Here is a 45,000-nt window from a genome sequence, read left to right on the forward strand (position 1 = left end):
GGTTCGGCCCTCCAGTGGGTGTTACCCCACCTTCAGCCTGGCCATGGCTAGATCACCGGGTTTCGGGTCTACAGCATGCAACTCAACTCGCCCTCTTCAGACTCGCTTTCGCTTCGCCTCCAGCTATCGCCTTAAGCTCGCTGCATACTGTAAGTCGCTGACCCATTATACAAAAGGTACGCGGTCACCGCGCAAGGCGGCTCCCACTGCTTGTAGGCATCCGGTTTCAGGTGCTCTTTCACTCCCCTCGTCGGGGTGCTTTTCACCTTTCCCTCACGGTACTGGTTCACTATCGGTCACTGAGGAGTACTTAGGCTTGGAGGGTGGTCCCCCCATGTTCAGACAGGATGTCTCGTGTCCCGCCCTACTCAAGGATCTTCTCCGGTTTACCCGTACGGGGCTATCACCCGCTCTGGCCCGACTTTCCAGACGGTTCCGGTTATGTAGAGAAGACCACTGGCCTGGTCCGCGTTCGCTCGCCACTACTAGCGGAGTCTCGGTTGATGTCCTTTCCTCCGGGTACTTAGATGTTTCAGTTCCCCGGGTTCGCCTCCTGAACCTATGTATTCAGTCCAGGATACCGCTTGCGCGGTGGGTTGCCCCATTCGGAAATCCACGGATCATAGCCTGCTCGCGGCTCCCCATGGCTTATCGCAGCGTGCAACGTCCTTCATCGCCTCTCAGTGCCAAGGCATCCACCAGATGCCCTTATTACGCTTGATCCTCTCGGTTGCGCATCATGCACAGGAGCAAGCCTGCACACGCCGCCACAACGAAGATGCTTTCCTCGGTCACAAAACTCTCTATTCAATTGTCCAAGAACCGCCCAGGGCGCAAAGCCCAAGGCAAGGTTGGTTGCGGGAGCAGGATTTGAACCTGCGACCTTCAGGTTATGAGCCTGACGAGCTACCGGGCTGCTCCATCCCGCGCCAACATGTCCATGTTTGTTCAGCCCCGGGGCCGGCAGAGCCGGCAGCGACCTACTCTCCCACGTCTTAAGACGCAGTACCATTGGCGCTGAGGTGTTTCACGGCCGAGTTCGGGATGGGATCGGGTGTTGGGACCCTCGCTATGACCACCGGCTCGGCAGGCCCCGGGCAAACATGGATGGTTTTGAGAAAAGATGCGCCGGCGGCGGCCCCTTACCTGGAAACCCAGGGCCTGAACATCTCAGGCGGGGCGGCGGATGAGCCGGTTCCTTAGAAAGGAGGTGATCCAGCCGCAGGTTCCCCTACGGCTACCTTGTTACGACTTCACCCCAGTCGCTGACCGTACCGTGGTCGGCTGCCTCCCTTACGGGTTAGCGCACCGGCTTCGGGTAAAGCCAACTCCCATGGTGTGACGGGCGGTGTGTACAAGGCCCGGGAACGTATTCACCGCGGCGTGCTGATCCGCGATTACTAGCGATTCCAACTTCATGCACCCGAGTTGCAGAGTGCAATCCGAACTGAGATGGCTTTTGGAGATTCGCTTCCCTTCGCAGGGTCGCTGCCCACTGTCACCACCATTGTAGCACGTGTGTAGCCCAGCCCGTAAGGGCCATGAGGACTTGACGTCATCCCCGCCTTCCTCCGCCTTGTCAGCGGCAGTTTCGCCAGAGTGCCCAACCAAATGATGGCAACTGACGATGAGGGTTGCGCTCGTTGCGGGACTTAACCCAACATCTCACGACACGAGCTGACGACAGCCATGCAGCACCTGTGTCCCGGCCTCCGAAGAGGAAAGCGCATCTCTGCGCCGGTCCAGGCATGTCAAGGGCTGGTAAGGTTCTGCGCGTTGCTTCGAATTAAACCACATGCTCCACCGCTTGTGCGGGCCCCCGTCAATTCCTTTGAGTTTCAACCTTGCGGCCGTACTCCCCAGGCGGTCGGCTTAATGCGTTAGCTGCGACACCGAAGCTCTAAGAGCCCCAACGTCTAGCCGACATCGTTTACGGCGTGGACTACCAGGGTATCTAATCCTGTTTGCTCCCCACGCTTTCGCGCCTCAGCGTCAGTATCCGTCCAGTGGGCCGCCTTCGCCACCGGTGTTCTTCCCAATATCTACGAATTTCACCTCTACACTGGGAATTCCACCCACCTCTCCGGAACTCAAGCACTCCAGTCTCAAATGCTGTTCCCAGGTTGAGCCCGGGGCTTTCACATCTGACTTGAAGCGCCGCCTACGCGCCCTTTACGCCCAGTAATTCCGAACAACGCTAGCCCCCTTCGTATTACCGCGGCTGCTGGCACGAAGTTAGCCGGGGCTTCTTCTCACGCTACCGTCATCATCGTCGCGTGCGAAAGAGCTTTACAACCCGAAGGCCTTCATCACTCACGCGGCATGGCTGGATCAGGGTTGCCCCCATTGTCCAATATTCCCCACTGCTGCCTCCCGTAGGAGTCTGGGCCGTGTCTCAGTCCCAGTGTGGCTGATCATCCTCTCAGACCAGCTACTGATCGTCGCCTTGGTGGGCCATTACCCCACCAACTAGCTAATCAGACGCGGGCCGCTCCCTTGGCGATAAATCTTTCCCCCACAGGGCTCATCCGGTATTAGCGTCCGTTTCCAGACGTTATCCCAGACCAAAGGGCACGTTCCCACGCGTTACTCACCCGTGCGCCACTAAGGCCGAAGCCTTCGTTCGACTTGCATGTGTTAGGCCTGCCGCCAGCGTTCGTTCTGAGCCAGGATCAAACTCTCAGGTTTGAAGCGGATATCAGCCAAAGCCGACATCCTCATCGACGGAGCACCTCAACCGGTGCAAATCCTACCCGAATTGTCTCCTGAAGCACCCGCCCCGATGTCTCCATCAGAACAGGTCAGAGCATTCTTGGCGTGATGCACAAGCTATAAGGCACTCCAAACACCAGCTCCCGCCGGCACCCAGAGACCGCCGCCTGCGCATCCCTTCTCAAAACCATATGCAGTTGTTCAAGACCCGCTGCGGCCCGAAAGCCGCCAACACCCCGCGCCGCCCGCCTCGCGGCTGGCCGGCAAACCTCGTCAGAGGCTGGGGCGAAACCTGTATCTGGCCCCCGTCCGAGCCTTGGTCAAGACCGCGTCGCCGCCGTCCCGTCCCGCTCGCCGGGGCCGCGGTATCTACTCCCGTCCGGGCCGCGGTGCAAGGCCTTTTTCCAAGGCCCGCTCCGCTTTCCCTCTCCGGGCCGGCCGCGCCGTCCATAAGGACGGGACCGTCTTCGACACCACGCCGCCGCCAGACCCAACCCGCAGCACCGCCTCTCGGCAGCGCCGCCCGGTCCGTCCCGCGGCGGAGCGGCTATGTAGGGGGTTACACCGCACCGGTCAATGGGTTTTTTCTGCACAAGGCGGAAATTAGCCTCAGGCCAGGCCTGATGCCAGCTGGACTCCGCCCGCCAAACGGCGAACCCGGCCTTCGCGGCAACGTGTTTGCCATGCAGGTTGGCGGGATGCCCGCGAGATGGGGGTAAGAAGGCCAGTCAGCCACCCCCGCCCGAGCCGCCAGTGCCGCCAGAACCGCCCGATCCGGCGGAGGCCCCGCCGCCCGCCGCACTCACGCCGTGGCTGGCACTGCCGGTGCCATGCAGCGTATCCGTGCCGGCGGCGATGGCACCACCCGTACCGGTCTGGACACCGGAACCAGCCGGCGCGCCGGAGCGCAGTTCGGGAATACCGGTTCCGGTGACACGGCCCGCCCGCTCAGTCGGGCTCATCTCGGCTTCATCCTCTCCTCCCCCATCCGGCTCGCCAAGGGGATGGAGTTCACCGGCGTCGAGCTGATCCTGCGGCTGCGACGAGGTGCCGGTGCGGGCAGCCGGATCGGCGGTCTGTCGCGTCACAGGGGTACCGGACTGGATCGAAGTGCTGCCGGGCACGGCTTCTACCGCAGTCTCGTATCCGGGCGGTGGTTCCGCCGTGTTCCGATCGGACGTCTGCGCCAACGCTGGCGCTGCCAGACCCGCGGCGAGCAGGAAGGATGCCGCCGTCGGTGTGAAGGAGGAGCGCGCGGCCCCGGCGACATCGCCGCGACGGCAGCGCGGCAGGAAAGTGCGGCCCATGTTGCTTCTCCTGGAACGGGATAATCCTGCGCCCTCAACTACAGGAATGTTGGGGCGTTCCCCGAACGCCCCCTGGATGTGCCCACGCAGTCAGCCGCCGGAGCCGATGGAACCCGCGCCAGATGCGCCAGCGCCGACATTGCCAGGACCGGTGGTGGCAGCGCCCGGAGCGCCGGACTGACCTGCCGCGCCGCCAGGTCCGTACCCGCCACGATCGTCGAAGCTGCCCGGCGTGTCCGCAGGGCCGTGCCGCGTGGACGGGTCGTCCGTGGCATCACCGGTGGCGGTATCCGCCCCCGCAGCACCCGTCATGGAACCGCCTGTCATGGAGCTGCCCGTCGCGTCGGGTTCCGTTGGAGACGTCGCGCCTGTGCCGGCGGGCTGTTCGGAGCCGGACAGGGCACGGCGGGAGGCGCGGGTATCGTCGAGCGTGTTGGGGTCGGCTTCCGCCGCACGCCGGCTGGCCTCCGTCGCCGTCGCACTTTCGCCTGTGGCGAGCTGATTGGTTCCGGCGGAGCCGTAAAGGTCCTGGGCGAGCGCAGCGCTGGTCAGGCCGACCGCGGCAGCGGCAGTCAGCAGGGTAAGCTTCAGCGGCTTCATAGCCATGGCGTGTCCTCCAGTGATTGGATACATGCGCTTCCAACCGACCCGCCCGAAGCCCGTTCCCCGCCAAGGTGTTCTGCGGCGCAGTCTTGACCGCCGCAGAGGGCCGGACAAGACTGCGCCGCCGCTTTCATTCGGCCAAGAAGCCCGCATTCCGACCCCGGAGGACGCCCCGAAGTGACCCGTTCCGCACACCTGCTCCGCGCCCTCTTGCCCTGCCTGCTGCTTTCGGGCGGCGCGTTGGCGGAGCCGCGCTTCACATCCGTCGTACCGGGCAGTGAGCCGGGAAGCTGGATCGCCACGGTAGCGGATCTGGTCGGCAAACCGTCTTTTCATGCTGATGGCCGGTTAGTGGAAGCCGAAATCCTGTCTGGCGGCGGCGAGCAGGTAAGGTTGAGATTTACCGGCCTTCCCGCGGGAACGCGGTTCCTGGGCGTTTCGGACGGACGTGCGAACAGGCCGGAGGCGTCCATCCTTCTGCAACCGGCAGGCGATGCAATTGCGGACCTGACCATCTATCACATCATGGTCGGCCATTTCGCCAATGGCAGCAGCGCCAACGACCGTGAGGGTATGCGCGGCTTCGTCCATTCGAACTATGCCGGCGGCGACCTTCAGGGCGTGCTGGACAAGGTCGACTACATCGCAGACCTGGGCGTCAATGCGGTCTGGCTGTCCCCGATCTTCGAGGCTGAATCGAGCCACGGATACGACGTCAAGAACTACTATCGGATCGGCGCCGCGCGGGCGGTGCCTGGCAGCCCTGAGGAAAGCCTGGCGCTTTATCGGAAGTTGCGCGACGCCCTGCATGCCAAAGGAATCAAGCTGATCCTGGACGTACCGCTGAACCACGCCCACCAGAAATATCAGCGCGGAGCCGCTGGCGATCCCAAGGAGCTGGGGCCGAAGATGACCCGCGCCAAGCAGACGGCGGAGAAGACCTGGGAGAGCTGGGGCAGCCCCTACCGCTACTGGGATATGGACGATGCCGACACCCGCCGCTTCCTGAAGGATGCCGCCCTGCACTGGCTGGTGCAGGAGGGGGCGGATGGGCTGCGGCTGGATTATGTGCGCGGGGTCGACAATGCCTTCTGGTCAGAGCTGTACGCCGAGGTGAAGGCGGCCAAGCCGGATGCCGTGCTGATCGGGGAAGCCTGGATGGATGAGGGCAGCCCGGCGCAGGTCATGGCGGACATGGCTGCCTATTACGCCCTTGTCGAGGGACGCCCCCAGTTCGACGCTCTGTTCGACTTCCCCGTGCAGTATGCCGTGACGGATGTGTTCGGCAAAGGCGGGGACGCCCGCGTACTGGAGCAGCGCATGCAGGCGGCGGAGGCGGCTTACGGAGAGACTGCCGCCGGATATGGCGGCCGGCCGGCCTGGTTCCTGGACAATCACGATCTGGCCCGGCTTGGCGCCTGGGCCAAGGACAAGGACCGCATCGTGGCGGCTGTGGGCATGCTGTCGGCCCTGTCCGGCCCAGCGGTGCTGTTCTACGGTACGGAGACGGGACTGAGCCATCCGGGGGCCATGCCCGGCTTTACCGATGCCGGGCGGGTGCGCATGCCTTGGAGCGGGCTGGACCAGCCCATGATAGAGAAGGTGTCCAGCTACCTGACCCTGCGGCGGGACATGGAGGTGTTGCGCCGTGGCGCGCGCCTGCCCCTGCATGCGGAGGAGGATGTGCTGGTCTTCGCCAAGCAGCAGGGTGATAAGGTGGCCCTGGTGGCCGTGAACCTGGCCAGCAACGAGCGCACGGTGACAGTGGAGACGGGAGGGCTTCTGCCGGACACCGCCCCGCTTCAGTCCCGTGCCGGCGGCGGTCCAGCGCCGGAAGTGCGGGACGGGCGGATCGTCTGGCGCCTGCCGCCCGTTTCCACCCAGATCGCCGCGACGCCCGATACCTGACCCCGAGAGCCGAGTTCTATTGCCATGACCGAGAAGCACCCGCTTGCCGACGCCGCCCGCACCCTGCTCAAGGAACTCCAGGACCAGGGGAAGCCTGTCGTCGGGGTCGGCATCGGGGATGGCCGCATCTATCTGCGAGCCACCTCCCGCGACCATGGCGCACCGGCGGAGTACCGGGGCTATGAGGTGCAGGTGCTGACGGAGGAAGGGATCAAGCGCTGATCCCTTTCCCGCCCAGAAAGGCACGTCAGTCCGCCAGCATCCAGTCCAGCGTCGCGACCACGCGCAGGGTTTTGTCGATCTGCCGGCTTTCCATGATGCCGGGCACGTCGTCCCGCGGCAGGATCTGGAACACGCCCTGGCTGGCGCGCCGGATGCCGCCCAGCCGCGCCCCGCTGTCGGCGGCGAACTGGGCCGCGGCCTCCTTGGCATTGGCGGTGGCCGCTGCGATCATCTCCGCCTTCACCTCGTTGAGCCGGGTGAAGAGGAAGCTGGGGCCCGTGGACATGCCGGGCTCTCCGCCCAACGCCACGCCCTGGTCCAGCAGGGCGGCCGTTGCCTGACTGGCCCGGTCCACCAAATCCACGTCGGCGGAGCGCACCATCAGTTCCGACTTCAGGATGTAGCGGTCGCCGCCGGGCGGACGCTGGGACCAGGGCTGGGCGTCCAGATCGACCAGTTCCAGCCCACGGGACACCACAGCCTCCGGCGGAAGCCCCTGGTCGCGGAGGAACGCCAGCACCGCGTCCTGATCGCGCGCCGCCTTGGCCTGCACCGCCGCCAGATCGTTGCCGGTATTGACGAAGCGGACGGGCCAGAGCGCGAGATCGGCGCGCACCGGCATTTCCGCCAGCCCCTTCACCGTGACGAAACGGTCGCCGAGACGGGCCTGGGCCACCTCCCGCCCGCCGAGCCATCCCCCGGCAGCGATGCCGCCGCCTACCAGCAGTGCCGCCAGCAGCATCACCCAACCGCGCACCATGACCGCCCTCTCCATCCGATTGGATCACCGCGCACAGGCTGGCTGGAGATTGCGGCGGCAGATGGGCTGGAACCGGGCGGGGGATGGGCCGCCCGGAAGAAGGGCGTCAGGGTTGGCCGGGAACGCCCGCCTTGGCAAGGGCGGCGGCCTGCCGCTCCGCCAGCTTGGCCGCGTCGAAACCTTCAATCAGCTCATGGAACATGCGGTACCAGTTGATCTCCGACCGGAGGTGCAGGAACACGCTGCCGAGGCCGATGGCGGCCCGGTCCATGAAGACGAACTCGCGCGGGATCTCAACCCCGCCCACCTTGCGCAGGGCCTCATGCACCTTGGCGGCGGTGGCCTGCCCGTAGCGGCCGCTGTTCGTCTCCTCGATGCTGCGGGTCCGGTCGTCCAGGATGGGGGCGTAGACGAAGCGAGCCCAGATGTTCAGCACATCCAGCAGTTCGTTGGTGACGTTCTTGAAGCCCCACAGCTCATAGGCGTGGCGTGCGCGCTCCATATCGTCGGATTCGAGCGCACGGTACAGCTCGATCACCCCTTCCACGAAGCGGGGCGGGAAGACGCGGATGCAGCCGAAATCCAGCAGGTTGATGTCGAGATCGTCGCGGACGGTGTAGTTGCCCAGATGCGGGTCGCCGTGGATCACGCCATATTCGTAGAAAGGGATGTACCAGGCCCGGAACATGTTCACCGCGATGCGGTTGCGCGTTTCCAGGTCGGCATCCTTGAAGTGGATGATCTTGCGGCCATCCACCCATTGCATGGTGAGCAGGCGCTTGCTGGAGAGGTCCGGCACCACCGCCGGCACATGCACACCCTCCACCCCGGACAGCATGTCGCCATAGAGCGCCATATGCCGGGCCTCCAGCGCGTAATCCAGCTCCTCCCGCAGGCGAGCGCCGATCTCGTCATAGATCTGGTCGGTGCGGATGGCCTTGTCGTAGCGGGCATAGATGCCGAAGACGAGGCGGAGCTGCCGCAGATCGGCCTCCACCGCCGACTGCATGTCCGGATATTGGAGCTTGCAGGCCAGTTTCGCGCCATCATGGCCGATGGCGCGATGCACCTGGCCGAGGGAGGCGGCGCTCGCGGCCCCCTTCTCGAAGCTCTGGAATTTGGACTGCCAACTCGGCCCCAGCTCCGCCGTCATGCGGCGCTTCACGAAGGGCCAGCCCATGCTGGGGGCGTCGGACTGGAGCTGGGCCAGCTCCTGCACATATTCCTGCGGCAGGGCGTCCGGGATAGTGGACAGGATCTGCGCCACCTTCATCAGCGGCCCTTTCAGCCCGCCCAGCGCCGTGCGCAGCTCCGCCGCGTGCGCCTCCCGCTCCAGCTTGAGGCCGAGGAACCGCTCGCCCGCCATGCGGGCCGCGACTCCGCCCATGGCCGTGCCGACCCGCGCATAACGGGCCAGCCGGCCTTGAAGTGTGCTCTGCTCATCGCTCATGCCCCATCAGATGGTGCGCGGTGCATGGCTGGGCCACTAGCCGGAAGGAGTGCGGGCCCGCCGGCCTTGCGACAGCTTGTCCCCGCCCCATGTTGGACGGGTGGAGCTTCGAGCGGAGAAATGGTTTGGACCTGCCCACCCTGGCCGGCACCCTCCGATCCCTGCTGATCTACCGGGCGCGGCCGGGGCGCATGGCGCGGATGCGGCGGTTCTATGCGGCCTTCTTGCCGGCGGGCGGGCTCGCCATCGATGTCGGCGCCCATGTCGGGGACCGGATCGCCTGCTTCCGGAAGCTGGGCGCGCGCGTGGTGGCGGTGGAGCCGCAGCCGCATCTGGCGGCCCTGCTGCGCCGGCTGCATGGACGCGACCGCGGCGTCGTCCTGCTGGACTGCGCCCTGGGGGCGGAGCCGGGCGTGGCGGAGCTGAAGGTCAACCGCCGCAACCCCACCCTCTCCACCCTTTCCACCGTCTGGGCCGGCGCCGTGGCCCGCAGCCCGCGCTTTCCGGGGGAGAGTTGGGACGGCAGCGTGCAGGTGCCCGTCCGCACCCTGGACGAGTTGATCGCCCGGCATGGCGCGCCCGACTTCGTGAAGATTGATGTGGAGGGGTTCGAGGCGGAGGTGCTGGCCGGGCTGTCGAAGCCGGTCCGGGCGGTGAGCTTCGAGTTCCTGCCGGAGACACTGCCGGCCGCCCTCGCCTGCCTGGACCGGCTGGCGGCCCTCGGCAACTACCGTTTCCAGGCCAGTGCGGGCGAGAGCTTCCAAATGGCTCTGCCGGACTGGACGGATGCGGACGGGATGCGGCAGTGGCTGGAGAAGCTGCCGCCAGGGCATCCGGGCGGGGACGTGTATGGGCGGCTTGAATAACGTTGGCCGGGCTTCCGCCCGACCAACCTACATGGCGACGTAGGTCGGTCACGCGTGAGCGTGGCCGACGCCGACAGCCGCCCCTATTGGCTCTTCCCGATATAGCTCAACAGCGGCGCCCAGTCGGCCTTCAGCTCCTGGGCCCGTTTGCTGGTCAGGTCGAACAGGGTCAGGCCGGTGGCGGCGAGGTCGGGGTAGACCTGGCTGTCGCGCAGGCGGGTCACCACCGTGTGGCCGACGCCCGACAGGAAGAGGTCCAGCCGCTCCGCCGCCTTGGTGCGGGGGCGCAGGCGGTTGCCGACCACCGCGACCGGGACCTTGTTCTTCCGGATCGCCTTCAGCTCATCCAGCTTCTTCAAGAACCGCTCCGTCGCGGCCTCGTCGAAGGCGCCGGGCAAGACGGGGAGCACCACCACGTCGGCCTGACGCACCAGCGCCTCCACATCCTTGCCCTTGAGGGCGGCCGGCGCGTCGATCACCAGCTTGTCGGTGCCCTTGGGCACTTCTCCAATCTCCTTCGTCCAGTCCAGCCCCTGGATAGGCTTGGCGCTGTCCGGCCGGCGCTCCAGCCAGCCGAGGGCGGAGCGCTGGCGGTCCACATCCGCCAGCACCGTGCCACCGCCCTGGACGGCCAGCCCGGCAGCGATGTGGGTGGCGATGGTGGTCTTGCCGACCCCGCCCTTGATATTACTGACCAATACCGTAAGCATCCGTCCCCTACTCCACCCAGAAAGGACGGGTGCTGGTAAAGGCTTCCCAATCCCGGATCAGGCGCGGCTCCAGATCATGCAGGCCGCGGGCGTGCCAGCCTCGGACCAAGCCGGCTCCGGCCTCCCAGCCGGCCGGCGCGTCCGCCCCCAGCTCCTCCCGGATCGTGCCGACCAGCTTGTCCACCGTGGCGACGTCCTGGAGATGTCCCAGCGTCTCCTGCAACGCCGCCAGCTCGTCGGTGTAGCGCCGCACCGCCTTCTGGTCGTAGAGGCTGCGGAAGAACTCCGAGGCGTAGCGCAGCTTCTTCAGGCTGATGCGCACCCGGTGCCGCTGTTCGCTGCCGAGCTTGGCGAAACCCTTGCCGCGCTTCCGGCTCTGCTTGTGGCGCTTGCCCAGCAGCTCGCCGGAAAGGGCCGTGATCGGCTCCAGCAGCCGGGCGGACTTCTCACTGACCGGCTGGTTGCGCCAGCCGCGCCCGTCCACCCAGGCGCCGACCTTCAGCAGCAGGGCGGTATAGCGGCGGGACAGGATGGCCTCGCGGGCGCCACGGTACCCCTGCTCCCGGCAGGTGCGCGCGGCCTCCGCCAGGGCGGCCATCTCGCGGTCGCCGGGGAAGGCGGCCTCCACCGGCGCCAGCAGGTCGGACAGGAACACGTCCCAGTCGCGCGCCGCCCCGAAGGCGGTTGCCAGCCAGCGCACCTCGCCCACCAGATGCTCATACTGCTCGGCCGGAATCAGCGGCTCGAACAGAGCGAGCGCGGAGCGCAGGCGGCGGAGCGCCACGCGCATCTGGTGGATGCCCTCCGGCTGCTCCCCCGCCAGGGCCACGGCCTCGTTGCTGACCATGTGGTGCATGCAGTGGCGGACCACGATCTGCAGCACCTCCTCCGCCGTCTGGTCGGGCGAGAGGTCCAGACGTCCGGCCTTGAACCAGCTCGGCCGCTCGTCCAGCGCCAGGGCGTAGCCGCGCTCCGCCTTGCTCTGGAGTTCCACGCGCAGCGGGGCCGCTTCGTTCAGGGCCAGGGCCAGATCGTAGATCGAGGCCGGGTCGCCGGACTTCATCTCCAGCTCCGCCTCGTTCAGCGGCAGGGTGCGCCCTTCCGGCGTCACGACCTCCCCCTGGTCCAGGGCGATCTCGATCTCCGTCCCGTCGGACGGCTTCGCGATGCGGATGGTCCGCTTCACCTTGGTGGTGAAGAGGGGTTTCAGCTCCGCAGGGTCCAGCGGGCCCAGTTCGGCCAGGACCGACTGGTCGGGAAGGGCCGCGAGGTCCGGATGCGGGGTGCTGACCGGGCATTCCCATTCGCCCCGCGCCACCACCCCGCCGGTGGCGGTGCCGGGCGATTTCAGGGTCTGCACCAGGTTGCGGCCGGATTTGCGCACCCGCAGGCTCCAGCCCAGCGCGTGCAGCCGCACGTCCGGCGTGTCGAAATAGGTGCTTTCCAGCGTCTTGACCGGCTGCTGTTCCGGCACCTGCCCCGGCAGCGGCGCGTCGCGCAGCTTGGAGAAGTCCGCCGGGTCCACTTTCAGCTTCAGTTCGATCTCTTGTCCTGACATTCCATTCCCGGCGCGCCCGCAAGCCGCCGCTCCACCGGTTCCGAAAGTCCAACCGATCCGTCTCGAAGGCCTTCAGTGAAAAGACGAATCGACTCGTGAAACTTTGGTTACAGACACTCCGCCGGGCCTGTCTACCTCACCGGGCAAAAAATTTCGGGCCAGGTGCTTGGCTAAGTTGACTAGGCGCCTGTGGCAGGTCACATGTTCCGTGAGCCATCCGGAGTGCATGCGATGCAGTTCACCGTCCACGCTGCCAAGACCCACCTGTCCAAGCTGATCGACGCCGCCCTGGCAGGGGAGGAGGTGGTCATCGCCAAGGGCTCGAAGCCGGCCGTGAAGCTCGTCCCGATCCCCGAGCAGCATTTCCAGATTGGTTTGCTGAAGGGGAGCCTCGCCGGGCCGGAACCGGACCTGCTGGCGCCGATGCCGGATGATGAGCTGGAGCTTTGGGAGGGCGGCCGGTGACGGCCGTGCTGCTCGATACCCATGCCTGGGTGTGGAGCCTGCGGGATGATGTGCGCCTGTCACAAGCCGCCCGGACGGCGATCGAGAATGCGCGCCGCGTCCTGGTCAGCCCGATCAGCTTCTTCGAAATCGGCCAGAAGGCCCGTCTCGGCAAATGGCCGGAGATGGAGCCCTTCGCGGCACAGCTCCCCTCCATCCTGGACCGTCAGGGCGGGGCCGCGACGCCGCTCGATCCCGCCATCTGCCTGGAGGCGAGCCTTATGGACTGGAGTCATCGCGACCCCTTCGACCGATTGATCGCGGCGACGGCCCTGCACTTGCGCGTGCCCCTGATCTCCGCCGACGCGGTTTTCGACGAGATTGCCCAGCGGGTGTGGTGACCCCTCACCCCGGCTTCCGGAACGCCATCACCTTGCTCATGAAGGGCAGGTCCGGCGCGCCGAGCGGTTCCAGCCCGTGACGGGTGAAGAGCGGCCGCAGATCCTGGCGGATGTAGTCGGCATAATAGGGCTCATGGAAGGCCACCGGGAACAGCCGGAGAAGCGCATCGAATTTCGGCCTGTCGCCGGTCTGCAAGCTGTCCTCGAACACCAGCAGCCCGCCCGGCTTCAGCACCCGCGCCATCTCCTCCGCCGCCGCGGCGCGCACCTTCCGCGGCAGTTCGTGGAACAGGTAGATGCTGGTGACCACGTCGAAGCTGGCGTCCGGGAACGGCATCGCCTCCGCCGGGGCCTGCACGGCGCGGGCGCTGCTCCAGGCGGAGAGTCGGCGCATCGCCTCCGCCAGATAGGGGCGGGACAGGTCCAGGGCCGTCACGTCCAGGCGCGGATAGTTGTGCTTCACCGCCGCCAGGAAGCGGCCCGTCCCCGCCGCCACGTCCAGAAGCTTCGCACCCCGCACAGGGCGGGTGCGGAAATGCTCCGCGATCGGCACCAGCACGCGGCGGCGCATGGCATCCGCCCCGCCGCCGAACAGCACCTCCACCTGATGGTCGTAGAGCCGGGCCGATTCCTCGGTCAGGTATCCGCCGGTCTGGTAGTGGAAGTTCTGGCGGTAATAGCGCGGCAGCCGCTCGCTGCCGGGGACGGGCTGCTTGAACACCTCCCCGCCGACCTTCCCCTCGCGGCGCTGCTGCACCCGGGGCAGGTCCTGGAAGAAGGCGCGGGCATTGGCCAGCACCCGCCGCGGGTCGGGCAGAATATCATCGGGCGGCAGATAGACGCCGGCCTCCATATTGCGCCAGTCCTGTTCCAGCAGCGCCCTGAGTTCGGCCAGCACGTCCGATGTCGAGGGATAGGATCCGGGCGGGCGGTCCGCCGGGTCCACCGTGGGGCCGGCCATGCGGGCGGCCAGCGCATACTGGCCGAAATACCATCCGACCCGCGCCGCCTGGCTCGCCACGAAGGCCAGCCGCTCCGCGGCCCTGTTGCCGGTTCCGAGTTCCGCGCCCATTCCAACCTCCGCCGAAGTGCCTCCTTCATGCTGGTTCCGTTGCGCGCCGAATCAAGGGTTAATCCTTGCGTTCATGCGACCCTGTGTCAGACCGGCGGCGGTTGAAACCACCCCACCCATGTGCTTGTCTCGCCGTTGAGAATGAAGCCGCGGGAGCTGCCGCGGCCAACAAACCTGCGGGGAAACCGACCATGCGCTTCCACACCCTCGACGATATCGACGTCTCCGACAAGACGGTGCTTGTGCGGGCCGACCTGAACGTACCGGTGCAGGACGGTCAGGTGTCGGACACCACCCGCATCGACCGTCTGGTGCCGACGCTGAAGGAGCTGTCGGCCAAGGGTGCGAAGGTCGTGGTGATGTCCCACTTCGGCCGTCCGAAGGGCGGGCCGGAGGAGAAGTATTCGCTGCGCCAGATCATCCCGGCCATGGAGAAGTCGCTGGGCACCAGCATCGCCTTCGCCCAGGACTGCGTCGGGGAGGCCGCCAAGGTGGCTGTGGAGACACTGAAGCCCGGCGGCGTGCTGGTGCTGGAGAACACCCGCTTCCACAAGGGGGAGGAGAAGAACGACCCCGAGCTGGCGAAACAGTTGGCCGAGCTGGGCGACATCTATGTCAACGACGCCTTCTCCGCGGCGCACCGTGCCCATGCCAGCACGGAGGGAATCGCCCGCCTGCTGCCCTCCGCCGCCGGTCGGCTGATGCAGGCGGAGCTGGAGGCGCTGGGCAAGGCGCTGGCCAGTCCGGAACGGCCGGTGGCGGCCGTGGTCGGCGGTGCGAAGATCTCCACCAAGCTGGACCTGCTGCTGAACATGGTCACCAAGGTGGACATGCTGGTGCTTGGCGGCGGCATGGCGAACACCTTCCTCTACGCACAGGGCCGCCCGACCGGCAAGTCGCTGGCGGAGAAGGACATGGCCGATCAGGCCCGTGCCATCATGGAAAAGGCGAAGTCCAGCGGCTGCGAGATCCTGCTGCCCACGGACGGCGCCATGGCCAAGGAGTTCAAGGCCAACGCCCCGCACCGCACCGTCCCCGTCGACCAGATCGCCGAGGATGAGATGATGCTGGATGTGGGCCCCTCCACGGTGGAGTTCGTGGGGCTGAAACTCCAGGGCGCCAAGACGGTGGTCTGGAACGGCCCCATGGGCGCCTTCGAGATCAAGCCGTTCGACAGCGGCACCAACGCCGTGGCCGGGCTGGTGGCGGAGCGGACCGGCGAAGGCCGCATCCTGTCCGTGGCCGGCGGCGGCGATACGGTGGCGGCGCTGGAGCAGGCCGGCGTGGCGGATCGCTTCAGCTATGTCTCCACCGCCGGCGGCGCTTTCCTGGAGTGGCTGGAAGGCAAGGAGCTGCCGGGCGTGAAGGCGCTGGAAGACGCCGCGAAATAAGCGGTCACGCCGCCTTCCCTTCCGGGCTGAAGGCGTCCAGGAACCGCTCCAGGATGCCTTCCAGCCCGAAGAGGGGCGGCTCCGCTTCCGGCACCACGCCCGGCTGGAAGCCCCAGGCGCGGAACGGCGCCAGCACCGCCCTGTCCCGGCTGAACACATGCGCCGGAACGGCGTGGCCGCGGTCCTCCGCGATCCAGGTCAGCGCCGGGTGGTCGCCCAGCACGATCACCAGCGCACCATCCCCCACCGCCCGCACCAGCCAGTCCGACACTGCGCGCAGGCTGTAATCCAGGCTGGCGGCATAGCCTTCCGCCATGCGGCCATAATCCGGCGGCGGCACAGGACCGGCATAGGCGCTGCCATCCGCCATGCCGCCACGGTCCCGCACCTCCAGCCAGGGCGGGTTCGGCGTCCAGGGGGCATGGCTGCTGGTCAGCACGACCTCCAGATAGACGGGCCGGCCGCCGCCGCGGAGCCCCATCTCCTCCACCGAGGCCAACAGCGCCTGATCGGGCACGGCGGACCAGCCGAAGGCGGGACCGCTATAGGGGAAATCCACCCTTCGCACCACCTGGTCGAAGCCCCACAGCAGCCCTTCGGGCCAGGGGCTGCCAAGGCCCGGCATGGCGGCCACCGTGCGCCAGCCGGCGCGGGCGAAGGCGTGGACCAGACCGCTGCGCCCGCTGGCCAGCACCATGGCCTGCACCGGCACCTGGGGCTGGCGGATGCCGGCCCGGAAGGTGCCATGGGCCAGCCAGCTCCGCCCGCCCACGACCGGACTGTCCAGAACGCCGCTGACGGCATGGAAGCCTGCCGCCTGGAGCTCCCCCTCCATCCGGGCCAGCCTTTCGCGGACCTGGACATGGCGCGGATCGGTCAAAGCGGAGAGGCCATAGCTTTCCACCCAGACCACGATCACGTCCCGCCCCCGCAAAGCGGCCAGCAGCCGCCCGTCCGGGATGGCCCCCACGGGATCGCGCGCCAGCGCCTCCGCCCCCTGTCGGCGCAACGCGGCCGCCTCCCCCATGCGGCCGGCAAGGTCCCGGCCCAGCGCCAGAACCGTCCGTTCGGAGGGCTGGAGGGGCCGCCACCCCGCCCCGGCGGCAAGGGCGATCCCCTGCCCGGCCAGCGCCAGCACCAGAAACCCGGCGAAGACCCGGCGTCCCGCCGGACGCTCCAGCCCTTTCAGACCCGATCCGAGCAGGAACCGGACGGCCACCGCCGCGACCACCAGTGCCGCCCCAAGCCCCACGCCCGGCAGCGGTGCCGACAGGTTGGCCGTCATGACCTCCGCCAGGGCCGGCAGCAGCATCAGGTCATAACCGGGTTCGAAGGCCCGGCCGGCGAAGGCGCGGGCGGACAGGTCGGCCAGCCGGATCAGAAGGATGGTCAGCAGCAGCGCGGTCAGAAGCCAGATCGTTCCGGCCCCGGCCCGCCAGCCCCGGCGCGCCGCCAGGGACGCCGCCCCGAACAAAGCGGCAAGCTCCAGGCTGAGGCCCAGATGCGCCGGCCCGAACACTGCCCCCGGGTCCGCCGGCAGGCCCACGATCAGCCCAAGCAGCAGCAGGCTGGGAACAGGGGCCGCATACCGACCCGCAGCCCGCAGGCGGCCGGCTGCATTGCCGCGGAGGAGGAAATGGAACGACATCCGCAGCAAAGTAGAACGGATCATGCCTTCCGGCCAGCCGTTCCCCCTTGGATTCGCGCGGATCGGGAGAACGCGATGCCGATGGGAGAGCTCGGGATGCTGCCCTGGCAGGAGGTGGCCGTCCGGCTGGCCGCCGCAATGTTCGCAGGATTGCTGCTGGGCCTCGACCGGGAGATGCACGGCAAGGCGGCCGGCCTACGCACCCACACGCTCGCCGCCCTGTCCTCCGCCGCGCTCACCATGGTGGCCTTCGAAATCTACTGGTCCATCCTGGCCCGCGAGGGCGGAGCCGGGGAAAGCGACCCCAACCGCGTCATCCAGGGCATAGCCCAGGCACTGGGACTGGTGGCGGCGGGCGTCGTGATCCAGGGGCGCGGCAACCGGGTGCGCAACCTGACCACGGCTACGACCCTGTGGATGGCCGCCACGCTGGGCATCGCCTGCGGGGCCGGCTACTACGTGATCGCAGGGCTCACGGCCGTGGCGACCCTGCTGGTGCTGATCGTGATCGGCGGGATCGAGCGCCGCTGGTTCAAGGATGCCGGCGGGGATGAGCCCGAGGAGGATCGGCGACCCCCTCAGCCGTAGCGGTGCAGCCGGGCGCCGTTGGTCTTCAGCCAGGCGCGCGGCCCCTCCACATCCGCCGTGAGCTTGGCGCACAGCGCCCAGAAGCGGGCGGAGTGGTTCATCTCCTTCAGGTGCGCCACCTCATGCGCCACCACGTAATCGAACACGGCTTCGGGCGTGAAGATCAGCCGCCAGGAATAGCTGAGCCGGCCGGTGGCGGAGCAGCTTCCCCAGCGGGACCGGGTGTCCCGCACCGTGACCGCGGCCACCTTGGCACCGATCATGGCCGCCTTCTCCCGCGAGCGCTGGCCCAGCAGGCGCTTGGCCTGCGTCTTCAGGAATTCCTCCACCCGCCGTTCCAGGAACTCCTTCTCCCCGCCGACCTGGATTTCCCAGCGGCCATCCTCGCCACGGGCGACGCGCGCCCCGCCGCGGCGGGAGGGATCGTGGCGGATGGTGTGGGCGACACCGAGCACCGGCACCACCGCCCCGTCATGGAAGGGGCTGCGGGCGGGAATGGCGGCCAGCCGCTGATGCACCCAGTCCAGGTGGCGGCCGACGAAGCGTGTTACCTCCGCATCGGTGATGCCGGCCGGCACCACCACCTGCACCAGCTCCCGCGCCGGATCGACGCGCAGGCTCATCCGCCGGGCGCGGGTGGAGGCCTTGACCTCCACAGGCACGGGAACGTCGGCGATGGTCAGGGAACGCACGCCGCCCACCGGCGGCGATGCTGGCCGGCGTTCGGGCTTGCGGAGCAGGAAGGCGGGAAGCATGCGGGTCCGGCGAAACGGGAACTGGCCGGGAGATTACCCCAGCCAGCAGCCCCGCGGGTAGACTATCCGCGTGCCCGAACCGCAATGGCGCCCAGCGCCAGCCCGCCGACCGCCCCCACCCCGGCCAGCCAGGGCTGAAGGCTGCCGGGCCGCTTCGGACCGGGATGACCATGCACGCCCAGGCGGTCGCGCGGGGCAGAGAACAGGTTGCCCGGCGTGATCTCGTCCGGTTCCCCATTGGCGAGCGACAGCTCCACCCCGGCCAGCATCACCTCCCCCACCAGTTCCGGCGCGATGGCGTAGCCGATGCGTCCCAGCCAGGAGAGAAGGCCGACCGGCACCCGCCCCCGCGGCTTGCGGGCAACGTCGACCATCACCCGCCCGATGCGCTCCGGCTGCTGCATCGGGGCGTTGGGGATCAGGCGGCGGCCGGTATAGTTGCCCTTGTGGACCAAGCCCGGCGTATCCACGAAATAGGGATAGATGCCGCAGACATGGACGCCGCGGTGGCGCCGCATGTCCTGGCGCAGCGCCTCCGTCAGCCCGGCCAGCCCGAACTTGCCGGCCGTGTAGCCCACCGCCATGGGCGGCGGCACCCAGGCGCCGACGGAGCAGTTGTTGATCAGCACGCCCCGGCCCTGCCGAACGAAGTACGGGATCGCGGCATGGGCGCCGTTCAGCGGGCCGATCAGGTTTGTCTCGATCACCCGCCGCTGCACCGAGAGGGGCACGTCCTCGAACCAGCCGATGGCGCCGACGCCGGCATTGTTCACCCAGACATCCATGCCGCCGAAGGCATCCACCGCGGCATCCAGCACATGATGCATGTCGCCCGGAACGGTCACATCCGCCCTGACGGCGATGGCGCGTCCGCCCAGCGACCGGCATTCGTCCACCGCCTCCTGCAGCATCGACAGCCGCCGCGCGGCAAGGACCACATTGGCCCCCTCCCGCGCGAAGGCATGCGCGGTGGCCCGGCCGATGCCGCTGGAAGCGCCGGTTATGACGACGGTGGCTCCCTCCAGATGCTCCATGCCCTTCATCTCCCCTGCTGCTGCCACGGCATCTCCTGGCGCCCGCCTACTCGGCCGCCTGGGCGAGAGGCGACAGCGCGTCCAGCATCTGGCCCTTGCGGCGGTCGAACTCCTGACCCAGCGTCTTGGCCCGGCTGTCGTCCAGGGTCTTGCGGGCCTCCTCGAACAGCTCTTCCTCCTCCTCCTCGATGTGATGCTCCAGCAGTTCGCCCAGCACCTGGAACTTGGCCTTCCAGCCGGCGGAGTGGGGGCTCATCAGGATCAGCTCTTCCAGCAGCCCTTCGATCACATGATGCTCGTTCCAGCCCTCCATGGCTTTCTCGCCGGCATCCTCGCTGCCCGTCAGCGACTGGTAGAGAACCTTCTCCTCCACCAGCGAGTGGGCGATCACCTCGTCATGCATGGTCTGGTAGAGCTGCCCGCACTTGGCCGTGTCGCTGGTCTCCTTGATCTCCTTGATCATGGACCGCATGCGATCATGGTCGGTCTTGAGACGGCTGAAGATATCCATGGGGTCCTGCTCCTCGATGTCTGTGCCGTTCCCAACAGGCCAGCACGAGGATCGGCACCGCCGTGACACCACAGCCAATCGGCGGAACTTTCGACCATGGGCGCGATTGTCCGCGAAAGCCCCGTCGAGACCTGGCCACAACCGAGAAGAGCCCCGCCATGGCCGAGCGTCAGCCCAAGGACACCGCCGCCCGCTTCCTGCCCCCACGGGAGGAGCGCGACCTGGATCATCTCCGCAATGCCGCCCGCGGCTGCACCGCCTGTCCCCTGCATGAGACCGGCACCCAGACCGTGTTCGGGGAGGGGCCGCCGCACGCCCCCCTGATGCTGGTCGGGGAGCAGCCCGGCGACAAGGAGGATCTGGCCGGCCGCCCCTTCGTCGGACCGGCGGGCCAGTTGCTGGACCGGGCGCTCGCCGACGCCGGCATCGACCGGCGGAAAGCCTATGTCACCAATACGGTGAAGCACTTCAAATGGGTGCAGAAGGGCAAGCGCCGCCTGCACGAGAAGCCCGGCAGGATGGAGATCATCGCCTGCCTGCCCTGGCTGGAGGCTGAGATCGCGGCGGTGGCCCCGACCGGCATCGTCTGCCTCGGCGCAACCGCGGCCCAGGCCTTGATCGGGCGGGGCTTCAAGGTCACCCAGGACCGGGGAGAATTCCTGCGCACCCCCCTGGCCGGCTGGATCACCGGCACGATCCACCCCTCCGCCCTGCTGCGGATCACGGATCGTGAGATGGCGGAGCAGGCCTATACGCGCTTCGTCGCCGACCTGGCCAGGGTGGCCGACCGGCTGGGCGACCAGTCCGGGCCGGAGGACGTGGAACAGCGCGCGGCGGGCTGACCGCCCCGGTGACAAGCATCCATGTTGCACAAATGTGACGGACGGGCGGAAAGCCCTGGGCATTGCCACCCGACGGGTGCGCGGGCCGGCCGATGCCGGTATGGTCCCGCGCACGGCTGGAAGGGCGCGCTCCGAACGGGGCGACCACCGGCCGAAGGGTTACAACCCCGGGCGTGTCTCGCCGATCCGGGGAGTATCCACTGGCCGGCGAAGCATTGCTTCCGCCGGCTTTTTCTTTTGCACGTTCATTTGTGGTAGAATGGCCGCATGTACAGCGACGTGCTCGACCTGCGGGAATTCTATGACAGCAGCCTCGGCCAGTTGGCCCGCAGGCTGGTCCGCCGCCGCATCCGCCAGATCTGGCCAGATGTCACGGGTCAGCGCCTGCTGGGGCTGGGCTATGCCACCCCCTATCTGCGCCCCTTCCGGGATGAGGCGGAGCGGGTGCTGAGCATCATGCCGGCCGGCCAGGGCGTCACCTTCTGGCCGCAGGAGGGGCCGGGGCAGGTGGCGCTCAGCGACGAGTCTGAGCTGCCGCTGCCCGACATGTCGGTGGACCGGGTCCTGCTGATCCACGGGATGGAATGCACGGAGCAGCTCCGCCCCATGATGCGGGAGTGCTGGCGCGTGCTGGCCGGCGGCGGGCGGCTGATGGCGGTGGTGCCGAACCGGCGGGGCATCTGGGCCCGCACCGACCGCACCCCCTTCGGCCATGGCAGCCCCTTCTCCCCTTCCCAGCTCAAGCGCGCCCTGCGGGAGAACATGTTCGTGCCGGAGCGCGAGAGCTGCGCCCTGTTCATCCCGCCCTTCCGGTCCCGCTTCTTCACCGCCGGCTCGGCGGCGTGGGAGGAGGTCGGGGCGCGCTGGTTCAAGACCTTCGCCGGCGTTCACATCATCGAGGCGTCGAAGCAGATCTACGCCACCGCCGGCCACGCCCGAGTCCGCGCCCGTTCCCGCCTGCTGGTTCCTTCCGCCAGGCCGGTCTTCAATCTCGAGGGCGGGACGCGGGATCGGCCGGAGTGCTGGAGCCGCGACGGATCAGCCCCCGACCGGCAATGACCGCCCCGCCCACGATCAGGGCGCAGGCCGCCGCCACGGTGGCCGTCACCTGCCCCCGTCCGGCCAGGATCAGCAGCCCGGTGGACAGCAGCGGCGTCGCGTAGCTGAGCGCGCCCAGGGTCTGGATGTCGCCGCGTTTCACGCCATGGTCCCAGACGAAGAAGGCGGCTCCCACCGGTGCGACGCCCATTGCCGCCACCACCGCCCAGGCCCAGCCCTGCGGCCACACCGTCGGCTCCACCAGGACATGGCAGATGAAGGCCAGCAGGGAGGTGCCCAGGCAGAAGCCGGTCACCGCCTCCGTCGGCACATCGCCGAAACGGCGGGACAGGACCGAGTAGGCGCCCCAGGTCACCGCGCAGGCCAGCGCCGCCAGATAGCCGCCCAGATACTCAGCCCGGATCGCGATCCCCTGTCCGCCGGTGACCAGCAGCAGCGTGCCGGCCAGCCCGCAGCCCGCCCCGATCAGGGCCGAGCTGCCCAGCCTTTCCCCCGGCAGGAAGCCCGAGAACAGGACGATCAGCAGCGGCCAGAGATAGTTGATCAGGTTGGCTTCCACCGCCGGGGCGGTCTGGAGCGCCAGGAAATAGAAGAAATGGTAGCCGAACAGGCCGCCCACCCCCAGCAGCCAGACCGGCAGGGGCTGCCGCATCACCGCCAGGGGCGACTGCCCCCGCGCCAGCATCACCGCCGCCGCCGTGACGCCCGCGATGCCGATGGACAAGGCCACCAGCAGGAAGGGCGGCACCGGTCCCGCCAGATCCGTGAACAGGGCCAGCGTTGACCACATCAGGATGGCGGTGCTGCCGATCAGCGTGGCGCGGCGCACCGCGCCGGGCTCTGTGGCAGGACGGGCGGAGGTCTGGTCGGCTATCTCGGTCATGGCTTCTGCTTGCCCGAGGAGGTGCCGGAGCGCAAGCGCCAGCGTGCCCGTCGCGCCGATCCGTCCCACACCGCCTGCGATGCCGACCATGAGCATGCCTGCCGGATTCGGCGGCGGGCCCTGAGCCGGCGGCCGGTACGAGCCCTTTGTGATGCGATAAGGAAAGGGGCGGCCCGTTGGAGCCGCCCCTTCCGCATGTTCTCATGCTCCGGCCCCGCTTCCGCGTGACCGGCCTTGCGTCAGACCCACTCCCGCACGTCGGTCAGCCGGCCGGTCAGGGCGGCGGCGGCGGCCATGGCGGGGCTCATCAGGTGGGTGCGGCCGCCGGGGCCCTGGCGGCCCTCGAAGTTGCGGTTGGAGGTGCTGGCGCAGCGCTCCCCCGGCTTCAGCTTGTCGTCGTTCATGGCGAGGCACATGGAGCAGCCCGGCTCCCGCCAGTCGAAGCCGGCCTCCCGGAACAGCTTGTCCAGCCCCTCCTCCTCCGCCTGGTGCTTCACCAGACCGGAGCCGGGGACGATCATGGCATAGACGCCGTCCGCCACCTTGCGTCCCTGGCGGATCGCCTTTTCCGCCACGGCCGCCGCCGCGCGGAGATCCTCGATGCGGCTGTTGGTGCAGGAGCCGATGAAGACCTTGTCGATGGCAACGTCGGCGATCCGCATGCCGGGGGTCAGGCCCATATACTGGAGCGCCCGCTCCACCGCCCGGCGCTTGTTGGGATCGGCGATCTGTTCCGGAACCGGAACGGTCCCGGTGACCGGCGCCACATCCTCCGGGCTGGTGCCCCAGGTGACCAGCGGCGGGATATCGGCGGCATCCAGCACGACCTCCTTGTCGTACTGCGCGCCCTCATCCGACGGCAGGCTCTTCCAGAACCGCACCGCCTGCTCCCACGCCCCCGCCTTGGGCGAGCGGGCGCGGCCCTTCAGATAGGCGAAGGTGGTCTCGTCCGGGGCGATCAGGCCGGCACGCGCACCGGCCTCGATGGTCATGTTGCAGACCGTCATGCGGCCTTCCATCGACAGGCTGCGGATCGCCTCGCCCGCGAACTCGATCACATGCCCGGTGCCCCCGGCGGTGCCGATCTTGCCGATGATGGCCAGCACCACATCCTTGGCGGTGACGCCGACGGGAAGCTGCCCGTTCACCGTCACCCGCATGTTCTTGGACTTCTTCATCAGCAGGGTCTGCGTGGCCAGCACATGCTCCACATCGGACGTGCCGATGCCGAAGGCCAAGGCGCCGAACGCGCCATGGGTGGAGGTGTGGCTGTCGCCGCAGACGATGGTCATGCCGGGCTGCGTGGCGCCCTGCTCCGGCCCCACCACATGCACGATGCCCTGGCGGATATCGAACATATCGTAATATTCCAGACCGAACTCGGCCGTGTTGCGGGCCAGCTCCTGGATTTGGACGCGGCTTTCCTCATTGCGGACGATCTGGGTGCGGTCGCTGCTGGTCGGGACATTGTGGTCCACCACGGCCAACGTCTTCTTCGGCTGGCGCACCTGACGCCCCGCCATGCGCAGCCCCTCGAACGCCTGGGGCGAAGTCACCTCGTGGACCAGGTGCAGGTCGATGTAGAGGACGCTGGTGCCGTCCTCCTGCCGGTGCACGACATGGCTGTCCCAGATCTTGTCATAGAGGGTGCGCGGCTTGGACATCGAGGTTCGCCCTACTGAATGGACCTAAACGGAAAACCTGTTGAGGTATTCACGTCATATTGTTTCGAGGCGACCGGAGAATAGTGCCTGAGCTACCCGCGAACAAGCATGGCCGCGCGTAGCCGCCATGCGCGGGCGGGAGGGCTTGCGGCTGGAGCGGATATGGTGGATCGGGCCGGAACTTGATCAACCGCTTCCGTCGGCCTAACATATTGGTCACATGTGACGCACCCGGAGCCGGCGATGTCCAGATCCAAATCCATCAGGTCCGAGACGGCGCGTGAGGCAGGGCGGCGCAAGACGCAGCTTTATCGTGACCGGCTGCGGGCACAGGGGCTGCGACCCATCCAGCTCTGGGTGCCGGACGTGCGCTCCCCCCGCTTCCAGGAAGAGGCCAAGCGTCAGTCGCGCATTGTCGCCGTCTCGCCCGAGGAAGGCGAGATAAACGACTTTCTCGCCGACGTTCAGGACTGGGGCGGGGAATGAGGCGGGGTGACATCGTCACCGTGGCTGCCAAAGGCGCTTACACCGCGAAGCCCCGGCCCGCCGTCATCATCCAGTCCGACCGGTTCGATGAAACCGGCTCCGTTACCTTGTGCCTGATCAGCCGCACCGAGCTGTCCACGCCGCTCATCCGGCTGGATATCCAGCCATCCGCACAGAACGGCCTCGCCGAGCCGTCCTGGATCATGGTCGACAAGATCGCGACCGTGCCGCGCAAGGATGTACGCGGCACGAACGGGCGTGTCACGGACGAGGACATGGTGCGCCTGAACCGCGCCCTGACCGTCTTCCTCGGCATTGCGGATTAGAACCGCTCCATCCGGTTTTCCGCGCTGGGCGGGGACAGATCCTCGTACAGGGTGCGGGCTTCGGGTGCCGGGCCGCGGCGGGCGGCCAGGGCCTGGACGCGGATCACCCGGATGTGCGGGCCGAGGGGGAAGGTCAGCACGTCGCCGACCTTCACCATGTGGCTGGCCTTGGTGACATGGCCGCCGCCGCTGATCCGGATCTTGCCACCGGTGCAGAGCTTGGCGGCAAGGCTCCGTGTCTTCACGAAACGCGCGTACCAGAGCCATTTGTCCAGCCGCAGCCGGCCGCGGGCCATGTCGGCCGCATCGGCTGGGTCCTGGGCAGTGACATCACGGTCCGGCGCGTCGCTCATCCCGCCATCTACTTACGGGTCACGAGCTGGCGCAACACCGCGAAGGGATGGTCGGGGTCGACCGGACGGTCCGGCTTCCGCTCCTGTTGGGGCTTGCCTTTCGGGCCGGGGCCGCGGTCCGGACGGTTGCGCTCCGGCCGGGCCGCCTGCTGGTCGCCAGCGGCATCCGGCTGGTCCTGACGCGGCCGGCGATCCTCGCGCGGTCGCCGGTCCTCGCGGGGCCGATCCTCACGGCTGCGTTCCGGACGGGGGCCCCTGCCCTGGCCCTGCCGTTCCGGCCGGCCCTCGCGGGCCTCGGCCGGGGCGGCCTCGCCGGGCTGCGCCTCTGGCGGACGGGCGCCGGCCTGGACGCCCGGCTTGCGGCGAGGACGGCGCTTCTGCCGCTGGTCGCGTTCCCGCTGCGGACGGCGGCGCACCCACACGGTCACCGTACCGGCCTCCGCCGGAGTCGCCTCGCCGGCCGGGGCGTCCCCGGCGGCAGCGGCCTCTTCCGGCGCAACAGGCTCCTCGGAAGCAGCGGCATCCGGTTCGGCATCCTCCGCCAGGGGCTCGACCACGGGCTCGGCCTCCGGAGCGGCCGGCTCCGGCGCGGCATCGGGCGAGGCCTCGCCCAGCGCCTCGATGGAGGCGGAGGCATCGCCCTCCGCCAGCGGCTCCGGTTCGGTATCCATGACTTCAGGCGTCGCCTCGGCGTCTTCGGCGCCGGCCTCGGCCGTGTCGGTCACCATGGCCTCGGGCGCGGGCGCATCCGCCTTGGCCGCTTCAGCCTTGTCCGCATCGGCCTTGCCCTTCTTCTCGGCGGGCTTCGGCGGCGGCGGCAGGGTGGCGGGGTCGACCTGGATCGGACGCCAGCCGAGATCGGCCAGCACCGCCTCCAGCTCCTCGTTGGAGGTGCCGAGCAGAGGGGCCAGATCGCCGACGCTGCGGACATTTCCGCCGCTGTCGGCGCGTTGCACCATCTCCTTCTCCAGCCGGTCCAGCATGTCGACGCGGACGGCGCGCGGGCCGACCTTGGGATAGCCCAGCGCCTCCAGCAGGGCGGAGGGCGTGTCGCCCGCCGGCACGCTGACGCGGCCCGGGGCGGGAACCTCGACCGGCAGCGCCTCTCCATGGCGGACGGCCCAGAGCATGGCGCGCAGGGCCACGGCCTTGGGCTTGGCAAGCGCCGGCAGGAACACATGGCTGAAGCCCAGGCGCACGCCCAGCTTGGCGAGCTGCCAGCGCTGCTCCTTGGTCAGGTCGCGGATCAGCGGCTCCAGCCGGCCGCGGCGCAGAACGCCCAGCGCCTCCGCCACCTGGAAGGCGATGCCGCGGGCCGGCCCCGCCAGCTCCGCCTTCTCGAGTTCCAGCAAGGGGCCGAGGGTCCGTTCGACGTGGCCGCGCACCCAGGCGGCCAGCCGCGCCAGCACCCGGTCGCGCTGTCCGCCTTCCAGCAGGTCGTCATTCACCGGCTTCAGGGTGGGCGACAGCACCGACGGCCCCGGCGCCAGCCGCGCGATGGGCGAGTCCTGCCACTTCACCTGCCCCTGCTCGTCCAGCACGAAGGCGTCGTCGCCCGCCTGCTCGATCTGCTGGATGCGCGACGCGATCTCGTCCTTCAACGCCCGCCGGGCGGCGGTCATCAGGGCGCGCTGATCCTCTGGCGCCACTTCGGCGTCCAGCGTGAAATTCAGGCCGGAGAGCTGGCCCACGCCATGCCCTTCCACGATCACTTCTCCCGACTTCGCCACGGCGCCCATCAACTCCTTGCCAGTGCGGAGCGACTTCACCAGACCCGCCGACCGTTTGTCGACGAAACGCTGGGTCAACCGCTCATGCAGCGCATCGGACAGCTTGTCCTCGATGCCACGGGTCAGATCCTGCCAGTGCCGGGAATCGGCCAACCAGTCCGCCCGGTGGGAGACATAAGTGAAGGTGCGCACATGCGCAATGCGCGCGACGAGTGCATCGATATCTCCTTCCACCTTGTCCAGGCGGCTGACCTGGTTCGCCATCCAGTCCGGCGGCAGCTTCCGGCCCGGCCCGGTGAGGTGCAGGAAGATCTGGCCCAGCAATTTTGTATGCTGGTCGGACAGCACCTTCCGGAAGTCCGGAATCTGGCAGACCTCCCATAACAGCCGTATCTGCTCCTGGTGCCGTGCCTTGGCCTGGATATCCGGATCGGCGGCCAGGATCTGCAGCGCCTGCTGGTCGTCGGCGTCGCGGGCGCGGATCAGGACAGGGCTGAAGGGCCGTTCCTCCAGCGAGCGCTGCAGCCCCTGGAGGCTGCGGAAATCCAGGTTGGAATTGCGCCACATGAGCTGGGTGACGGCCGGGAATGTGTGGTTCTCCACCGCATTCACCGTCTCCTCGTCCATGGGCGGGCATTCCCAGGTGGTGCCGAAGGTGCCGTCGGTGAGGTGGCGGCCGGCGCGGCCGGCGATCTGCGCCACCTCCGTCGCCCGCAGCCGGCGGGGTTGGACCCCGTCGAACTTGAACAGCCGGGCGAACCAGACATGGTCCACATCCATGTTCAGGCCCATGCCGATGGCATCGGTAGCGACCAGGTAGTCCACGTCGCCGGCCTGGTACATGGCGACCTGGGCATTGCGGGTGCGCGGGCTGAGCGCGCCCAGCACCACAGCCGTGCCGCCGCGCGACCGCCGCACCATCTCCGCCAGCCCGTACACCTCGGTCGTGGAGAAAGCCACGATGGCGGACCGGGGCGGCAGCCGGCTGATCTTCTTCTGGCCCGCATAGGTCAGGCTGGAGAAGCGCGGCCGGGAGATATGCTCCACCCTCGGCACCAGCTTCTGGATCAGCCCGCGCACCGTGTCGGAGCCGAGGAACATCGTCTCCTCCGTGCCGCGCGCATGCAGCAGCCGGTCGGTGAAGATGTGCCCCCGCTCCGGATCGGCGCAGAGCTGGACCTCGTCCACGCAGAGGAACTGGACCTTCCGGTCCAGCGGCATGCTTTCGACCGTGCAGATCCAGTATTGCGGGTGGGGAGGGATGATCTTCTCCTCCCCGGTCACCAGCGCCACGGACCGCTCGCCCTTGAGCCGCACCACCTTGTCGTAGTTCTCCCGCGCCAGCAGGCGCAGGGGGAAGCCGATCATGCCGGTGCGGTGCGCCAGCATGCGTTCCATGGCGAGATATGTCTTGCCGGTATTGGTTGGGCCGAGCACGGCCACGACGCGGCCTCCGGCCTGGTCGGAACTGCCGGGGCCGGCGGCCAGCTGGCCGGCTGGTATGCCGGGGGACTGAAAAGCGTCAATCATGTGATCACTCTTGGGCCGGCGGATCGGGAATACAAGGGCGGCAAGCCGGGGAAACGGGTTGAATGCTGGGCTGGTCGGGCTTCGGAACCACCCCTACCCCGAACGCCCCCGACTGCCTATACCGAAAGTCGATCTTGCTCCCGAACGGGGTTGGGAGTGTCTCTGATGTGAACGGTGATAGGCTTTGGGGGGTCGACGCCGCGCCGGGGCAGGCCGTATCGGAACCACCTGCCGCCGGTACTCCATATGGGTTCCGCCCGGTAGGGCTTGTCATGGAAGGTGAGCGGGCGGGGGCCGCCATCCTCACAGGGACGACCGCTGAAGCGCCCCTGTTGGCGGCTCTGATCGAAAGCAGCCGGGACCTGATCCTTGCGATCGGTCTGGACTGGCGCATCACGGCCGTGAACAGGGCGGCGGCTGACGCGTTCGCCCGGACCTACGGTCTGCGCCCCGTTGTCGGCGCCAACTGCCTTGAGCTGCTGCCGCCCGACCGGCGCGAGCGGGCGGAGCGGATCTGGCGGCGCGTGATGGCGGGCGAACGGCTGACCCTGGACCATGCCGTTGAGTTCGCCCCGAGCGGAACTGTCGTCTACGAAATCACCCAGGACCCCATCCGCGACGAAACCGGGCGCATCATCGGCGCCCTGCTGGTCGCCCGCGACGTTACCGACCGCCGGCGGGCGGAAGAGCAGGCGCGCCGCATCGGGGCGGAGATGGAGGAGCGGATTGCCGAACGCACCATCGAGCTCGAGGCTGCCGCCCGGGCCCTGGTGGAGCAGGAGGCGGAGTACCGCGCCCTGTTCGAATCGGCCGCCGTCGGGCAGGTGCAGATCGACCCTGACGGCCGCTTTACCCGCGTCAATGAGCGTTTCTGCGAGATGATGGGGTATGAGGCGGAGGAGCTGCTAAGCCGCAGCTTCAATGACATCACCCATCCGGGCGACCGCCACGATCTGGAGACTTTCGCCGCCCTGCTGAAGGGAGAGCGGGATCTCTACCATGGGGAAAAGCGCTGCCAGCGCAAGGACGGCCGGATCATCTGGATCGAGCTGTTCATCCGTCTGCTGCGCGATCCGGACGGACAGCCGCTGCGCACCATCGCCGTGGTCTACGACGTTACCGACCGGCGGGAGACGGAAGAGGCGCTGCGCCGCGCCAATCTGGAGAAGTCAGCCCTGCTCGCGCAGCTGGAAGCCTTGTTGGAGGAGGCGCCGGCCGGTTTCGCCTTCTATGACCGCCAGGGCCGCTATGTCCGGGTCAATGCCATGCTGGCGGAGATCAGCGGGCTCAGCGCGGAGGACCATCTCGGTAAGCATGCAAGCGAGGTGATGGGCGCCAACGGCGAGCGGATGGAGGAGATCGTCGCCCGCGTGGCCGCCACGGGCCATGCCGTGGAGAATGAGGAGTTTGCGACCAACGCCGGACCGAACCGGGATCAGGCGCGCCATTTCCTGATCAGCTTCTTCCCTGTGTGGAGCGACAGCCGGGTCCTGATCGTCGGGTCCGTCCTCACCGAGATCACCGATCAGAAGCGTCATTCTGAGCGGCTCCGCCTGCTGCTGGCCGAACTGGACCACCGGGTCAAGAACACGCTGGCCAAGGTCCAATCGCTGATTACCCAGACCAAGGGCCAAGCCCGGTCGCCGGAAGAGCTGGCGGCGGCGCTGGAGGGGCGGGTACGGTCCATGGCCCGCGCCCATGGCGCCCTGATCCGCGGCAACTGGGAAGGCGCCCTGTTGCGCGCCCTGGTCGCCGACGAGCTGGCGCCTTACCAGGCCCCCGGTGGAGCCAATGTCATCATCCATGGGCCGGACCTGGCGCTGCGACCGAGTTCCGCGCTGGCGCTTGGGCTGGCGCTGCACGAGCTGGCCACCAACGCCGCAAAGTACGGTGCGCTCTCCACCACCGCCGGGCGGGTCACGGTGCGCTGGGCGCTGACGCCCATGGGCGGCATTGACCTGGTCTGGGAAGAGGCTGGCGGCCCGCTGGTCGCCCCGCCCACCCGCCAGGGCTTCGGCACCATGCTGGTGGAGCGCAGCCTTGCCTATGAGCTCGGCGGGGAGGCCAAGCTGGACTTCCGCCCCGGCGGGCTGGTCTGTCGCGTCTCCATCCCCGCCGACCAGCTGATCCACGACGCGGAGCCCCCGCCCCCCGATGCGCCGACGCCGGAGCTGGTGCTGCGCGACGGCGGCATTGCGGGGCCGGTGCAGCGCATCCTGATCGTGGAGGACAGCGCCCTGGTCGCGCTGGACCTGCAATTGACGGTGGAGGCGGAGGGCTGGACCGCAGTAGGCCCCGTCGCCCGGCTGGAACGGGCGTTGGAGCAGGCCCGCAAGGGGGAGATCGACGGGGCCATCCTGGACATCAATCTGGATGGGCATGAGAGCTTCCCCGTGGCCGACATCCTGCGCGACCGCGGCGTGCCCTTCATCTTCTCCACCGGCTACGACCGCGGCACCATGCTGCCGGAGCGGTTCCGCGACGTTCCGGTGCTGCAGAAGCCCTTCGCCCAGGATGCCCTACGCCGCACCCTGATGGCGGCCTTCAGCTAAGTCGGGCGGGCTACCCGCTGGATGGCCCGCCCACCCCTCCTACTTCGGCCCCATGCGCAAGGCGCCGTCCAGCCGGATGGTCTCGCCGTTCAGCATTGTGTTCTCACAGATATGCAGGGCAAGCGCCGCATACTCCTCCGGCCGGCCGAGGCGGGAGGGGAACGGCACCGACTTGCCCAGGCTGTCCTGCGCCTCCTGCGGGAGGCCCAGCATCATGGGCGTGAAGAAGATGCCGGGCGCTATCGTCATCACCCGGATACCGCTGCGCGCCAGCTCCCGCGCTGCCGGCAGGGTCAGGGCATGCACGCCGCCCTTGGAGGCGCCGTAGGCCGCCTGCCCGATCTGCCCTTCGAAGGCGGCGACGGAGGCGGTGTTGATGATCACGCCCCGCTCCCCGTCCGCGTCCAGCGGATCGAGCCCGGCCATGTCGGCCGCCGCAAGGCGCAGAACGTTGAAGGTGCCGATCAGGTTGACCTGGATCACCTTGGCGAACAGCTCCAGCTCATGCGGCCCGTTCTTGCCCAGGATCTTGGCCGGCGGGGCGATGCCGGCGCAGTTCACGGCGATGCGGGCGGCCCCGTGCTTCGCCCTGGCTTGTTCCAGAGCAGCGGTGACGCTGTCTGCACTGCTTACGTCCGTCCGGATCGCGATGCCGCCGATCTCCTGCGCTACCTGCTCCGCCGCCTCCAGATTCACGTCCAGCAGGGCCACCTTCGCCCCCGAAGCCGCCAGCCGCCGCGCCGTCGCCGCCCCGAGGCCGGAACCGCCGCCCGTCACCAGTGCGGCCATACCCTGAACATTCATCGCCGTTTCCTCCGAAGTGTCTGATCTTGTTCGGGCCGCCGGCCCTGTTGGCGACCCTCTTAGCAGAGCACTGCGATATTGTCGCCAGCGTCGGAACACCCATATCAGGGCTATGGACAAGAGCAGCTCCCCCCATACCGATGCCCCCGGCGCCAAGCCCTATGAGGCCGCGGCGGAAGAGGCGCTGAAGATCGATCCGGTCAAGCTGGAGCGCGACACGCGCCTGGTATTGGCCCGGTTCTGGACCAAGCTGCGCGACAGCATGGCCCGGGTTCCCTTCGTGGAGGATGCGGTAGCGGCCTTCTTCGCTGCCACGGACCCGAAGACGCCCTTCCGCGCCAAGGCGGTCCTGATGGGGGCGCTGGCCTATTTCATTGCCCCGATCGATGCGTTGCCGGACTTCGTGGCCCTGCTAGGCTTCTCCGACGACGCCACGGTGCTGTTCCTGGCCATCAGGACGGTGCAGAGCCACCTGACCACGGAGCATTACGAGCGCGCCCGCGCATGGCTGAAATCCCACCGCACCGGCCCGGTCAGCCAGGACGAGGTGGTCGGCGGGACGGTTCTGGATCATGATGCCGGCCCTCAGGCCGGGCCATCGTCCGGCCGCGGAGAACCGGGCACGGCATGAGCGCGACTTTCATCGACAGGCTGTTTCCCGACGTGCCCCGGCCCGCGGTCTGGCTGGGGCTGGGCGGGCTGATCCCGTTCTATGGCTGCGTGCTGGCAGCCTATGTGCTGCCGCATCCCTACAACGCCATGGGGATGAACCTGCTGAAGCCCTATGGCGCTGTAATCCTGAGCTTCCTGGGCGGGGTGCATTGGGGTCTGGCGCTCGCCGGATTCGGCGGGCCGCGGGTAACGGACCCGATGAACCAGCCGCCCCCGACCATGACCCTTCAGCGGCTGGGCTGGAGCGTGGTCCCCTCCATCATCGCCTGGGCGGCCTTCTTCCTGACCGGCTGGCAGGCGGGCTTCCTGCTGTTGCTGCTGGCCTTCGTCGGCATGCTGTATGGCGACCTGCGGGCGGTGGAGGCCGGAACCGCCCCGCTCTGGTACCTGAATCTCCGCCGGAACCTGACTTGGCTGGTGGCTTTCGCCCTTGTGCTGGCATTGGTCCGGCCGCTGATCCCGTACAACTACTGAGGCGGATGCCGGTCCGCCGCACCCTGGGCGCGGACGAACCGGCTTCCTGACATTCAGGCGATCAGCCGGCTGAGCGCATCGGCAATGGCACGCTCGCCGGGCCCGCGCAGGCCGCCGGGCAGCTCCAGGCGATGCCAGCTTTCGTCCATGCCGGTGGCTTCGGCAAGGAAACCACCAAAGCTGTTGGCGGATCGGTCGACCTGGACCAGCAACATGAAGCCGCCGCTTCCATCCGGCTGGAACACGAGCTCGACCTCGTCCAGCTTCCGCCGTCCGGCGCGGCTCACGGGTCGGAACTCGAACTCCTGCACGAACCCGTGCCCGCCTTTCCAACGCGGCCGGTGCTCCACATCGGTCTTGTAGAGCTGGAAGCCGAGCGACTGCATGGCGTTCAGCGCGTCGAGCTGGACCGGGGCCGGCCGGATCACCAGCGCGTCATCGTCCGTCGCGTCGATGGCGGCCGGAATGTCCAGCCGGGTCCGCAGCCAGGCAGGGGCGTGGCTGCGCCCGAGGGCGACAGGCGTATGCAAGGGCAGATCGATGGCGAAGCCCATGTCGCGCTGCTCGCCGGCACCGAGCTTGAAGCCCCGCGCAAGCTGGGTGCTGGCAACGACGCGGCTTTCCTTCACCTCCTTGTCGTTCACCTCGACCAGCACATTGGTGACGATCTCGGCCGCAACCTCGGTCACGTCCTGGTCGACGGAGCCGCCCTTGATGATCATACGGCCCGTCAGCTTCTGCCCGAGTTCGGTGACAGGGGCATCCAGGATGGTTTCAACGGTAGCCCCGCCGATGCCTACGGACGCGAGCAGTTTACGGAACATTTCGGGCTCCTTTGTTCTTCAGATCCTAGATTGTGCCTTGCTTCACAGATGCAATGGATGGCGGCCGAGGTTCCGCCAGAGCTCAGGGGTGGTCCGCTGGTTCCATTCTCCGCTGCCGCCGCTTCATCGCCTCGCGCCGGGCGAGATAGAGGGCGCTGCCGATAATCAGCACGGCGCCAACGCCGGTCCAGATGTCAGGAATTTCCGCGAACAGCACGACCCCAAACAGGGTGGCGGCAAGCAGGCGCAGATAGTCGAAGGGCGCCACGAAGCTGGCCTCCGCCCCCACCCGATAGGCCCGGATCACCGCCGCCTGGCTGGACACGCCCAGCAGGCCCATGAGCAGCAGCAGGCCCGCCTGCTCCAGGCTCGGCATCCGCCAGACCAGTGCCGCCGGAACGGCAAGCGCGATGGCGGAGAACAGACCGAAGGTGAAGAGCAGCGTCAGGTCCCGCTCCTCCCCCGGCATGGCCTTCACCTGGGCGGCGCTGGCGGCTACGAAGAAGGCGTTGCCCAGCGCCGCCAGGGAGGCGAACTGGAGGCTTTCCACGCCGGGCCGCAGGATTACCAGGACCCCGGCGAACCCCACCAGCGTCGCCGTCCAGCGCCGCCACCGCACTACTTCCCCCAGGAACAGGACGGCCAGCAGCACCATGAACAGGGGCTGGGCGAAGGTGATGGCGGTGGCGGTCGCCAGCGGCAGATGGGTGAAGGCGTAGAACCCGCAGACCATGGCGGCCAGCCCCGTGCCCGCGCGGTAGACATGGCGGAACGGGTAGCGCGGCACCGCCGTGGCCCAGCCAGCCCGCGCCAGGAAGGGCAGCACCGCCAAAAGGCCGACAGCCGCGCGGAAGAAGACGATTTGCGTGCTGTGCAGGCCCGTCGTTCCCAGCAGCTTGACCAATGCCGCCATGCAGGCGAAGCCGAGGGCGGATGCCAGCATCCACAATGCCCCCCTGAGATTCACATTCAGAACTGCCCGCCGCTTGGGCGCGGCGGCTGAGCCGGAAGCGGGGTCGTCAGGGCGGGGAATTCGGCTGTCGGGCATGGGCGGCGCGCACCCTACCCGCAAATCCTGTTGAAGGGCCACGGCAAATCCGGTCACAGCAGTGGGCCGGCGTGCCGGTTATGGAAGGGGAGAATAATGGCGGAACGGATTTTGTATCTGGACCTGGACGGGGTCCTGGCCGACTTCGACCGCGGCGTGGAAATTATCACCGGCAAGCGGCCGGACCAGCAATCCACCCGCGCCATGTGGAGCGCCCTGTCCCGCCATGCGGACTTCTTCGGCACGCTGGAGATGATGCGCGATGCCAAGGAACTGTGGGAGTACTGCGCCCCGCACAAGCCGGTGATCCTGACGGGTCTGCCGCTGGGCAACTGGGCCGCGGCCCAGAAGCAGCGCTGGGTCGCGAACATGCTGGGCGAGGATGTGGAGGTCATCACCTGCATGTCGCGGGACAAGCCGAAATGGTCCCGTCCCGGCCATGTGCTGGTGGATGACCGGGAGAAAACCAAGGGCGGGTGGGAGGCGAATGGCGGAACCTTCATCCTGCACACCTCCGCCGCCACATCCATCAGGGCGCTGAAGGAGCTCGGCTTATGACCGGGGCTTAATGCTTGCGTCCCCTGTCAGCCGGCCGGCGATTCCTGCCGGCTAACGGGCGTGGTTTTCCCGCAGGCGGGCGGACCGGCGGGCGTGGGGATGCCGGCAGCGGCACGTCCCGCCATTCGCCCGGCGACAGCCCGTCCAGGGTCCAGTCCCCCACCCGCCAGCGCACCAGCCGCAATGTGGGAAAGCCCACCGCCGCCGTCATACGCCGAACCTGCCGGTTCCGCCCCTCCCGCAGGGTCAGGCTGATCCAGCTTGTCGGCACCGAGAGACGGAAGCGCACCGGCGGATCGCGCGGCCAGAGGTTCTGCGGCTCCTCCATCCGCGCCGCCTCGGCGGGCAGGGTCGGCCCATCCTTGAGGTCCACCCCGGCGCGCAACGCGGCCAGCGCTTCCTCCGTCACCTCGCCCTCCACCTGCGCCCAATAGGTTTTGGGCAGCTTGTGCTTCGGATCGGCGATGCGCGCCGTCAGGCTGCCATCGTCGGTCAGCACCACCAGCCCCTCGCTGTCCCGGTCCAGCCGCCCGGCCGGATAGACGCCCTGCACCGCCACATAATTCTTCAACGTCCGCCGCCCCTCCTCATCGGTGAACTGGCAGAGCACGTCATAGGGCTTGTTCAGCAGGATCAGGCGCGGCATGGGCGGCTATGTCCGCAGCATCTCGTACATCAGGATCGCCGCGGTGGCGGAGACGTTCATGGACTGCACCCAGCCGGACCCGGGAATGGTCGCCACCTCGGCGCAGGCCTTCAGCGTCGCCTCCGGCACGCCATGCTCCTCGTTTCCCATCACCACCGCGGCCGGCTTCGAACCGGTGCCCAGGCGGGCGAGCGGGCGGTGGTCGCCAAGCGCGGTGCCCACGGTGCGGTACCAAGCCCCGAGCCGCTTCAGCCGCTGGGCGAAGCGGTCGGCGCGCAGGATCTCCACGAACTCGAACCCGCCCTCCGCCACGCGGTACGCGGCCTCCGACGGAAGCGCCTGGCCGGGATGGTCGGACACGACGATGCGGGGCAGGCCCAGGAAGGCGGCGGTGCGCACGATGGCCCCCAGATTGTGGGGGTTGGAGACGCCGTCCAGCAGCAGCAGCGGCTGCCCGGCCCTGGCCCAGCCTTCCGCCTGCGCCTCGTCGAAGGGCTGCACCGGTCTGGGGACGGCATAGGCAACCACGCCGCCATGCATGGCTGAGCCGGCGATCTTTTCCAGCTCCGCCCCCTCGACCAGCCGGTAGGGGCGGCGCAGCTCCGCCAACCGGGCGCAGGCCTCGCCGAGATGGAGTTTCATCCTGTCATCGAAATAGAGCCGCTGCACCCGGCCAGGATCGCGGGCGAACAGCGCCTGCACGGCTGGCAGTCCAGCGATGCGGAAGGGCTTGTCCACGGCCTGAGCGTCGCGTGCGGGCCCGCGCTGCGGCCGGTCCTGCTGCTGTCGGGGGTGCCCAGCACGGCCCCGGTCCGGCCGTGCGCCGGGCTGACCACCGCCGGCTCCCCTGCCCGGCCCCTTGGATCTGTTCATTCCATCCCCGAAAATGCATCCGCCCCGCCCAGGATTAGCCTAGGCGGGGCGGTAGGGTCAAAAGCTCCGTCCGGGATCACTCCGCGGCCGGCAGCTCTTTTGAAACCGGCGGCTTCGGCTTGCCGGGATGGGCCATCAACCAGCGCCCAATGCGCCCGAACCTATGGATCAGCCGGATCGATGCGGTCCTGACGTCATCCACTGCCAGCAGCATGGCCGGCATCAGGATCAGCACCAGGAAGGTGGCCGTACCGATGCCGAAGACGAAGGTGATGGCCATCGGCACCATGAATTGGGCCTGGACGTCGGTTTCCAGCATCAGCGGCAGCAAGCCGAAGATGGTGGTCAGGGACGTCAGCGTCACCTGCCGAAGCCGCTCCGCCGAGCCATGGACAACAGCGTGTTTCAGAGGCTCGCCGGCGGAATGCCGCTCATCAATGCTGGTGACTACCTGGATGCTGTCGTTCACCAGGATACCGGCCATGCCCATGATGCTGATGTAGCTCCACATGGTCATGTCCGCCCCCATGACGAGGTGCCCGAAGACGGCACCTGCGATGGAGAAGGGGATCACCATCATCACCGCGACCGGCCTGGCGAAGCTGCCCATGATCCAGGCCAGAACCAGATAGATGGAGACCAGCGCCACCACGATGCCGGCCATGAAGTCGGCCCAGAACTCCGCCTCCTGCTCGGCCCCGTCGCCCATGTCACGGGTAATGCCATATTTCTCCAGGATGGCCGGCAGATACTCCTTCTCCACGGTTTCCCGGATTTCACCCGGATTGGCGACGCCGATATCAACCTCGGCAAAGAGGGAGAGGGTGCGCTTGCCATTGGTGCGCAGGATACGGGCAAGGCCAGGGCGCTCCTCCAGCTCGACCACATCGCCCAGCGGCACCTCCATGCCCGCCGGGGAGCGGAGCCGCAGATTGCGGAGCGCTTCCTCCGTCTGGTCGGCGGCCGGAAGGCGGACGCGTAACGTGATCTCCTCGTCTCCGCGGGCGAACCGCTTGGCAATAGCGCCATCCAGCGCATCACGGAGCTGGCGCCCCACGGTCTCGCTGGTAAAGCCCAGAGCCTCGCCGCGCGGTGTGACCCGGACCACCATCTCATCCTTGCCGGCAGGCAGGTTGTCCTGGATGCCGCTGACGCCGGCAAAACCGCGCAGCACGTCCTGAAGCTCCAGTGAGGCCTTCTTCAGGACATAGGGGTCGTCGTGCTGAAGCCGCCAGCCGACACCGCTGCCGCCGAACCCACCGCGATCCTCCTCGAACACCACCTCGTCGATGCCGGGCAGAAGCTTTATCTCCTTCTCCCACATCTTCAGGATGTCTGGCAGGCGGTCATCGCGGGCATCCGGGGAAATCACCTCCACCTGCAAACCGCCCATATAGTCGCCGACCTGCTCTACCACGCGGCCTTCAACGGTTGCCCCGACTTGGCCGAGGGTCATTGTGACCAGCTCGCCCCGGCCGTAGCCCAGCTCCTGCTCCACCCGGTAGATCGCGTTCTCCGCCTCATCCAACTGCTGCGCCACCACCTCCCGCGGGGTGCCGGGCGAGAAGAAGACGTTGAGCGCCATGGCCTGGCCTTCCGGCTGGGGCGAGAAGGCGAAGTTCACCCGCCCGCCGGCCTGGAGGCCAATGGCGATCACCATGGCCGCCACCGCCGCGGCGATGGTGGCGTAGCGGTTGTCGACGGACTTCTGGATGATGGCGGTGAAAGGGCCGTCGCGGAAGCTGTTGAAGGCGTGATCGAACCTGACCCGCCACCGACTCGGCCGGCCATTGTCCTTTTCCAGCGCATGCTTGATGTGGCTGGGGAGGGTAACGAAGCAGCCCACCAGGCTGGCGATGATCACCGAGATGGCGACCATCGGCAGCGGCTCCACGAAATCACCGGTGGTTCCCTGCATCATCAGCATCGGCCCGAAGGCCGCGACCGTGGTGATGGCGGCGGCCGTCACCGGCCAGAACATCCGGCGCGCGGCGGTTTCGACAGCCCGCTTCGGGTCCCAACCGCGCTCATGCAATGTCTGGGCGTGCTCGGCCACGACGATGGCGTCGTCGCAGATGATGCCCACCATCATGATCAGCGCGAACAGGCTCATCATGTTGATGCTCTGCCCCAGCCAGAGCATGATCGCGAAGGTCACCGCCATGGAGGTGATCACGTCGACCACGATCCAGGCCGTGACCCGGACGCGCAGGAAGATGAACAGCACGGCGAAGACCAGGATCATGCCGCCGAGGGCATTGTCCAGCAGCATGTCGATCCGCTGCTCCAGCTCGCCTGTTTCCCGGTTGAACACCTCCAGTTTCACGTTCGGCGGAAGCGTGGAGATGTAGGAGGCCAGATACTCGTCGACCGTCCGGGTGATCGCCAGCAGATCGCCGTTCTTGGCCTTCTGCAGGCTGAGCTTGATGGCGGGATTGCCGCCGTGGCGGTTGACGGATGCGCCGTCCTCATAAGTTTCGCTGACGTTCGCGATCTCACCCAGGGTGAGCCGGCGTCCGGTCTCGTCCACCCGCAGGGTCAGGCCAGCGACGCCGGCGGCGTCCTCCTGCTGGCCCATGGTGCGGACCTGCTTTTCCAGCCCGCCGGAAAGCGAACCGGAGGGAACGTCGGTGGAGGACTGGCCGATGCGCCGCGCCACGTCCGATAGGGTGACGTCCAGCCGCTCCAGCTCCGCGGCAGGGATTTCCACCCAGATTTCGGAGTCCCGCATGCCGCGGACACTGACGCGGTCCACGCCCCGGTTCATCAGATCGTTGCGCAGCTTTTTGGCATGGGCCCTGAGCGCCGTCTCAGGAACCGGCCCGGACAGCACTACGTCCATGATGTCGTCGAAGATTTCGAAACGTTGGATGACCGGCTCCTCGGCACCCTGCGGAAGAGTGGTCACGTTGGCGACGGCCTGCTCCACATCCGACATGGCCTTGGTCATGTCGGTGCCGTTCTTGAAGTTGATGAACAGCTCGCCGATGCCTTCGCGGGACCGGCCGGTGACGTCGTCGACGCCGTCCAGGTAGCGGACCTCGCGCTCCAGCGCTTCGACGATGCTGCGGTCCACATCGTCGGCGGAAGCACCCGGCCAGGTTACGAAGACGGCCATTCCGGGAACCTCGAAGTCGGGCTCCATCTGGACTTCGAGTTTCTGGATTCCCCAAAGGCCGCCGATCAGCATCAGGGCCATGACGATGTTCGCCGCGACGCGGTGGCGGACGAAGCTGCGGATGATGCCGCCGGGGTTCATTTCCCGCCCTCCATGCTCTGGCTCGTGCTACCACCGCCTTCGGTGCTTGTCGCCTCACCGCGGATGGACACCTTCAGGCCGGGCCCGATCTCCTGGAAACGGGTGGTGACCACCTTGTCGCCATCCTCCAGCCCCGCCCCGATATAAACTGCACCCCCGTCGCGGGAGACGACCTGCACTGTGCGGATATCCAGGCGGTTCTCGGCGTTGATCACATAGACCCGATCCTCGCCATGCAAAGCCGTAGGCGGAAGCTGCACGACCGACTGGTAGGTGCGGTCGGGCATTTTGACTTGCACGAATGCGCCGGGACGCAGCGGCGCATCCACGAAGTTGCCGTCCAGCCGCACATAAATGCCGACACCGCCAGCAGCGGTGTCGATCCGGTCGATCACGCGCTCAACATGCGCGGGATAGCTGAGCTGGGTGCCGCCTAGGTTCCACACCACCTCCGCCGGACGGCCGAGGATACCCTGCCCGTCCGAGGCCAGCCTTCCGTAGGCATCGGTGGGGAGCGTCACCTGCGCCTCCAGCGCCGTGGCGCCGGACAGGGTGGCGACGCGGTCGGAGGGGCCGATGCGCATGCCGCGCTCGGCATTCACATTGCCGACGAAGGCATCGAAGGGAGCGACCAGCCGGGTGCGCTGCAGATCGGTCTCCGCCTTCCTCAGTGCCGCGCCGAGCCGCTCGACCACGGCTTCCTGCTGACGCACGCGGGCCTCCATGGCGCGCCAGTTGTTCTCCGCGGCAGTGAAGGTCTGCTCCTCCTGCGCCACGGTGAGCTGAGTCTGTTCCAGGCGCGGGGCCGCAATGGCGCCCTTCTTGAACAGCTCCTGATTACGGGCAAGCTCCCGCCGGCGGAGTTCGAGCTGCTGGCGTGCCAGCGCAACCTTGGCCTCTTCCGCCTCCACATTGGCGCGGAACTCGTCCAGCCGGGCCTTGGCCTCATCCAACTGGGCGCGGGTCTCGACCACCGTGAGCTCGTAATCCAACGGCTCGATGGTCATCAGCAGCTCGCCCTCGCGGACTACGCCGCCATCGTTCAGAACCGGCGACACCTCCTCCACCGTCCCAGCGACCAGGGCGCGCAGATCGACCCAACGTCCGGCGGCAACGGTCCCGAGAAGCTGGATGGTGGGCTGATGGTCGGTCCGATAGGCGACGACTGTGTCCACGGCCCAGACCTGCTCTGGCTTGGCTTCCCGCTGTACTTCGGGCTTTGTCACCGTGAGGGTCCAGTAGGCAACCGCCGAGCCGAGCAGGATGGCTATTGGAATCAGCGGCCGCCGCCACCGCTTGGCCATGCGCCAGGAGGCGCGTCCGATACCGGACAAGTTGATACGGCCACGGCCAACCGACGGCGCGGCAACGGTCTCCGATGCGGCACTTGCCACAACGGGCCGGAAAGTTGCGTCCAAGGAATCCATGCCCCTCTCCTGCGCGAACAGGTATTGCTGTCGAGGCACCCCCGCCGCGTCCTTCCCGCGGAGGGTGCGCCCATCCCCGCGCCCTTTCAAGCAGGCGGCGTGCCAGTTTACCGGCCCGATGAAAAAGCCCTGGATTTGCGCGGATCGGCGGCATTGCCCGGTCGTGGACCGGGTCGGAGCTGTAGCAGGATTCGCGAACGAATGGCGTAGTCGGCCACACGGGAAGTGGCGATGGCGATCCGCCGCTCGACCTCCCGGAGAGCCCCAGGGCACGTCATGCGCGCAGACCCGAACCGAGTCGCGTGGAAACGTTGGATCAAACTTTCAGTCAGAAGACGGCTTCAGCCGGCACTGGCCAGAGCCAGAAGCAATCCGGCGCCGAGCAGTAGGCCGCCGGTAATCCGGTTGAGCGCTCTGGCCGCAGCCGGTCCGGACAGGCGTGCCGCCAGCCGGTCGCCGCCAGCGGCATAGGCCATGATCCAACCGAACTCGATGACCAGCATTCCGGCGATCAGAATGGTGAGCTGCGGAGCCAGCGGCCCAGCGGGATCGATGAACTGGGGGAACAGCGCCGCCATGAAGATCAGGGCCTTGGGATTGCTGACGGCGACCAGCACGCCTTTCAGCAGCAGGGGCCAGCCGCCGCTACGCGGAACCTGCCGCACATCGGCGGATTGCGCCGGGTCCGCGGCCTCGGCCACCGGGGCACGCCAAGCCTGGACGCCCAGCCACGCCAGATACGCCACCCCTGCCCATTTGAAAATCTGGAACGCGGCGGGAGACGCGATCAGCAGCGTCCCGACGCCGAGCGCTGACAGCACCGCCAATGCCGCCAGGGCCAGACACATGCCAACCCCCCCCAGGCCGCCCCGCGCATGCCATGCGTCAACCCGAAGCCCAGGGCCAGGAGCATGTTCGGTCCCGGCGTCATGGACAGGAAAAAGCAGGTCACCAGAAATATGGCGAGTGTATGCGAGCTCATGCAGTCGGCCATGATCTGCGGAAGGCGGGAACAGACCATGCCGCGCGTACGGCCGGCAATCGCATATCGGACGGGTCAGGAATGCAGCAGCCGGAATCTGCCGGCGGTCGGCTGCTGCACCCCCGTCCTGGGAAGCATGCTCACCACCAGGTCTCAATCTGAGCTCCGAAGGTGAGATTGCTGGTGCCGTCGCCGGTGCCCAGCAGACCGGCATCGCGGGCCGCATCATTCCAGTCGGCATAGGTCACGAACAGGCGCAGCTCCGGACGGTCGAAGAAACTCCGGCCCGCTTTCAGCGTGGGTGCCAGGGTCACCTTGGTGAGCGTGCGGGTCGATCCCTGCTCCGGCATCACGCGGTCATGGCCGACCTCCAGCGCGAGGGCGAAGTGGTCGGTGAAGTGATACATCGGTCGCGCGCCGATGCTGAACCAGTCCCGCCGATCGGCGGGATCGCCTCCGGTCTGCTGCTCGAACAGCGCGACCGCCTGGGCCGACCAGTTGCCGATCTCGCTGAAGGTGAATTGGTCGACGATCCGCCAGGTCCGGGTGCCGCTGCCGACCGTATCGTCCGGAATGTTGGAGAGGGTGGAGCCTGCCCCCTGCCCGTACTGCACCGCGACCGTGTTGGAGCCGCCGAACAGTCCCGACTGGCTGTGCTGAAGGGTGAGGAAGAAGCCATTCTCGCCCTCGAAGCCGTCCCGATTCTCCTCCGAGATGCGGATGTCGCCGCCGATGGCCAGTGTGCCGCCGGGATTGACCGCAATGTCCGTCAGGCGGAAATCGTGCCGGCTGACCGCCCTGTCGGTGACCTGGATGCGGGCATCGGTGATGGTACGCTCGCTCCCCAAGCTGTCGCGGACGTCGAAACTATCGAAATCATCCTCGGAGTTGCGGAACCAGGCATAGGAGAACTTGCCCCAACCCAGGTCCAGATCCTCCATACCGGCGCCAGGACCGGTGGCGTCCCAATAATAGAAGTCGATGATGTGGACGTCGTTACGCTTATAGAAGCGCTTGCCGCCCCAGAAGGTGGCGGTGCCGAGGATACCGTCGAACAGGTTGGTGGCCCCCACCCAGGCTTGGCGGAAGGCGGCCTCCGTGGTTTCGAAATCCCCCTCGCCTTCCACCAGATAGGCCAGCAGGGCCGTGACGCTGAAGCGCGCTCCCCCTTCCGTCTCCGCCACCAGCGCATCGAGCTGCAGCTCGCTGAAGACCTCGCACTCGTTGCCCAGGCGGTATTTCGAGCGGGCGCCAGGCACTTGGAAGCAGACTTGATCGCCGCCCCGCTCATGCCCGCCGATGCCGGCCCGTAGATAGCCCGTGAAGTCCAGCGCATAATCGTCGAACATGCCGGGCAGCCCCTTGTCCTTGGCCGCCCAGTTGCCGGCGGACGGCTTGGATGGCTGGGCCGGGACAGTCGGCATGGTACTGGCGTCCGGCCGAGCAGCCGCCCCGGCGACGGGGCCGGCACGGCTCGATACCTCGTCCAGAATGCGATGCCGGTAGACCGTATAATCCTCATCCGTGATCAGGTTCTGGTCCCGCAGATTCTTCAGGTAGGCCAGCCGGTGCTGTAGATCGTCGGCAGCCCGCGCATCCTGCGTTTCGCGCGCGTCCTGCGCCTGGGCCGGCACTGCGGCCAGCCCAGGCCCGAGAAGTCCCAGGGCAAGGGCCAGCATGATTCCGGCCCGGCCCCGACGGGCGGCTGGCGGACCATCGCACAGGCGCCGACTGTCTCTGTTCCCGCGTCTGACGGCGGGCTCCACATCTTCGGCAAGATCCATCGTGTCCCCCGGTCTTTTCTTTCACCCCCAAACAGACCTGCCAAGTCAGGGCGGCGGCTATTCCGCTGCCCTGGTGATCGCCGGCACGGCGGTCTGGTGGGCCGTGAGCACCAGCCGTTCGGCCTGTCGCCGGTTCGGCAGCACCTCGAATTTGCCGCACACATGGCCCAGCCGTTCCGCCGCCCGGCCGAGTACGTCGAGCGTCGATGTGGGTCCGTCCCTCCTGACGCCCCGGACCGGTTCACCGAAGTCCATGGGCGCGCCGAGCAGAATGTCGATCCGAT

39 protein-coding genes, 1 tRNA gene and 3 rRNA genes (1 of these 43 cut by a window edge) are annotated in these 45,000 nt (G+C 67.8%); 15 read left to right on the plus strand and 28 right to left on the minus strand.

Annotation, left to right across the window (positions count from 1 at the left end; genetic code table 11):
* From DOL89_RS20610 to DOL89_RS20635, 6 genes are all read right to left on the minus strand, one after another.
* Window positions 1-723, minus strand: a 23S ribosomal RNA gene (locus DOL89_RS20610); it reaches 2,026 nt to the left of the window's first position.
* A gap of 129 nt (window positions 724-852) precedes the next feature.
* A tRNA-Met gene (locus DOL89_RS20615) sits at window positions 853-929 on the minus strand.
* A 38-nt stretch (window positions 930-967) separates the two neighbouring features.
* Window positions 968-1,083 (minus strand): 5S ribosomal RNA (rrf, locus tag DOL89_RS20620).
* Window positions 1,084-1,203: 120 nt separating this feature from the next.
* A 16S ribosomal RNA gene (locus tag DOL89_RS20625) occupies window positions 1,204-2,688 on the minus strand.
* The 16S, 23S and 5S rRNA genes sit together here with 1 tRNA gene alongside, the layout of an rRNA operon.
* 752 nt (window positions 2,689-3,440) lie before the next feature.
* Window positions 3,441-4,019, minus strand: coding sequence for a hypothetical protein (locus DOL89_RS20630; RefSeq protein ID WP_119681212.1), 579 nt, complete (start codon window positions 4,017-4,019; stop codon window positions 3,441-3,443).
* A gap of 90 nt (window positions 4,020-4,109) precedes the next feature.
* Window positions 4,110-4,625: a hypothetical protein gene (locus DOL89_RS20635; protein ID WP_119681213.1), complete on the minus strand. Its 516-nt coding sequence runs from the start codon at window positions 4,623-4,625 to the stop codon at window positions 4,110-4,112.
* Window positions 4,626-4,799: 174 nt separating this feature from the next.
* Here DOL89_RS20635 and DOL89_RS20640 point away from each other — a divergent pair, with 174 nt between their 5' ends.
* Complete coding sequence (locus DOL89_RS20640; protein WP_119681214.1) at window positions 4,800-6,530, plus strand: alpha-amylase family glycosyl hydrolase; 1,731 nt, start codon at window positions 4,800-4,802, stop codon at window positions 6,528-6,530.
* Window positions 6,531-6,554: 24 nt separating this feature from the next.
* The gene (locus DOL89_RS20645) at window positions 6,555-6,752 is read left to right on the plus strand and encodes a hypothetical protein (RefSeq protein WP_119681215.1); all 198 of its coding nucleotides are present in this window, start codon (window positions 6,555-6,557) and stop codon (window positions 6,750-6,752) included.
* Window positions 6,753-6,777: 25 nt separating this feature from the next.
* Here DOL89_RS20645 and DOL89_RS20650 read toward each other — a convergent pair whose 3' ends face one another.
* Together DOL89_RS20650 and DOL89_RS20655 are read right to left on the minus strand one after the other, a co-directional pair.
* On the minus strand, window positions 6,778-7,512 hold the full coding sequence (locus tag DOL89_RS20650) for an SIMPL domain-containing protein (RefSeq protein ID WP_119681216.1): 735 nt from the start codon (window positions 7,510-7,512) through the stop codon (window positions 6,778-6,780).
* Window positions 7,513-7,618: 106 nt separating this feature from the next.
* Window positions 7,619-8,962, minus strand: coding sequence for an ABC1 kinase family protein (locus DOL89_RS20655; protein WP_119681217.1), 1,344 nt, complete (start codon window positions 8,960-8,962; stop codon window positions 7,619-7,621).
* A 125-nt stretch (window positions 8,963-9,087) separates the two neighbouring features.
* On the opposite strand from DOL89_RS20655, the gene DOL89_RS20660 reads away from it, so the two are divergent.
* Window positions 9,088-9,828 (plus strand): FkbM family methyltransferase, encoded by a 741-nt coding sequence (locus DOL89_RS20660; protein WP_225890001.1) that lies wholly within the window; start codon window positions 9,088-9,090, stop codon window positions 9,826-9,828.
* 83 nt (window positions 9,829-9,911) lie between these two features.
* Here DOL89_RS20660 and DOL89_RS20665 read toward each other — a convergent pair whose 3' ends face one another.
* Together DOL89_RS20665 and DOL89_RS20670 are read right to left on the minus strand one after the other, a co-directional pair.
* Window positions 9,912-10,538 carry a ParA family protein gene (locus DOL89_RS20665; protein WP_119681219.1) on the minus strand — a complete coding sequence of 209 codons (627 nt, stop codon included), beginning with the start codon at window positions 10,536-10,538 and terminating at the stop codon, window positions 9,912-9,914.
* Window positions 10,539-10,545: 7 nt separating this feature from the next.
* Window positions 10,546-12,096 carry a CYTH and CHAD domain-containing protein gene (locus DOL89_RS20670; RefSeq protein WP_119681220.1) on the minus strand — a complete coding sequence of 517 codons (1,551 nt, stop codon included), beginning with the start codon at window positions 12,094-12,096 and terminating at the stop codon, window positions 10,546-10,548.
* Between the two features lie 231 nt (window positions 12,097-12,327).
* Here DOL89_RS20670 and DOL89_RS20675 point away from each other — a divergent pair, with 231 nt between their 5' ends.
* Both DOL89_RS20675 and DOL89_RS20680 read left to right on the plus strand, forming a co-directional pair.
* Window positions 12,328-12,561, plus strand: a complete 234-nt coding sequence (locus DOL89_RS20675) for a type II toxin-antitoxin system Phd/YefM family antitoxin (RefSeq protein ID WP_119681221.1) — start codon at window positions 12,328-12,330, stop codon at window positions 12,559-12,561.
* Complete coding sequence (locus DOL89_RS20680; RefSeq protein ID WP_119681222.1) at window positions 12,558-12,941, plus strand: type II toxin-antitoxin system VapC family toxin; 384 nt, start codon at window positions 12,558-12,560, stop codon at window positions 12,939-12,941. The genes DOL89_RS20675 and DOL89_RS20680 overlap by 4 nt, the downstream gene beginning before the upstream one ends.
* Window positions 12,942-12,945: 4 nt before the next feature.
* On the opposite strand, the gene DOL89_RS20685 is transcribed toward DOL89_RS20680, so the two are convergent.
* Entirely contained in the window at window positions 12,946-14,013 is a 1,068-nt protein-coding gene (locus DOL89_RS20685; protein ID WP_119681223.1) for a class I SAM-dependent methyltransferase, read from the minus strand.
* Between the two features lie 191 nt (window positions 14,014-14,204).
* Here DOL89_RS20685 and DOL89_RS20690 point away from each other — a divergent pair, with 191 nt between their 5' ends.
* Window positions 14,205-15,404, plus strand: coding sequence for a phosphoglycerate kinase (locus tag DOL89_RS20690; RefSeq protein ID WP_119681224.1), 1,200 nt, complete (start codon window positions 14,205-14,207; stop codon window positions 15,402-15,404).
* A 4-nt stretch (window positions 15,405-15,408) separates the two neighbouring features.
* Here DOL89_RS20690 and DOL89_RS20695 read toward each other — a convergent pair whose 3' ends face one another.
* Window positions 15,409-17,076, minus strand: a complete 1,668-nt coding sequence (locus DOL89_RS20695; RefSeq protein ID WP_162937739.1) for an LTA synthase family protein — start codon at window positions 17,074-17,076, stop codon at window positions 15,409-15,411.
* 51 nt (window positions 17,077-17,127) lie between these two features.
* On the opposite strand from DOL89_RS20695, the gene DOL89_RS20700 reads away from it, so the two are divergent.
* Window positions 17,128-17,640 (plus strand): MgtC/SapB family protein, encoded by a 513-nt coding sequence (locus DOL89_RS20700; RefSeq protein ID WP_225890002.1) that lies wholly within the window; start codon window positions 17,128-17,130, stop codon window positions 17,638-17,640.
* On the opposite strand, the gene DOL89_RS20705 is transcribed toward DOL89_RS20700, so the two are convergent.
* The 3 genes from DOL89_RS20705 to DOL89_RS20715 form a co-directional block, all read right to left on the minus strand.
* Window positions 17,631-18,395, minus strand: a complete 765-nt coding sequence (locus tag DOL89_RS20705) for a M48 family metallopeptidase (RefSeq protein ID WP_119681226.1) — start codon at window positions 18,393-18,395, stop codon at window positions 17,631-17,633. The two genes, DOL89_RS20700 and DOL89_RS20705, sit on opposite strands and share 10 nt — an antisense overlap.
* A gap of 62 nt (window positions 18,396-18,457) precedes the next feature.
* Entirely contained in the window at window positions 18,458-19,456 is a 999-nt protein-coding gene (locus DOL89_RS20710; protein WP_162937740.1) for an SDR family oxidoreductase, read from the minus strand.
* A gap of 19 nt (window positions 19,457-19,475) precedes the next feature.
* Window positions 19,476-19,940 (minus strand): hemerythrin domain-containing protein, encoded by a 465-nt coding sequence (locus tag DOL89_RS20715; RefSeq protein ID WP_119681228.1) that lies wholly within the window; start codon window positions 19,938-19,940, stop codon window positions 19,476-19,478.
* 158 nt (window positions 19,941-20,098) lie between these two features.
* Between DOL89_RS20715 and DOL89_RS20720 the strand changes: the two genes are divergently transcribed.
* Entirely contained in the window at window positions 20,099-20,782 is a 684-nt protein-coding gene (locus tag DOL89_RS20720) for a UdgX family uracil-DNA binding protein (protein WP_119681229.1), read from the plus strand.
* 267 nt (window positions 20,783-21,049) lie between these two features.
* Complete coding sequence (locus tag DOL89_RS20725; protein WP_119681230.1) at window positions 21,050-21,841, plus strand: class I SAM-dependent methyltransferase; 792 nt, start codon at window positions 21,050-21,052, stop codon at window positions 21,839-21,841.
* On the opposite strand, the gene yddG is transcribed toward DOL89_RS20725, so the two are convergent.
* On the minus strand, window positions 21,768-22,724 hold the full coding sequence (gene yddG / locus DOL89_RS20730; protein ID WP_119681393.1) for an aromatic amino acid exporter YddG: 957 nt from the start codon (window positions 22,722-22,724) through the stop codon (window positions 21,768-21,770). The two genes, DOL89_RS20725 and yddG, sit on opposite strands and share 74 nt — an antisense overlap.
* Before the next feature lie 239 nt (window positions 22,725-22,963).
* Window positions 22,964-24,388: a 3-isopropylmalate dehydratase large subunit gene (gene leuC / locus DOL89_RS20735; RefSeq protein WP_119681231.1), complete on the minus strand. Its 1,425-nt coding sequence runs from the start codon at window positions 24,386-24,388 to the stop codon at window positions 22,964-22,966.
* A 243-nt stretch (window positions 24,389-24,631) separates the two neighbouring features.
* Here leuC and DOL89_RS20740 point away from each other — a divergent pair, with 243 nt between their 5' ends.
* Together DOL89_RS20740 and DOL89_RS20745 are read left to right on the plus strand one after the other, a co-directional pair.
* The gene (locus DOL89_RS20740) at window positions 24,632-24,874 is read left to right on the plus strand and encodes an antitoxin MazE family protein (RefSeq protein WP_119681232.1); all 243 of its coding nucleotides are present in this window, start codon (window positions 24,632-24,634) and stop codon (window positions 24,872-24,874) included.
* Window positions 24,871-25,200 carry a type II toxin-antitoxin system PemK/MazF family toxin gene (locus DOL89_RS20745; protein ID WP_119681233.1) on the plus strand — a complete coding sequence of 110 codons (330 nt, stop codon included), beginning with the start codon at window positions 24,871-24,873 and terminating at the stop codon, window positions 25,198-25,200. Before DOL89_RS20740 ends, DOL89_RS20745 begins: the two co-directional genes overlap by 4 nt.
* Here the strand turns inward: DOL89_RS20745 and DOL89_RS20750 are convergent.
* Together DOL89_RS20750 and DOL89_RS20755 are read right to left on the minus strand one after the other, a co-directional pair.
* Window positions 25,197-25,553: an RNA-binding S4 domain-containing protein gene (locus tag DOL89_RS20750; RefSeq protein ID WP_119681234.1), complete on the minus strand. Its 357-nt coding sequence runs from the start codon at window positions 25,551-25,553 to the stop codon at window positions 25,197-25,199. The genes DOL89_RS20745 and DOL89_RS20750 overlap by 4 nt on opposite strands.
* Window positions 25,554-25,561: 8 nt before the next feature.
* The gene (locus DOL89_RS20755; RefSeq protein WP_119681235.1) at window positions 25,562-28,813 is read right to left on the minus strand and encodes a helicase-related protein; all 3,252 of its coding nucleotides are present in this window, start codon (window positions 28,811-28,813) and stop codon (window positions 25,562-25,564) included.
* 272 nt (window positions 28,814-29,085) lie between these two features.
* Between DOL89_RS20755 and DOL89_RS20760 the strand changes: the two genes are divergently transcribed.
* Window positions 29,086-31,365 (plus strand): PAS domain S-box protein, encoded by a 2,280-nt coding sequence (locus DOL89_RS20760; RefSeq protein WP_162937741.1) that lies wholly within the window; start codon window positions 29,086-29,088, stop codon window positions 31,363-31,365.
* A 39-nt stretch (window positions 31,366-31,404) separates the two neighbouring features.
* On the opposite strand, the gene DOL89_RS20765 is transcribed toward DOL89_RS20760, so the two are convergent.
* Window positions 31,405-32,169 (minus strand): 3-hydroxyacyl-CoA dehydrogenase, encoded by a 765-nt coding sequence (locus tag DOL89_RS20765; RefSeq protein ID WP_119681237.1) that lies wholly within the window; start codon window positions 32,167-32,169, stop codon window positions 31,405-31,407.
* Between the two features lie 112 nt (window positions 32,170-32,281).
* Between DOL89_RS20765 and DOL89_RS20770 the strand changes: the two genes are divergently transcribed.
* Window positions 32,282-32,800, plus strand: a complete 519-nt coding sequence (locus DOL89_RS20770; RefSeq protein ID WP_119681238.1) for a YkvA family protein — start codon at window positions 32,282-32,284, stop codon at window positions 32,798-32,800.
* The gene (locus DOL89_RS20775; RefSeq protein WP_119681239.1) at window positions 32,797-33,315 is read left to right on the plus strand and encodes a DUF3429 domain-containing protein; all 519 of its coding nucleotides are present in this window, start codon (window positions 32,797-32,799) and stop codon (window positions 33,313-33,315) included. The genes DOL89_RS20770 and DOL89_RS20775 overlap by 4 nt, the downstream gene beginning before the upstream one ends.
* A gap of 53 nt (window positions 33,316-33,368) precedes the next feature.
* On the opposite strand, the gene DOL89_RS20780 is transcribed toward DOL89_RS20775, so the two are convergent.
* Entirely contained in the window at window positions 33,369-34,139 is a 771-nt protein-coding gene (locus tag DOL89_RS20780) for a sporulation protein (RefSeq protein ID WP_119681240.1), read from the minus strand.
* A gap of 82 nt (window positions 34,140-34,221) precedes the next feature.
* The gene (locus DOL89_RS20785) at window positions 34,222-35,187 is read right to left on the minus strand and encodes a DMT family transporter (RefSeq protein WP_119681241.1); all 966 of its coding nucleotides are present in this window, start codon (window positions 35,185-35,187) and stop codon (window positions 34,222-34,224) included.
* A 96-nt stretch (window positions 35,188-35,283) separates the two neighbouring features.
* On the opposite strand from DOL89_RS20785, the gene DOL89_RS20790 reads away from it, so the two are divergent.
* Window positions 35,284-35,745: a hypothetical protein gene (locus DOL89_RS20790; protein WP_119681242.1), complete on the plus strand. Its 462-nt coding sequence runs from the start codon at window positions 35,284-35,286 to the stop codon at window positions 35,743-35,745.
* A gap of 7 nt (window positions 35,746-35,752) precedes the next feature.
* Here DOL89_RS20790 and DOL89_RS20795 read toward each other — a convergent pair whose 3' ends face one another.
* The 6 genes from DOL89_RS20795 to DOL89_RS20820 all read right to left on the minus strand — a co-directional run bounded on the left by DOL89_RS20795 (window position 35,753) and on the right by DOL89_RS20820 (window position 44,611).
* A complete protein-coding gene (locus tag DOL89_RS20795) occupies window positions 35,753-36,391 on the minus strand; it encodes a pseudouridine synthase (protein WP_119681243.1) in 639 nt (212 codons plus the stop codon).
* 6 nt (window positions 36,392-36,397) lie between these two features.
* Window positions 36,398-37,264: a TrmH family RNA methyltransferase gene (locus DOL89_RS20800; RefSeq protein ID WP_119681244.1), complete on the minus strand. Its 867-nt coding sequence runs from the start codon at window positions 37,262-37,264 to the stop codon at window positions 36,398-36,400.
* A 76-nt stretch (window positions 37,265-37,340) separates the two neighbouring features.
* Window positions 37,341-40,523 (minus strand): efflux RND transporter permease subunit, encoded by a 3,183-nt coding sequence (locus tag DOL89_RS20805; protein WP_119681245.1) that lies wholly within the window; start codon window positions 40,521-40,523, stop codon window positions 37,341-37,343.
* Window positions 40,520-41,950: an efflux RND transporter periplasmic adaptor subunit gene (locus tag DOL89_RS20810; protein ID WP_119681246.1), complete on the minus strand. Its 1,431-nt coding sequence runs from the start codon at window positions 41,948-41,950 to the stop codon at window positions 40,520-40,522. The genes DOL89_RS20805 and DOL89_RS20810 overlap by 4 nt, the downstream gene beginning before the upstream one ends.
* A 341-nt stretch (window positions 41,951-42,291) precedes the next feature.
* Window positions 42,292-42,798 carry a LysE family translocator gene (locus DOL89_RS25890; RefSeq protein ID WP_263973592.1) on the minus strand — a complete coding sequence of 169 codons (507 nt, stop codon included), beginning with the start codon at window positions 42,796-42,798 and terminating at the stop codon, window positions 42,292-42,294.
* 274 nt (window positions 42,799-43,072) lie between these two features.
* Window positions 43,073-44,611, minus strand: coding sequence for a maltoporin (locus DOL89_RS20820; protein ID WP_162937743.1), 1,539 nt, complete (start codon window positions 44,609-44,611; stop codon window positions 43,073-43,075).
* Window positions 44,612-45,000 lie beyond the last annotated feature (389 nt).

It is taken from the genome of Indioceanicola profundi (assembly GCF_003568845.1).
Classification (GTDB): domain Bacteria; phylum Pseudomonadota; class Alphaproteobacteria; order Azospirillales; family Azospirillaceae; genus Indioceanicola; species Indioceanicola profundi.

Excerpts from the sequence above, each read along its gene's own strand:
- DOL89_RS20820 (WP_162937743.1), bottom strand. The coding sequence starts at position 44,611 with ATGCTGGCCCTTGCCCTGGGACTTCTCGGGCCTGGGCTGGCCGCAGTG.
- DOL89_RS20750 (WP_119681234.1), bottom strand. The coding sequence starts at position 25,553 with ATGAGCGACGCGCCGGACCGTGATGTCACTGCCCAGGACCCAGCCGAT.
- yddG (WP_119681393.1), bottom strand. The coding sequence starts at position 22,724 with ATGACCGAGATAGCCGACCAGACCTCCGCCCGTCCTGCCACAGAGCCC.
- DOL89_RS20695 (WP_162937739.1), bottom strand. The coding sequence starts at position 17,076 with ATGATCCGTTCTACTTTGCTGCGGATGTCGTTCCATTTCCTCCTCCGC.
- DOL89_RS20775 (WP_119681239.1), top strand. The coding sequence starts at position 32,797 with ATGAGCGCGACTTTCATCGACAGGCTGTTTCCCGACGTGCCCCGGCCC.
- DOL89_RS20810 (WP_119681246.1), bottom strand. The coding sequence starts at position 41,950 with ATGGATTCCTTGGACGCAACTTTCCGGCCCGTTGTGGCAAGTGCCGCA.
- DOL89_RS20760 (WP_162937741.1), top strand. The coding sequence starts at position 29,086 with ATGGAAGGTGAGCGGGCGGGGGCCGCCATCCTCACAGGGACGACCGCT.
- DOL89_RS20700 (WP_225890002.1), top strand. The coding sequence starts at position 17,128 with ATGCCGATGGGAGAGCTCGGGATGCTGCCCTGGCAGGAGGTGGCCGTC.
- DOL89_RS25890 (WP_263973592.1), bottom strand. The coding sequence starts at position 42,798 with ATGTGTCTGGCCCTGGCGGCATTGGCGGTGCTGTCAGCGCTCGGCGTC.
- DOL89_RS20765 (WP_119681237.1), bottom strand. The coding sequence starts at position 32,169 with ATGAATGTTCAGGGTATGGCCGCACTGGTGACGGGCGGCGGTTCCGGC.
- DOL89_RS20705 (WP_119681226.1), bottom strand. The coding sequence starts at position 18,395 with ATGCTTCCCGCCTTCCTGCTCCGCAAGCCCGAACGCCGGCCAGCATCG.
- DOL89_RS20675 (WP_119681221.1), top strand. The coding sequence starts at position 12,328 with ATGCAGTTCACCGTCCACGCTGCCAAGACCCACCTGTCCAAGCTGATC.
- DOL89_RS20790 (WP_119681242.1), top strand. The coding sequence starts at position 35,284 with ATGGCGGAACGGATTTTGTATCTGGACCTGGACGGGGTCCTGGCCGAC.
- DOL89_RS20720 (WP_119681229.1), top strand. The coding sequence starts at position 20,099 with ATGGCCGAGCGTCAGCCCAAGGACACCGCCGCCCGCTTCCTGCCCCCA.
- DOL89_RS20630 (WP_119681212.1), bottom strand. The coding sequence starts at position 4,019 with ATGGGCCGCACTTTCCTGCCGCGCTGCCGTCGCGGCGATGTCGCCGGG.
- DOL89_RS20740 (WP_119681232.1), top strand. The coding sequence starts at position 24,632 with ATGTCCAGATCCAAATCCATCAGGTCCGAGACGGCGCGTGAGGCAGGG.
- DOL89_RS20745 (WP_119681233.1), top strand. The coding sequence starts at position 24,871 with ATGAGGCGGGGTGACATCGTCACCGTGGCTGCCAAAGGCGCTTACACC.
- DOL89_RS20725 (WP_119681230.1), top strand. The coding sequence starts at position 21,050 with ATGTACAGCGACGTGCTCGACCTGCGGGAATTCTATGACAGCAGCCTC.
- DOL89_RS20690 (WP_119681224.1), top strand. The coding sequence starts at position 14,205 with ATGCGCTTCCACACCCTCGACGATATCGACGTCTCCGACAAGACGGTG.
- DOL89_RS20755 (WP_119681235.1), bottom strand. The coding sequence starts at position 28,813 with ATGATTGACGCTTTTCAGTCCCCCGGCATACCAGCCGGCCAGCTGGCC.
- DOL89_RS20645 (WP_119681215.1), top strand. The coding sequence starts at position 6,555 with ATGACCGAGAAGCACCCGCTTGCCGACGCCGCCCGCACCCTGCTCAAG.
- leuC (WP_119681231.1), bottom strand. The coding sequence starts at position 24,388 with ATGTCCAAGCCGCGCACCCTCTATGACAAGATCTGGGACAGCCATGTC.
- DOL89_RS20670 (WP_119681220.1), bottom strand. The coding sequence starts at position 12,096 with ATGTCAGGACAAGAGATCGAACTGAAGCTGAAAGTGGACCCGGCGGAC.
- DOL89_RS20770 (WP_119681238.1), top strand. The coding sequence starts at position 32,282 with ATGGACAAGAGCAGCTCCCCCCATACCGATGCCCCCGGCGCCAAGCCC.
- DOL89_RS20685 (WP_119681223.1), bottom strand. The coding sequence starts at position 14,013 with ATGGGCGCGGAACTCGGAACCGGCAACAGGGCCGCGGAGCGGCTGGCC.
- DOL89_RS20795 (WP_119681243.1), bottom strand. The coding sequence starts at position 36,391 with ATGCCGCGCCTGATCCTGCTGAACAAGCCCTATGACGTGCTCTGCCAG.
- DOL89_RS20780 (WP_119681240.1), bottom strand. The coding sequence starts at position 34,139 with ATGTTCCGTAAACTGCTCGCGTCCGTAGGCATCGGCGGGGCTACCGTT.
- DOL89_RS20715 (WP_119681228.1), bottom strand. The coding sequence starts at position 19,940 with ATGGATATCTTCAGCCGTCTCAAGACCGACCATGATCGCATGCGGTCC.
- DOL89_RS20655 (WP_119681217.1), bottom strand. The coding sequence starts at position 8,962 with ATGAGCGATGAGCAGAGCACACTTCAAGGCCGGCTGGCCCGTTATGCG.
- DOL89_RS20805 (WP_119681245.1), bottom strand. The coding sequence starts at position 40,523 with ATGAACCCCGGCGGCATCATCCGCAGCTTCGTCCGCCACCGCGTCGCG.
- DOL89_RS20635 (WP_119681213.1), bottom strand. The coding sequence starts at position 4,625 with ATGGCTATGAAGCCGCTGAAGCTTACCCTGCTGACTGCCGCTGCCGCG.
- DOL89_RS20650 (WP_119681216.1), bottom strand. The coding sequence starts at position 7,512 with ATGGTGCGCGGTTGGGTGATGCTGCTGGCGGCACTGCTGGTAGGCGGC.
- DOL89_RS20665 (WP_119681219.1), bottom strand. The coding sequence starts at position 10,538 with ATGCTTACGGTATTGGTCAGTAATATCAAGGGCGGGGTCGGCAAGACC.
- DOL89_RS20800 (WP_119681244.1), bottom strand. The coding sequence starts at position 37,264 with ATGAACAGATCCAAGGGGCCGGGCAGGGGAGCCGGCGGTGGTCAGCCC.
- DOL89_RS20785 (WP_119681241.1), bottom strand. The coding sequence starts at position 35,187 with ATGCCCGACAGCCGAATTCCCCGCCCTGACGACCCCGCTTCCGGCTCA.